The organism is Haloferax sp. KTX1 (assembly GCF_902410085.1).
GTDB classification, from domain to species: domain Archaea; phylum Halobacteriota; class Halobacteria; order Halobacteriales; family Haloferacaceae; genus Haloferax; species Haloferax massiliensis.
Map to the genome: position 1 here is coordinate 108,855 of NZ_CABPRH010000007.1, position 56,154 is coordinate 165,008.

Sequence of the window (56,154 nt, forward strand, 5' to 3'; positions counted from 1 at the left end):
CGACTACGGCGAGGTGTCCCGCGAGTTCGAGATGATCGCCCGCGACATGGACCTGTTCGGTAACGACCTGTTCACGGCGCTCCGCAACTCCCGGAACCTGACGCCGTCGATCAACTTCGAGCAGTTCCTCGACGACTTGCTTTCGGTCCTCGACTCCGGCGGCGACGTGACCGCCTTCCTCGACCGCGAGTCCGCGACGTACCTCGAAGAGGCCCGCGACGAACAGGAGGACTTCATCGAGACGCTGTCGATGCTCTCTGAGGTGTTCGTCGCCGCGTTCGTCGCCGCGCCGCTCCTGCTCATCGTCACTCTGATGGTCATCAGCTTCCTCGGCGGCGACACCCTCGTCCAACTGTACGCGCTGAACTACCTCATCTTCCCCCTCGGGATGGGGCTGTTCCTGCTCCTCGTGGACGTGCTCTCCTCGCCGTACACCCAGGACACGGTCCGGACGAAACACGACGTGACCGTCCTCGAAGAGATTCGGACGGTCGCGCTCGACTTCCTCGGCGCGGTGCGCCGCGAGGTCCAGCGCGCCCGCGAGGCCCGCTGGGGGAGCGACGGAATCGCCTCCGACGGCGGCGTCGTCGACGAGCGACTCGACGACTACCGCCTCGAAAACGCGGTGTACGAGCTTCGGACGCTCGTCGGCGACCCGCTCGACATCATGCGCCGCCAGCCGTACCTCTCGGCGGCCCTCACGGTTCCCGTCGCGCTCCTGTCGGTCGTCGCGGTCTACGCGCTCGGCCTCGCGACGCCCAGCCTCGACGCGATGCTCACGAACCCGTACAACACGACGGTCTGGTACGTCGTCCTCCCGTTCGCCATCGTGGCGGTCCCGCTGACGGTGTTCCACGAGCTTCGGACCCGCCGCGAGCGCACCCTCGAACGGCGCTTTCCCGACACGCTGAACCTGCTTTCGAGCGCCAACCAGATGGGCATCTCGCTGGTCGAGTCGCTCGCGCTCGTCTCCCGCTGGTCGTCCGGCGCGCTCGCGGACGAACTCCGCGCGCTCCGCAACGACATCCGCTGGAACCACGACGCCCACGCGGCGCTCATGGCGTTCGCCACCCGGCTCAACGTCCCGCAGCTCTCGCGGGTCATCCGGCTCATCGCCAGCGGCGGCCGCACCAGCGGCGACCTCTCGCGCGTCCTCAGCGTCGCCGCCGAAGACACGCGAAACCGCTACAAACTGGAGAAGTCCCGCCGTCGCGCGATGGGCTCGTACATCGCCATCGTCGTCATCGGGTACTTCGTCTACCTGTTCGTCATCCTGATGCTCGGCGCGAGCTACCTCGCCCCCCTCGCCGAGATGACCGCGCCCACGACGGCGTCCAACGGGCAGGCGCTCCCCATCGGTATCGGCTCCGTCCCGCTGGCGAACTTCCACGTGGTGTTCTTCCACTCCGCGCTGATTCAGGCGGTCGGCAGCGGCCTCCTCGCCGGCAAACTCGCCGACAACAGCGCCCTCAGCGGGCTGAAGTACGCCCTCGGACTGTCCGCGCTGGCGCTCGTCGCCTTCGCACTGGTGTAAGGCCATGACTCACAACACTCCCACTCAACACACGCAATCGCCCCGCAGGCACGTACTGCGCGGGCTCGTCGCGGGCGCGGCCCGCCGCGGCTCGCACCTCCGCGGCGACCGCCGCGGGGCCTCGGCCATCCTCGGCACGATGCTCGCGTTCGCGCTCGTCGTCTCGCTCGTCGCCATGGTGCAGGTTTCCGCGGTCCCCGCGTGGAACCAACAGACCGAGTTCGAACACCTCACGGCCGCCGAGACCGACTTCGCCGCGTTCGACGAGAGCGTCTCGAAGGCCGTCGACGGCCGGCAGACCCGCGCGACCCTCGACGCCGGCGTCGACTACCCGACCCGCGCGCTGTTCGTCTCGCCCGCCGCAGGCTCCGGCAGCCTCCGGACGACCGACCCCGCGACGGCCCGCATCTCCGGCGCGGTCGCGACCGGCGAGACCGGCACCTACTGGGACGGCTCCGAACACGCGTTCGACACCCAGCAGTTCGTCTATCGCCCCGACTACCGCTACCTCCAGAGCGAGCCCTCGCTCGTCCACGAGGGGACCGCCCAGTACACCGCCTACGGCGGCGGCGAGGTCGGCGCGACCCAGTCGCTCGTCGACGGCACCAAGGTCTCGCTCGTCTTCCTCGAAGGCGACATCGACACCGCGACGAGCGAGGCGACCACCTTCGGCGTCGTCCCCCTGAGCGCCGGCACCGACTACATCACGGTCACCGACGCGGGCGCGCCCATCACCATCTCGGTCCCCACTCGGCTCTCCGAAGACACGTGGCGCGACCTGCTTGCCGACGAGCCGAACGTCCGGTCTATCTCGTATGCGACCGGCACCGACTACAACACCCTGACGGTCGAACTCGCGCCCGGCAAGACCTACGACCTGCGGCTCTCGCGGGTCGGCATCGACACCCCCGGCGCGCTCCAAGCCCCCGCCTACATCGTCGACGTCGAGGGCGACAACGCCGTCGTCCCGCCGGGTGCGAGCCACCGCGCCGTCGTCGAGGTCCGCGACGCGCAGAACAACCCCGTCCCCAACGCGGTCGTCACGGCCAGCCCCGGCCTGACCGCCGAAAGCGGGCGGGTCGTCGCGCGCGACACCGGAACCGTCTCGACCGTCACCGATTCGGACGGCCGCGCGACGTTCGTCTACACCGCGCCCGGAAGCGTCGACGGCGTCGTCAACGACGAGTTCGACGTGGTCGCCGAGGACGCCGCGGGCGCGACCGTCGACCGCGTGACCTTCGACGTGCAGATTCGCGAGGGCGGGGTCACCGACCCGCTCCGCGGGCTCGTGGCCGCCGTCGACGACCCCGGCTTCGTCTACGCGGACGTCGACGGCAACGGCGAGTTCGACGGCGCGGACTACCGCGTCAACGACACCGGCACGGGCGGCGACGTGAAGTACGACGCCGGCACCGACCGACTCGTCGTCCCGCCGAGCACCGGGGCCATCGTCTCCGACCGCGACATCGACCTCGCGGGCGACGGCGTCTCGCTCCACGTCGATGTCGTCGCCACCGGCTCGAACAGCCGGATCGACATCGACGCCGGAAGCGGCTCGCTGGCCGCTGTCGGCGTCAGCGTCACCTCGGTGTCGGGGAAGGACATCACCGTGACCGCGGGCGACGAAATCGACCTCTCGGGCGCGTCGGTCACGCAGGGAAGCAAAGCCGGCCTCTCCATCGAGGCCGGCGGCGACGTCGACCTCGACAACGCCGGGGTGACGGTCGCACAGGACAGCAACAGCCTCCGCATCGTCTCGACGAACGGCTTCGTCAGCGCCCGGAGCGCCGACATCAGCGGGAAAGGCGACATCCGCATCGACGGCACGGACGGCGTCGACCTCGCCGGAGCCGGCCTCTCTGGGGTCAAGGACAACGGCGCGCTCGAAGTCGCCTCCGCGCGCGGCGGGGTCAACCTCAACGGCGTGGTCATGCTCGGCGACGGCGACATCGTCGTCGACGCCGAGGGCAACGTCTTCGTCGTCGGCGCGAACATCGCCTCGACCAAGACGGACGTGGAGATAACCTCCGACGGCGGGATGGTCAGCGGCCGCGAGGCCGCCATCTCCGCCGAGGACGACGTGGTCATCACCGCGGCGGTCCGCATCTACCTGCCCGACTCCTCTATCGAAGACGAGGACACGCCCGAACTGAACGCGCCCGAGAAGGAGGTCTGAGCCGTGTCTCACCCCTCTCTCGACTCCCGCGGCGTCTCGGAAATCCTCGGGCTGGTCTTCGCGTTCGGGCTGGTCGTGTCGGTCATCGCGGTGGTCCAACTCGCGGGCACGCCCGTCTGGACCGCCGGCGACGAGGCCGACCACAGCGCCAGCGTCTCGACCGACCTCGCGTCGCTCGACTCGCAGTTCTTCCGGGCCTCCGGCGTCGAGTCCGGCGGCCGCGTCGCGGTCGACTCCGACGTGTCGTACCCCGAGCGCTACCTCGTGGTGTCGCCGCCCGACAGCGTCGGGACGTTCCGGGTCGACGGCGCGGACGCCGTGACGGTCACGGGCGCGTCCGCGGTCGGTCCCGAAGCGGTGTTCTGGGACGGGTCGACCCGAACCTACGCGACCGAGGCCATCGTCTACGAGGCCGACTACGCCGAGCGCGACGAGGCCCGGATGGTGCTCGAAAGCGGCGTTTCGTACCTCGAAACCGACGGGAACCCCGTCGTCCACCGCCAGTCGCTCGTCCGCGGCACGACCGTCACGCTCGTGTTCTTCGAGGGCGACCTCGACGGCCACACGACCGCCGGCGACACCGTGGCGCTCGCGCCCGTCTCCGTCCGCAGCGAGTCGCTGCCGGTGTACAACGCCACCGACCCGGTTCGCATCTCGGTGCCGACCTACCTCTCGGAGGACGCGTGGGTCGACCTCATGGCCGAGGAACCCCACGCGCGGGTCGTCTCCCACGTCGCCAGCGGCGACCACGCGGTCGTCACTATCGAACTCGACGCGGGCGTCCGCTACGACTTCCGCGTCGCCCGCCTCGGCGTCGGCGAGGCCGTCGAACCCGACCCCGCCGCCTACGCTATCGCGGTCGAAGGCGAGGACGCCGCGGTCCCCTCGGGCGGCCGCGAGACGCTCACTGTCCGCGCGTTCGACCGCTACGGCGCGCCCGCCGCGGGCGCGACGCTGACCGCCACCTCGCCGACGCCGCTCGGCGGCACCGTCGCCCCCGTCGACGGGGCGACCGCCGTCACCGACGAGTCGGGCCGCGCGAGTTTCACCTACACCGCGCCCGCCGGCGTGACCGAAATCGAACACGATACCGTCACCGTCGCCCTCGACGGGGCGTCCGGCCCCGGCGCGACGGTCTCCATCCCGCTGGAAGTCCGCGGGATGGGCGAGACCTACGAGGTCAGAAACACCACGCCGTCGACGCCGGAGCCCGAAGACGACTTCAGCATCGACGACGGCGAGGTCGTCCCGTCGAACGCCTTCACGGGCGAGTTCGAACTGCTCGGCAGCGCCATCCGGGACGGTTGGGGCGACGTGCCGGTCTCCGTCACCTTCGTCGCCGACCGCGAGTCGCACCACCCGCGCGACTGGAACAACGTGAACGACCGCCGGTCCCACTCGTTCACCCTGTCTGGCGACGACGGCGACGGACTCTCAATCGTCGCCACCGCCCGGGGCTACGTCAGGGCCGACTCGACGGTCGACCACCGGCAGGTCGCGGTCCTCCGCGACGGCGACCCAGTCCCGGCGATACGAGGCTACAACGGACAGGACGACGTCGCCGAGTTCGTCGCGCCGTACATCAGCGCCGACGGACGAACCATGTCCCTCGCCGACAACCAGGCCATCTTCCTGTTCGAACTCGGGACGACCGACCCGCGGAGCAACGCCTTCGACATGCAGGACGTGGTCATCCTCGTGACCCTCTGGGAAGACGAGGAGGGGGACGACTGAGCGGGCCGACTCCCTCCCGCCGCGCTCGTCAGGAGCGCCGACCCATTCTTCGGTCTTTTTTCCCGCCGCGTCCGCGCGACCGCCGTATCGTTAACACTCGCGCCGCCGTAGAGCCGCGCATGTCGTTCGACCCCGACCGCGTCTCGACGGTCACGTTCGACTCGTACAGCACCCTCGTGGACGTCGACGCCGCCGAGAAGGCGCTCGCCGAGCGCGTCGACGACCCCGAACCCGTCTCGAAGCTGTGGCGGTCGCGGTCGCTCGAATACACCTTCGTCGGCAACCACGTCGACGAGTACGAACCCTTCTACGAGGTCAACCGCGCGGCGCTCCAGTACGCGCTGGACGCCCACGGCGTGTCGGTCTCGGCGGGCGAGCGCGACGAGATTCTCTCGGTGTACCACGAACTCGACGTGTTCGACGACGTGCGCGACGCGGTCGGCCGCCTCCGCGACGCCGGCTACGACTGCTACGTCGTCTCCAACGGGAACCCCGAGATGCTCGACTCGATGGTCGACCACGCGGACATCCGCGACCTCCTCGACGGCGTCGTCAGCGCCGACGAGGTCGAGGTGTTCAAACCCGACGCGGAACTCTACCGCCACGCGGCCGCCCGAACCGGGACGCCCATCGACGAACTCGCCCACGCGACCGCCGGCTGGTTCGACGTGATGGGGGCGCAACACGCCGGAATGCAGGGCGTCCGGGTCGACCGCAAGGACTCCCCGTGGGAACCGTTCGGCCCGGAACCCGACCTCACCGTCCCGGACCTCACGACGCTCGTCGACGCGCTCGTCGGCGACGAAAGCGGGACGGCGGACTGACGCGTTCCGGCGTGCTTCCCGGCACGGTGTATGCCATCAGTTCACAATGCTGATGTTACTTGCCGTCCATCTAGTCGGATGGAACGGCGGCGCGTGAAAGGCGGTATCCTGGCCGCTATCGGGTTCGTTCTGTCCCCGCTTTCGTGGTGGAACGACCTCGTGGTCAACCTCCCGCTGGCCTACGCGTTCGGCGTCGCGGTGAGCCTCATCTCCAGAAGCTGGTTTCTCCCGGGCGTCGTCGCGGGCTACTGGCTGACGAACGTGGCCGGGTTCGTCCTGCTCCACAAGGGCGCGGTCGACGCTGTGTCGGCCGAACCTCATCCGTACACCGCGCGGCGGTTCGCCAAGGACTTCGCCATCTCGGTCGGCTACACCGCACTCGTGGTGCTTTTGGTCTGGTTCGGCTTCCTCACCGTTCCCGACGGCCTGCTCGCGGCGCTCGGTCGCTGACTTCGGTTGGCCGGTCGGGCCGGCGCTCGCCGTCAAAAAATAGCTCCGGACCGACCCGGTGGTGGGTCCGAGTCGGTCGGCGGTCGTCGGCTCAGTTCTCCGTTTCGTTGTCGATGGGCGTCTCGGTCGGCGGCGGCGTCTCGCTCATCGGTTCGTCGGTGGTCGGTTCGTCAGTGGTCGGTTCGTCAGTGGTCGGTTCGTCGGTGGTTGGTTCGTCGGTGGTCGGTTCGTCAGTAGTTGGTTCGTCGGTGGTCGGTTCGTCGGTGGTCGGTTCGTCAGTGGTTGGTTCCTCAGTGGTCGGTTCGTCAGTGGTCGGTTCGTCGGTGGTCGGCTCCTCAGTCGGCGTCTCCGTGGTCGGCTCCTCACCGACAGTCACGACCGCGTCGTCGGTGACGGGCGTCCCGTTCATCGTGTACGGGCCGTCCTCGGTTCCGTTGGAGGTGAGGAAGTCGAGCGTCTGGTTGTCGTTGGTGTCGAGGTGCGCCTGCGCCGTGAGGTTGGCGCTCTCGTTCAGCGGTTCGAGGAGCGGCACGGAGACGTTCTCCTGCTCGCCGGATTCGAGGTAGTCGGTCGCGCCGACGACGGAACCGTTCTCGTCGAGGATGGCGATGTAGCCGCCCTCGGAGAGGTTCGCGCTCGCGACGGTCACGTTACTCCCGTCGGACTCCTGGTCGTCGAACTGGAGCGTCGCGGTCGGCTCCTCGGGTTCGGGCTGTTCGCCCACGGTGAGCGTCGTCAGCTCGCCGAAGTCCCGCGTCTCGATGCCGTGGATGTACGTCCCGTCTTCGAGACCCGTCGTGTTGACGTCGAACTCGATGGTCTCGGTCTCGTTGGGGTTCAGCGCCCAGCCGGTCCGCTCGACCACGTCGCCTTCGAGTCGGAACTCGACGCACTGGATCATCGGCACGTCGTTCGGGTTGGTGATGTTCGCCGACACCGTCACCGGCTCGCCGGCTTCGACGCCGGACGGCGCGGAGAGGTTGCTCACGTCGAACGACTCGTAGGTCCCGTTGCTCGGGTACGTGCAGTACTGCGTCTGCATCTGTGTCTGCGTCTGTTCTTGTACCTGTGCCTGCCGTGTGTCGACCGCCGGCGCGTCCGGCTGGGCGACCGACTGCACGCCGTCGGACGCCGCCAGACCGGTCCCCGCCGCCGCGACGAGGGCGACGACGACGAGGACGCCGGCGATACGTGTTCGTGTGCTCATGTGTCTTCGATGACAATCTACCGACGCCGCCGGCAAAAGGTGACGAGATAGTTTCAATAGTTTCGCGTTCCGGCTGTCAACTTACCTGATGGTGTAGGCGGTTAGTCTGTCTCTGATTCCGATACTGGGGGCGTATTGACCAGTTTTTCCGCAACAGTTCGCGAAACACGATGTTTCATTCGAGACGCTACGCGTTAACTGTCAGAAAAGCGATTACGTCACCGAAGCTAACAGGGTAGCCTCTCGTTTATTCGACATTCTTGACAGGATGAGTGACGGGGCCGGCTGAGCGTTTCGAAACCGGAACGGTATCGAACTGGTGGCCGTCTCGCGGGGCCGCTCCGGACGACTCGACCGATTTCCCACCCGAGTACCAATCTCCTTTTGATATTGATGAGTACGAACTACAATCGAGATTATCGTTACATTCGGGTTTGAATATGAGCAATCGCGACCACAATATCCAAAACTTCTTGTACTCGTGTCGTATTTGGACGTGTATGAGCGAATCCAACGAGAATTCGCGGATCGCACCGTACACGGAGTACTCGCGCACCCGTTCCCGGTGCCCTCGATGCGGGACCTCCGTCCCGAAGGAGGCGGTCGGCGACGCGCTGTGTGCGAGTTGCAAGGCGGACGTCTCTATCTGATGAGTACGGCCGCACCCCACAGTTCCGACGAGTTGGCGGACGCGCCGGTGTTCGACCTCGAATGCATCTACGACGACCCCGAGAACCCGAGCGAACTAACCGTGTTCTCACCGAAATCGGAGGAGTTGACGACCTCGTGGATTACGGTCGACCGGGGGAGCGCCGTCTCGCTGGACGATATCGCGTAGGCGCTCGGCGGGCGTGTCCTTTTGTTTTTGATTGTTAACTGACGGCGACCAGCTTCGGTTCTGTGGACGCCTCGCTGTCACTTATCGTTTCGAGAATTCAGAAAGTGGGTTGGGGCGGATTCGAACCTCGGTCGCTCACTTCGTTCGCTCCCTGCTTCGAATCCACCGTGACCACTTTCGATTCCACGGACTCCTCGCTGTCACTTATCGTTTCGAGAATTCAGAAAGTGGGTTGGGGCGGATTCGAACCGCCGGCCTGCTCCGTGTGAAGGAGCCGTCATAACCTGGCTAGACCACCAACCCGGCTACGATTCTGCTTTCCCGCGCCGCCAATTAAGACTTACGTTGTGCCCGGATTCGGGGGGCGCAAACGCGTCTACTCGGGCCGTCGCACGCGACGCCGAACCCGCCCGGCGGCCCGGCGACTCCGCGTCGCCGCCCGGCGCGCGCCGTACTCGACGCGCTCCCGCCGCGTCCGCGGCGCGGGCTCCGGCTCGTCCTCGACCTCGCGCCCGAGCGCCGCCATGAGGCGGCGACGGAGCGGTGCCGTCTCCTCGTCGAGCCCGGCGTACAGGTGCTCGAACCCTCGTCGGAAGTAGTACCGCGCGTCGGTGTAATGTCGGTTCATACCTCCGGATAGTCCCGCGGACGAGAAAACGGTTATGTCACGCGGTACCGAATCTCATATGTCTGAGAAAGAGCGATACACTTTAGTGATTCTTAGGCATACCTAAAACTGGGAACGCAGGCCACGCTTCGTGGTCGGTCCCAGTTAGCGTCTGGCCCCTTCCGGGACGGCGATACCGTGGGCACGATTCGTCCGTCCTGGTCCCATTATCCTCGTGAGCGACCGCGCCGACCCGCCGACGCCGCGGGTGAACCGGGGGCTCGACTCAGTACGTCGGCGACTCCTCGGGCACGCCGTCGCGCTTGTTGACCAGTCGCGCGAAGACGAACAGCGCGTCGGAGAGGCGGTTGAGGTAGGCGACGACCTCCTCGTTGACGGGTTCTTCGGCCGCGAGCGAGACGACGCGGCGCTCGGCCCGCCGCGACACCGCGCGGGCGTGGTGGAGTTTCGCCCCCGTCTCGCTCCCGCCGGGGAGGATAAACGACGTGAGCGGGTCGAGTTCCTCATCGGCCTCGTCTATCCACGCTTCGAGTTCGTCCACGTGGTCGGTGGCTATCCGCGGGTCGCCCTCGTCGGGGTCGGGGTTGGCGAGGTCGGCCTGCACGATGTGGAGGTGGTTCTGGACGGCTTCCAACACGTCGTCCACGTCGCCGTGGCCGGTCGGGCGCACGGTCCCGACGAGGGCGTTCACCTCGTCGACCGTTCCGTACGCCTCGATGCGGTGGCTCGTCTTCGACACGCGGGTCATGTCCCGCAGGTCGGTCATCCCCTCGTCGCCGCGACCGGTGTATATCTTCATGCGAGCGTCTGGTCGACGTACCGGAGGATGTTCTCGCTCTCGGACATCGTCACGCCGCGGTCACCGTCGACGAGGACCGGAACGCCGCGCTGGCCGCTCACGCGCTTGACCTCGTTTCGGTCCGAGTGGAGCGCGTCGACCCACTGCGTCTCGTAATCGATGCCCGCCTCGGACAGCGCGTCGTGGACCTTCTCGCAGTACGGACAGCCGTCGAGCGCGTAGAGTTCGATTCCCATGCCCCGCCGTTGGGTGCGCCGACCCAAAGAGATTTGCACGCCGACTGGTCCGACCGCGGCGTCTCCACTGTCGCGTCGTCGCTCCCCCGCGATCCGTCACGTTCGCCAACCGCGTTTGCGGGTGTCTCATACACGCTGCCTCCTCAAGCGGCGGTCAGTCCGACTGACTCCCGTAGCGGTTCCCGGTCGGGTCCCACAGCAGGTCGACCGTTCCCCCGACGCCGAGGAGAACCAACAGCACCGGGAGGTCCGTCGGCGCGCCGACCGCGTGGGCGGCGACGCCGACGACGCCGAGCGGGACCGCCGCGAGTCGCTCGACGTTCGGAACCCGGTGGAACAACAGCATCGTCACGGCGGCCCCCGTCAGCGAGGCGAGGAGCAGCACTTGTACGGGGTCGTGACCGCGGACGGCGGCCCGGACGGTCAGCCCACCCGAGGCGGCGACGAGGAGGGAAAACAACAGTACGCGGGGGCGCTCGGCGATGCGGGAAGACACGGTCGACGACTGTGTCCGGAACTGCATATACTTTGACAGACGACCCGGAGGGCTCCGGTCCATCGCGGCCTCGGAGTTCGGCGGGGCGGACGGCCTCCTGAGCGGACAGACGAGCGGGTTGCCGACGAAAACTCCGAATTCATATCGCAGTAGTTGGTTTATCGAACCGGCCACAGCGTCCGCGAACCAATATCTTCAACAACGACTACCACGGATTCGACCCCATGAGCGACCTCGAAATCCAGCGCGAGTGCCCGGCCTGCGGCAACGACACGTTCTACCTCGCCGCCAGCATGGAGATTCACCTCGGCACGAAGACGAAGTGGCACTGCACGGAGTGCGACTACGGCTACGTCCACATCACGGACGACATCGAGACGTACGCGAAGGCCGAAGCGTAACCGCGAAAAGAGGGTTTTTCTCGTTATTCGTCGTCGCCGAGCGCCCGCCACGAGAGCCGCGGGTTCCGCGCGGCGGACACCTGGTCGATGCGGCGGGCGCTGGTCTTCGAGGGCGCGGTTTCGAGCGCCTCGTCGGAGTCGGCGTACGCCGCGTTGAAGGCGTGCGCGAGGTCGTCGAGAGAGGCTTTGTCCTCGACTTCCGTGGGTTCCGTGAGCATCGCCTGCGAGACGAGTTCGGGCCACTTCGTCGTCGGCGGGTGGACGCCGTAGTCGAGCATGCGCTTCGCCACGTCGGCGGCGTCGCGGTCGCCCGAGGTCGCCGCGAACTCGTGGTGGAACGGTCCGTAGGGCACGTCGAGGTCTATCTGCGAGGCGAGGTAGTTGGCGTTGAGGACGGCCTTGGCGCTGGCGTCCGCGAGGCCCGCGTCGCCGAGGCGGGCGATGTAGGCGTACGCCTTCACGAGGACGAGCCAGTTGCCGGCGAAGCCGTGGACCTTGCCGATGGAGGACTCGGGTTCGTACTGCTCGTAGCCGGCGGCCGTCTCGCGGACCATCGGACTCGGGAGGAACTCGGCGAGTTCCTCGACCACGCCGACCGGGCCGGCGCCGGGGCCGCCGCCGCCGTGGGGCGTGGCGAACGTCTTGTGGACGTTGTAGTGCATGATGTCGAAGCCCATGTCGCCGGGGCGGGCGCGGCCCAAGAGGGCGTTGAGGTTCGCGCCGTCGTAGTACAGCAGGCCGCCCGCGTCGTGGACCAACTCGGCGATATCGACGATGTCGCGCTCGAACAGCCCCAGCGTGTTGGGGTTCGTGAGCATGAGCGCGGCCGTCTCCTCGGAGACGGCGGCGTCGAGCGCCTCCATGTCCACGCGGCCGTCGTCGTCAGAGGGGAGTTCGACCACGTCGTAGCCGGCCATCGCGGCCGACGCGAAGTTCGTCCCGTGGGCCGACGAGGGGATGATAATCTCCGAGCGGTCGTCGCCGCGGGACTCGTGGTACGCCTTCGCGACGAGGATGCCCGTGAACTCACCCGCGGCACCCGCCGGGGGCTGGAGCGTCACGGCGTCCATGCCGCCGATGTCGGCGAGGTACTCCTGCAGGCCGTGGAGAAGGCCGAGCGTCCCCTGAATCGTCCGGTCGGAGCGGTCGGGGTGAACCCCGGCGTTGGGGTCCGCGGCCACGTCCTCCGTGAACGAGGGGTTGTACTTCATCGTACACGACCCAAGCGGGTACGGCCCGAGTTCGACGCTGTAGTTCATCTGCGACAGGCGCGTGTAGTGGCGCGCCAGTTGCGGCTCCGACAGCGCCGGGAGCGTCAGTTCGTCGCGGGTCAGGTCGTCGGGGAGGACGCTCTCCGAATCGACCTCGACGGTCGTGCTGTCCTTCTCGGACAGGAGCGGTTCGTACTCGTCGTCGCGGCTGAATCGGGCTTGGTCGAAGTTCATCAGATGACCTCCTCGAAGGCCGCGACCAGTCCGTCCGCGGCGTCGGCGTTCGCGTCGGTGATACAGACCTGCAAGTGGTGGTCGTCGAGGGCGTGGACCGCGAAGCCGCGGCCCGCGAGGTCGTTCGTGATGGCGGGCGCGGGCTGGTCCGTCCGGACGACGAACTCCCGGAAGTGGTGGCGGTCGTACAGCGGCGCTTTGACGCCCGAAAGGTCGTCAAGTCGGCCCGCGAGGTCGCGCGCGTCGGTGACCGCTCGCTCCGCGAGGTCGACGAGGCGGTCGGGGCCGAGCCACGCCATGTGCATGGCCGTCCGGAGCGCGACCCACGCCTGATTCGTACAGATGTTCGAGGTCGCGCGCTCCTTGCGGATGTGCTGTTCGCGGGTCTGGAGCGTCAGCGTGAACGCCCGCATGTCCGCGCTGTCCTCGGAGACGCCGACGAGGCGACCGGGGACCTGTCGGAGGTACTCCTCGCGGGTGGCGAAGATGCCGAGTCCCATGCCGTAGGCGGTTCCGAGGCCGAGTGCGCCGGCCTCACCGACGACCACGTCGGCACCGACGCTCGCGGGCTCTTCGAGGAGCGCGAGCGCCACGAGGTCGCTTCCGAGACAGAACAGCGCGTCGTTGTCGTGGGCGAGGTCGCCGATGTCGGCGAGTCGCTCCTCGATGACGCCGCGGACCGTCGGGGTCTCGGCGTACACCATCGCGGTCTCGTCGTCGACGAGGTCCGCGAGGGCCTCGACGTCGACCGCGCCGTCGGCCATCGGGTACTCGCCGATTTCCATCGCCGCGCCGTCGAGATAGTTTTCGAGGACGCCGAGGCGGCCCTCGTGGAGGTGTTCGGGGACGAGCACGCGGTGGCCGCTCGCGCCGCGCCGGAGGCGGTTCGCGAGGAGCGCGGCCTCGGCGAGCGCCGTCGCGGCGTCGTACATCGAGCAGTTGGCGACCGGGAGCCCGGTCAGTTCGACCAGCATCGACTGGTACTCGAACAGCACCTGCAGGAAGCCCTGCGCGATTTCGGGCTGGTACTGCGTGTACGAGGTGAGGAACTCAGAGCGCCGCGAGAGGTCGTCGACCAACGCCGGCACGTAGTGGGCGTGATGGCCGCGGCCGAGGAACTCCGTCAGCTCCTCGTTGCGCGAAAACAGGTCGGACATGGCGTCTCTGAGCTCGCGCTCGTCGGTTCCGGGGACGCCGAACTCGCCGTCGAAGCGGACTTCCTCGGGGATGTCGAAGAGGTCTTCCGCGCTGTCGACGCCGACGGCGTCCAGCATCGCTTCCTCGTCGGCGTCGGTGTGTGGGGCGTACGGGCTTCCGGCCCGCCGTCCGTTTCCAGCCGTCATCTCACTCCGTCTGCTCGCGGTACTCCTCGGGGGAGAGGAGGTCGTCGAACTCGCTTTCGTCGGCCGGTTCGAGTTCGAGCATCCAGCCGTCGCCGTAAGGGTCGTCGTTGAGGAGTTCCGGGGCGTCGAACAGCTCCTCGTTGACGGCCGTGACCGTGCCCGAAACGGGGGCGTAGAGGTCCGAGACGGCCTTGATGCTCTCGACCACGCCGAACTCCTCGCCGGCGACGAGTTCGTCGCCTTCGGCGGGGAGCTCCACGAAGACGACGTCGCCCAGTTCGTCCTGTGCGAAATCGGAGATGCCGATTTTGACGGCGTCGCCCTCGGTGGTGGTCCATTCGTGCGATTCCAGGTACTTCCGGTCGTCGGGAATTTCGAACATTGTCAGTTGATGAAAGGAGGTGTCACGATTACTGCGCGCTTCTCGCGGCCGCGGACGAGCACCGAAATCTCGGTCTCGTCGGCGGCGTACTCGACGGGAACGTAACCGAGGCCGATGGGTTCCGACAGGGTCGGGCTCATCGTCCCGCTCGTCACGACGCCGATGACCTCGCCGTCCGCGTCGGCGATGTCGTAGCCGTGTCGGGGAACGCCGCGGTCGAGGAGCGTGAAGCCGACGAACGTCTCCTCGACGCCGGCCTCGGACTGCTGTTCGAGGGCGTCGCGGCCCACGAACTCGGTGTCGAGCTTGACGACGAAGCCGATGCCGGCCTCGTAGGGGGTCCGGGGCTCCGTCTCGGGGTCGAAGTCCTGTCCCGAGAGCAGGTAGCCCATCTCCATGCGGAGCGTGTCGCGGGAACCGAGCCCGCAGGGAGTCGCGTCGAGCGCCGACCAGACGGTCTCGGCGTCGTCCCACGGACAGAGGACCTCGAAGCCGTCTTCGCCGGTGTAGCCCGTCCGGGCCACCCAGCACTCGACGCCCGCCACGTCGGCGAACCTCGCTTGGAACTTCGAGAGGTCGCCGAGGGCCGCGCCGGGCGCGGCGGCGGTGACCGAGTCGAGGGCGTCGGGGCCCTGTACCGCGAACATCGCCCACTCCTCGGTCACGTCTTCGACGGCGGCGTCGAGGCCCCACTCGTCGCGGAACGAGGTCCAGCGGTCGTACATCTCCTCGTCGTGGCCGGCGTTCGGGATGAAGAGATAGACCCGCTCGTCGCGGTCGGGGAGTCGGTAGACGACGGTGTCGTCGACGATGACGCCCTCGTCGTTCACGATGGCCGAGTACTGCGAGTCACCCGGTTCGAGGGCCGTCACGTCGTTCGTCGTCAGGCGTTGCATCAGCGCGGTCGCGTCCGGGCCGGACACCTCTATCTCGCTCATGTGCGAGACGTCGAAGATGCCGACCGACTCGCGGACGGCCGCGTGTTCGGCCTTGATGGAGTCGTACTCCACAGGCATGTCCCATCCGCCGAACTCGGTGAACGTCGCCCCGGCGTCCGCGTGGACGTCGTACAACGGCGGCTTGCGAAGGCCCATACAGGCCCCTGCGAACTGCGATAAGTAATGCTTTGGTATCTGTTCGCTCGGTCTGTTCACTGTCGTGCATTAATCAGGGGAGAGATACGGGGGAAAACACCACGAACCCGCAACCAGATGGCGAAATATGCCGTTCGGACGCGGTTGGGAAGGAGACGGCACGCACCGCGATAAACGAATTACTGCGATATATAATTCCGATGTGGGGGGAGGGTCGACGACACGCCGCGAGGCCGCTATCCGTGGCGAATCGTCCGGGAAAAACGGTCGCCGGCGAGTGTCCGACTCGAACGCGGCCCGCTCAGTCGTCAGCGGCGGCGGGCGCGGGCGGCGTCTCCGGTTCGGGGCGCGCTTCGACCCGTTCGGACGCCGGCGTCCACGTCAGCTCTTCCTCGTAGTGGAACGCGCGGTGGTCCCGCGTCGGGTCGACGACCGTCAGCGAGAGCCAGTCGTTGTCGAGCAGTTCGGTCAGTTCCTCGTGGTCTGCCAGCACGTCGGTGACGCGGTCGACCGGCGCGTGGATAATCGTCGAGAGGCGGAGCGGCTGGTGGTACGGCGTCTCGTCGGCGGCCATCAGCGACTGGAGGGGGAGGCCGGTCATCAGGTCCCCGCCGTTGCCCTGATAGACGCCGACGTTGCCGACGGGGTTTTGGGTCACCTTCGACCCGCTCCCGTAGGCGGCGTTGTCGACCGTCGAGAAGTAGTACTGCATGTTAATCCACTGGGTGACGACCATCGGCCCCGTGAGAATCGCTTCGAGCGCGTCGCCGTCGCGGTCCGTCGAGTGGTCGTAGGAGTGGAGGAACGCGCGCCCGTCGAGGTTGAGGTCGCTCGTCAGTTCGCGCGGGCCGATGACGAAGCCGGCGTTGCCGGCCAGCCCCCACTCGGGGCGCGTCTCGGCCCAGTCGGCGGCGCGGCGCTCCGCCTCGCTGACGGCCGCGGAGCCGTCGGCACCCGTCCGCTCGGCGGCCGCGTGCTCGCGGGCGACTGCGAGGTCCGCGCGCAACTGGTCGAGGTCGTCCGCGTGGCTCTGCGGCACGTCGCCGTCGTACAGTTCGATTTCGTCGGTCGTCGTGTTGTGCTGGCCGGCGACGAACACCGTGTCCTCGGGGATGTCGAACCCGCGGTCGCGGAGTTCGTCCGCGACCGCCTCGTCGTTGCAGATGGCCGCGAGGACGCGGGCGTTCGGGCCGCCGGGGTTGCCGGCGCAGGCCCCGCAGTCCAGACTCGAATCGTAGGGGTTGTTGGCCGTCTCGCTGGCGTGGCCGGTGAACACGACGAGGCGGCCGAACTCCTCCCACCCCATCAGGTCGAAGGCGTTCGCGGCGTACTCGACTTTCTCCTCGTCGGTCAACCCCACCGGGAGGTCGCCGACGTAGGAGTGCTGGTGGTGGACGACCGGGTCGCAGAACTCGTGGTTGTCGGGGACCGCGTCGTCGGCGGTACCGAGCAGGTCGGCGACGCGGCCGGGAACGAGCGTGCGGGCCGCGAGGGCCACCCCGTAGCCGCTCCCCGCGCTCTCGACGAAGCCGAAGGCGGTTGCGGGGTTGGTCTTCAGCGCCTCGATGGCCTCGCTCGCCGCCTCGCGGAGGCGCGACCAGCGGTCGTGGCTCGCCTCCGTCTCCCTGTCGGTCGGGACCTCGGAGACGCGGTGCTGCGGGTCGACAATCGGTGGACAGGCGTCGACCGCGACCTCGGTGTCGTAGCCTTGGTACTCCATCGGGACGCCGAAGAAGCCGGCGTAGCCGTGGGTCTCGTAGTCGCCGGTGGCCTCGATGTGCCGGCGGATGACCTCCGAGCGCGTGTCGATACAGAACACCAGTTGCGCGTCCGGGCGACCGCCGGAGTCGCTGTGTTCGAGCGCCTCGCTCTCGGCGGCGACGCGGTCGACGACCTCGCCGCGGTAGCTCGCCTCCCACGCGCTCAGGAACGCGTCGGCGAGGTCGTCGGCCGCCTCGGCCTCGTCGCTTTTCGACCCGGTCGACGGCGCGATGTCGACGCCGAACGCGTCGAGGAGCGCGAGGCGGGCCGCGAGGTAGCCGTCGAGCGAAATCGGGTACGCGGACTGCCACTCGCCGCCGTCGGCGGCGCGTTGCTTGATGAAGCCGGTCCAGCCGGGGAGCGCGGCGAGCTGCTCCTCGAATATCGGCACCCACTGGCTCTCGGGATACGGCGCTAACGCGGACTCGATGGCCTCGACCGGCGACTCGGGCAGGTCGGAAACGACCCCGTCGTCGGGAATCTGACCGTCGTGGGGGGCCATCGACCGGAAGGCGCTGTAGAAGCCGTCCTCGCGGTCCGGCATCGGCCAGTGGGCCTGCCCCTCGTCGAGGAACGCCGACAGCCACTTCGTCAGCACGCGGTCGACCCGCGCGGCGTCCGCATCGGCGTCGGCCGCGGTCTCGGCGTCCGCGTGGCCCGACTCGTCGCCGGCGTCCATGCGCTTCAGCAGGGTTTCGGGGTCGCCCTCGTAGCCGCGCTCGGTCAGTTCCGCGTCGAGCACCGCGGGGTCGATTTGGCCCCCTTCGAGTGCCGCTTCGAACGTCTCCGGGGTCGGGTAGCCGCGGCCGCCGACGAGGTCCGCGGCCTGCGTGACCGCCTCGCTGAACGGCATGTCCTCGAAGCCCGAAAGCGGGTTGGCCGTCACGAACGAGTGGACCGGCCAGACCGAGCCGACGGTGGTCGCGGCCTTGTCGATGCTGTCTTCGATGCTGTGTTCAGTACTCATTGTATTCCTCCGTGGCGGTCAGCACGGTGCTGGACGCGGGTTGGCTCGCGTTCAACAGCGCGACGTAGAGGCGGCGACTCCGCTCGTGGACGCCGAGTTCTATCGCGGCGTAGACGACGAGGAAGACGCCGGCGACGAGCGCGTGGAGCGCGCTCAGTTCGGCGGGTGCCTCGACGACCGGCAGTCCGGACAGCACGCTCGAAATCCCCTCGTAGACGAGGGCGTACACGGCGATGGCCGACAGGGAGACGAGCGGGACCGCGCCGTAGCGGGCCGTCGACGGGAGCGCGGCGCGCGCGACGACGTTGCGGGCCGCGTGCAGCGTGGTGAGCACGACGAACGCCACGAGCAGGAGTCCGCTGTCGAGGTGCGTTCCCTTCCCGGTGAGCGCCGCGAACAGCGCGCCGCCGGCCAGTCCGGTCGCCACGATGACGGCCGTGCCCGCGACCCCGGTGTCCGGGTTCCCGTGGTCGGTCGGGGCGGTCCGTTCGACCGCGCCGCCCGAGCTGAGGAAGTGGTACGCCTTGTAGAAGCCGTGCAGGATGAGGTGGGTGATGGCGGCCCCGAAGAAGCCGAGACCGGCCTGCATGATCATAAAGCCCATCTGCCCGATGGTCGAGCAGCCGAGTTCGCTCTTGACGTCCGACTGGACGTTCTTGAGCAGCTTCCCGACGAGGGCGCTCGTCGCGCCGACGGCCACGATACCGAGCATGAGCGTGGCGTCGAGGGTCACGACCGGGGCGAACCGGAGAAGCAGGATGCCGCCGGCGTTGACGAAGCCGGCGTGCATCAGCGCCGAGGCGGGCGTCGGCGCGGTCATCGACGACAGGAGCCAGCCGTGGAACGGGACGAGCGCGGACTGAATCATCGCCGCGAGCACGAGCGCGACGACGGCGACGAGCCACGCCGGGCCGCCGAGTCCGTCGGCGTTCGCGGCGATTCCCGAGACCGTCGTCGCGCCGGTCGCCCACCACAGCGCCGCGAGCGCGACGCCGAGGAACGCGCTACTGGCGAGGAAGTACCTGCGGGCGACGCTCGCGGCGGCCTGCGCCTGCGGCCAGCCGTCGATGACGCCGATGAGATTCGCCATCACGAGTCCCATCGCGAGCCAGCACAGCCAGAACAGCGCGAGGTGGTCGGCCGCGACGAGACCCATCACGGCCACCGTGAAGCCGAACACGGTCGCGAAGAACTTCGTCTCGTGGGCGGAACCGGCCATGTAGCGGCGCGAGTAGCTGTGGACGATGCCGCTGAAGAACGTCACGACCACCCACAGAAGCACGGTCAGGCCGTCGACGGCGACGACGCCGGGAACTTCCCACGCACCCCCGAGTCGGACTCGGGCGAAGAGCACGGCGACGCTCGCGGCGAACAGCGCCCACACGAGCCGCGTTAGTGCGACGGGCGCGAGCGGCGAGTCCGCCGCCGCGTCCGGGAGTGCTCCGACCGTCGGGTTCGAGCTGTGTCCTGACATCGTTCGATTCGTCGTTGACCAGTCCGGTCGCCGAGACCGCATCGGGGTCCGAGACTGGTCGTCCTTACGCCCATCCGAGAACAGATTGACTATTAAATCTACCTACATTCACAAATCGTTCGCAAATTAGCCATTAAAGAACATTATGGTTTCGCGGGTTCGGAGCGGCGTAGACAGCCGACGCTGAACGGTCGAATCCACGGAGAACGGCTTGTTCGAGGCTCGTCACTCCCGATGAAGCGATGTGAGCGAACGAATCGGGAACGCCGGCCCTGCGGGCGTCGGCCCGTCGCGGCGACCGGCGACTGCGGTCCTCGTCGGTCTCGGTGAGCGATTCGTGAACGCTCCGTTCGTCGCGGGGACGCCGCGACCGCTCAGGAGTCGTTTTCGGCGTGCCGTTCGGAGTCGAACTTGCCGAACGGCGTCGTCTCGTGGGTTCGCACGAGCACCTCGTCGGCGACGGTGACGCCCATGTCGAGGAGTTCTTGCGCGATGGCCGTGATGTCGTCGTCCGTCTCGCAGACGGCGGTCACGAGGAGGTTCTGTTCGCCGGTGACCAGCTCCTGAACCGCCACGACGCCGTCCATCTCCAGAATCTCGGGGACGAGTTCGCCCCGCTTGGGAATCGAGGCGGTGCAGTACAGCAGCATCCGGAGCGGGTAGCCCGACTTCTGGTAGTCGACGCTCGCGCTGTAGCCCTTGACCACGCCCTCGGATTCGAGCCGCTGGATGCGCTTGCGGACGGTGCTGTCCGAGGTTCCAGTTCGTTTCGCGATGTCCCCGGACGACATGTTCCGGGCGTCCTCTTGGAGTGCGTACAGAATCGCCCTGTCCACGTCGTCGATATCCTCGCCGGCCATACCCCTTCCTCGGGGTGGAGCGCACTTTAGCCTTTGATATCGCGCGGTCGCCGCGGTGTCTCGTCCCGGCGGTAGATTTATTTCCCATCCGATATAATTAGTTACTATGATAGTTGTAAAAGACAACACCGATGCGTCCGACGCTCGCGAGCGGTCCGTTCGCCGCACGGCCACCTTCGCCGACATGGCCGCGGCGATGCGTGGGTTCTGACCCGTCGTCCGCCGCTTCGATTCTCCGCTCGGTTCGCCCGACGGCGTCGCAACGTGACGGCGTCCCTGAGTTTTCGCGTTTCCTGATAACCCGTTTCCGCGACCCGTCGGAGCCGGCGCGAGACGCGTTTCAGACCGGGAAAACGGATTTACCTTTGGGTGTCATATTCTACCAAACTGGGCGACACCGCCCTGATACCCATGGCAGACAAACCACACCAGAACCTAGCCATCATCGGACACGTCGACCACGGGAAGTCCACCCTCGTCGGCCGGCTCCTGTTCGAGACGGGCAGCGTGCCGGAACACATCATCGAACAGCACCGCGAGGAGGCGGCGTCCAAGGGGAAGTCGGGCTTCGAGTTCGCCTACGTCATGGACAACCTCGCCGAGGAGCGCGAGCGCGGCGTCACCATCGACATCGCCCACCAGCGCTTCGACACGGACAAGTACTACTTCACCATCGTCGACACGCCCGGTCACCGCGACTTCGTGAAGAACATGATCACGGGCGCGTCGCAGGCCGACCACGCGATTCTCGTCGTCGCCGCCGACGACGGCGTCGCGCCGCAGACCCGCGAGCACGTCTTCCTCGCCCGAACGCTCGGCATCGAGGAGCTCATCATCGCGGTCAACAAGATGGACGTCGTCGACTACAGCGAAGACACCTACAAGCAGGTCAAAGAGGAGGTCCAACAGCTCCTCCAGCAGGTGCGGTTCAGCTCCGACGACGCCAGCTTCATCCCCATCTCGGCGTTCGAGGGCGACAACATCGCCGAGCCCTCGGAGAACATGCCGTGGTTCGACGGCCCGACGATACTGGAGTCGCTGAACAATCTCCCCGAGCCGTCGCCGCCGACCGACGCCCCGCTCCGCGTCCCGATTCAGGACGTGTACACCATCTCCGGCATCGGGACGGTCCCGGTCGGTCGCGTCGAGACGGGCATCCTCAAGACCGGCGACAACGTCCGGTTCATGCCCTCCGACGCCGGCGGCGAGGTGAAAACAATCGAGATGCACCACGAGGAGGTCCCGGAGGCCGGCCCCGGCGACAACGTCGGTTTCAACGTCCGCGGCGTCGGCAAAGACGACATCCGCCGCGGCGACGTCTGCGGCCCGGCCGACGACCCGCCGTCCGTCGCCAAGACGTTCAAGGCGCAGATCGTCGTGATGCAACACCCCTCGGTCATCACGGCGGGCTACACGCCGGTCGTCCACGCCCACACGGCGCAGGTGGCCTGCACGTTCGAGTCGCTCGACCAGAAGCTCGACCCCGCGTCGGGCGAGGTCGCAGAGGAGAACCCGGACTTCATCAAGGCCGGCGACGCCGCCATCGTCACGTTGCGCCCGCAGAAGCCGCTCAGCATCGAGCCGTCGTCAGAAATCCCCGAACTCGGGAGCTTCGCCATCCGCGACATGGGACAGACCATCGCGGCCGGCAAAGTGCTCGAAGTCGACGAGTAGCGCCCGGTCCCGACCTCGGATTTTTCGCGTCACCGCCGCGACAGCGGCCGCGCCGTCCACGCGGCCGGCCGGCGACCGATTGGTCACAAACGGCGCGCGAGCGTTCGTCGCGTCCGGCGTCACTCGTCAGCGCCGGGGTAGAGCGCCGACACCTGCCAGACGTTCGCGCGGACGCCCGCCCTGACGATATCCATCCGCACGCGGTCGCCGGCGTGGTGGTTCGCGAGGTAGTCGCGGAAGCTGCTGTTCTCGTAGGACGTGACGTGGTACGTCGAGCCGTTGTCGCCGCGGAGCGTCGCCGCACCGTGGTCGTTGACCTCATTCACGATTGTGAATGTATTCGGATTATTTCTGGACGCTGTCTCGGACATGTTCGACTATATGTTAATTAGAACCATAAAACCTGCCATCGCGTTTAGTAAATCATTATAAACTATATCTTGATTGTAACCCGGACGACACTGTCCGCTCGCCGTCTGTCGGTTCTCCGAGAGTGGCCCGCGTCCGGTGGTCGACTCGACGCGCCGTGCGCCGGTGTTGGGTTGCGACCGGCGTGGGACGTGACGCGACGCGGCCACGCTGTCGAGCGCGGGTTGATCGTCGAAACGAACTGCATCGCGTAAGTACGGCCTCTCGAATCGGGGACGGGGCGCAGTCACCCTAGGCGGAGCAACCAATTAACCGAATGGCTTGATATATCCGGTTTCATTAGTGGCCCGCGTCGTCGCGGACCCCGCGACGCACGTCGACGTAGTAGTCGCGGAGCACGTCCCGGCCGATTCGAAGCGGCGTCTCCGAACCGACGTCCTCGTCGAGCACCGCGGTCACGGTCCGCCGCTCGCCCGCGAGTTCGACCACGACGTCCACCCGCGGCGGCGCGCCGTCTTCCACCGCGACCGGTGGTTCGGTCCCGAGGTCGGCCGCCAAGTCGGGCGCGATTCGGGTCGTCGACGCGGCGGTGTCGATGCGGGCGAGCACCTCTTTCGACCCGCTGATTCCGGTGACGGTCACGCGTTCCGCGTGGCCGACGACGGGAACCCGCTCGTCGCGGACCCGCGAGGGGGCGTCCGCCGGCGGCGTTCCGTCGAGGTCGCGGCCGAGGCGCTCGACGAGCGCCGGGTCGACGCGCCCGCCGGCGCGCTCGATTGCGAGGCTGGCGATGGCCGCCGCGGGCGACCGCCCGGTGGCGCGGAACAGGCCGCGGAACCCCGCGGTCGGGTTGACTTCGAGGACGAGCCAGCCGCCGTCGCTCTCGATGAGGTCGACGCCGGCGTAATCGAGACCGAGCGTTCGCGTCGCTCGGAGCGCCGCCCCCGCGGCCCGCTGCGGGAGGTCCTCGGTCGCGTCCTCCACGTCGCCGCCGAGCGCGACGTTCGTCCGCCAGTCCCCCGCCGGGGCGTAGCGGTACATCGCGCCGACGACCTCGTCGTCGACGACGTAGATTCGGAGGTCGCGGTGGCGCTCGCCCGCGTCGACGTACTCCTGAATGAACGCTCGGCGGCCGTCGACGGTCGCCGAGACGGCCCGGTCGTGGTCGACTAACCACGTCCCCCCGCCGTTGGTCCCGATTGCGGTCTTGTAGACGACCGGCGTCCCGAACGCGTCTCGCGCGGCGTTCAGTTTGGCGTCCGCGGTGGCCATGTACGTGTGCGGCACCGGGACGCCCGCGGCGGCCAGCCTGCTCGCCGTCGCGTGTTTGTGGACGGCGAAGAGAACGCTCCGCGGGTCGTTGAGCACGGGGCGAACCGCGGCGTAGCAACTGGCGATAGAGAGGTCTTCGAGCGGGCTCGTCGATTTCGACAGCAGGAGCCGGTTGACAACCACGTCGACGTCGGGGTCCAGCGCGACGCCCGACCGCGACACCTCGATGCCGACCGCCTCCTCGTGGAGCCAGACGGCCTCGTGGCCGAGCGCCGCGACCGCGTTGCTGATGGCTTTCGTCTCCCTGCTGTCGTGGAACCCCAGAACCCCCACGGTGACCGTCTGTGCATCCCCACCCATGGGTGAGACTACGCGTTCCGGTCGCATCAGCGCATCGCGAGGTCCCGCAGAATCGGAATGTGACGCCGCGCGACGCGTTGTCGCGCGCGACGGTCACCCGCTCATGAAGTCGGCTGTCGGTTCGCTCGCGAGGCGGCCTCGCGGGCGGTCGAGGTCCCCGTTACTCCTTTTCGGTGACGGTCACGGTGTAGCTGCCGCTGCCGGAGTAGCTGTCGACCAGCACCGAGAGGTCGGCCGACGTGTCGGGGTCGTCGACGACTATCTGCTCTTCGCTGTTCGTGGTCCACGAGCGGTAGTCGTACGACCCGGTCGTGGGGCACGTCCCCGAGCCCTCGTTGACGTAGAGGTCGAAGTCGGCGCTCGTCGGGCCGCTGAGGTCGACGACGACCTGCGACGGCGAGCCGTACTCCCACGCGTAGCTCCAGCAGTCGGAGTCCGACGACGACGACAGCGAGTCGTCGATGGTCGAGGTAGTCGAGTCGCCACCGCCGCCACCGCCGCTTCCCGGCTCGGTCGTGACGGCGTTCGCGGCGTCCACGCGACCCGCGCCCTGTTCGGTCTCCGAGAGGCCGATATCGACCGCGGTGTTCTTGAGTTGGCTCCGCAGGTCGGCCGGCGAGAGGTCGTAGACGGCGAGCGTGAGCCCGGCGACCCCCGAGACGACCGGCGTCGCCATCGACGTGCCGGATATCTCCTTGTACTCGGTGTCGGTCGTCCAACACGACAGCACGTTCGTCCCCGGCGCGGCGAGGTCGATGTCGGTGCCGTAGTTGGAGTACGTCGCCAGCGTCTCGTCGGGGTCGAGCGCGGAGACCGCGACGCACTCGCTGTAGGCGGCGGGGTACGAGACGCTCCCGCTCCCGTCGTTGCCGGCGGCGGCGACGACGAGGCTCCCCTGCTGGGTCGCGTACGACACGGCGTTTTTCATCGTGGACGTGTAGCCGCCCCCGCCGAGCGAGAGGTTGATGACGTCCGCGCCTTGGTCCGCCGCCCACTCGACGGCGTCGGCGATGTCGCTCGTCGAGCCGCTGCCGGACTCGGAGAGCGCGCGCCCCGAGAGGAGCGACGAGTCGCTGATGCCGCCGATGCCCTCGTCGTTGTCGGTGGAGCCGGCGGCGATGCCGGCGACGTGGGTGCCGTGATACTCGTCGGCGAGCACGTCCGGATACGGGTCGCCGTCGGCGTCGACGAAGTCCTGGCCCTTGTCGGAGCCGAACTGCGCCGAGAGGTCGGGGTGGTCGTATTTGACCCCCTGGTCGACCACGGCGACGGTCACGTCGGAACTGCCGAGCGTGGTGTCCCACGCGCTGTCGGCGTTCACCTGCTGTGGCGCGTACTGACTGCCGTACTGCGGGTCGTTCGTCGTATAGAGCGCCTGATGGGTGACGTTCTTCTCCGCGTACTTCACCTCGTCGCGCTTCGTGACCGCCGAGATGAAGTTCTCGCGGGCGCGCTCGGCGGCGACCGACGGGAACTTGACCGCCACGTAACTGAGGGTCTTGTTCTCGTGGACGACCGTCGCGTTGCCGGGGACGTGCTTCTCGACTGCCTTGCGCGGGCTGTCGGCCGTCTTCGAAACGCCGACGAGGATCTCTTCTTTCTTCGGGCCGGGGGACCGACCGGGCGTCGCGGAGGTCACGCCGGCCGCGCCGGTCAGTCCGGCGGCCGCGGCGAGTCTCAGGAAAGTCCGTCTGTCGAAGTTCGGTGTGCCTGTCATCGGCACACATGACTCGGGAGACCGTGGCAATATTTGTTAGCTTGACTGAAATTTCAATTTCAGCCTGTTCTTCAGATGTAATTCGGAACAGAATCGTAAACCGAAATAAATCCTCGACAGATTCTTGAATCGTCGTTCCTGCTTCGGTCGTTCCTCCCTCGAAATTTATAAACCCGAAACCGGGTGAGGTGGTGTATGGACCTCCTGCGGCGGTTGGTCGGCCCCGACGGGCTTCCCTCGGGCCGAGTGGCGCTCTTCGTGGACGGGCCGAACGTCCTCCGCGACGAGTTCGACGTGGACTTAGACGACATCCGGGCGGCGGGGCGCTCGCTCGGCGACCAGTTGAGCGCGGCGCGGCTCTACCTCGACGAGCACGCCACGCCGGGGCTGATTCAGGCCGCGGAGGCGCGCGGGTTCGAGGTCGTCGTCACGAGCGGCGACGTGGACGTGAAGCTCGCGGTCGACCTCACGCGCTACGCCGTCGAGGACCGCGCCGACGTCGTCGCGGTCGCCTCGCGGGACACCGATTTCAAGCCCGCGCTTGAGACGGCCAACGCCTACGGCCTGCGGACGGTCGCCATCGCGCCGGGGAGCTACGGCCGTTCAGACGCGCTCCAGAACGCGGCGACCCACGCGATGACGCTGGACGAATCCGCGGACGGCGGCGACTGAGTCGGCGACGAGCCGGCGGCGCGGACCGCCTCGCCCGACGCCGACCGCCGGCGAGAGCGTCGCCGCACCGACACCGCACCGACCGCGAACGGTTCGCTTTTTCCTCCCCCGACCGACCACACGTCCATGCAGGAGTTCGACACGCCGGTCGTGGACGACCACCTCCACCTCGACCCGGACCACGGGCGCGGGCTGGAGGCGGTGAAGGATTTCGCCCGGAGCGGCGGCACGCACCTCCTCGTCGTCAACAAGCCCTCGTGGCTCCTCGGCCACGAGGTCGAGACGGGCGCGGACTTCCGCCCGGTGTTCGAGACGACGGTCGAGGTCGTCCGCGAGGCCACCGAGCTACTTCCCGGGCGCGCGTGGCCGGTCCTCGGCGTCCACCCCGGTCTCGTCTCGAAGCTCGTCGACGACCGCGGGTTCGACCCAGAAGCCGCCCGCGACCTGATGTGCGCGGGTCTCGACACCGCCGCCGAGTTCGTCCGCGAGGGCGACGCGCTCGCGCTCAAGTCCGGCCGCCCGCACTACGAGGTCACCGACGCGGTCTGGGAGGCCTCGAACGCCGTCCTCAGACACGGTCTCGACCTCGCCGCCGAGTGCGACTGCGCGCTCCAACTCCACACGGAGTCGACGACCGACCTCTCGGACGTGGCCGAGTGGGCCGACGAGCGCGGCGTCCCCGGCGAGCGCGTGGTCAAACACTACGCGCAGGGCCACCTGACCGGCGGTACGCCGAGCGTCATGAGCGACAAGGACCGCCTCGAAGACGCCGCCGAGCGGGGCGACCCGTTCCTCATGGAGACCGACTTCATCGACGACCCCGACCGCCCCGGCGCGGTGATGGGGCCGAAGACCGTCCCCCGGCGCGTCGACTGGCTCCTCGACGCGGGCCGCGACGACGCGGTCCGAAACGCGCACGTCGAGACGCCCGCGCTGGTCTACGGCGTCGACACCGAGGCGACGCTCGACCGATAGCCGGGGCGAGAGAACGATAGGCGGGGAGGCGGACCGACTGACCCGGGAGGCGGGACGACCGCCGAGACCGACGCACGGGCCGAATCGCGCCGTCTCCTCCCACGTCGTCGTCTCACACGGTCACAGGCAGGATAAGAAAGGCATTTGAGTCCGGCACGGGAGGGTGTAGGTATGACCGAGGCCGAGGAACGATACTACTCGCCGGAACGCTGGCAGAACTGGTTGACGCGCGTCGAAGAAGAGGACCTGGACCTCGAAAGCGAGGAGACCGGCCGTCTCCTGATGAACATCCAGAACGACGCGGCCATCGCCATCGCCAAGATTCTGACCGCCTACGACGACGACACGCTGGGCGAAGAAGAAGCGCTCGACGAACTGTCGACCGTCCACGACATCGTCATGGCCGAACCCGAGTTCGAGTCCGAAAACGAGGAGGCCGAAATCCTCATCGGCAGCGTCCAGACGAGCCTCTCGTGTGCCTTCTTCGCCGCCGAGGAGTTCATCGTCGCCGGCCCCGCAGAACTCGAAGACGGCATGGACGCCTACATCCGCGCCGCCGCGGACGCCGAGGCCGCCGACGACCTCGACAGCGCGCTCGGCTACATCGTCCAGGTCGGCACCCGCGTCATCGACGGCGAGGAACTCGACATCGAAGTTCTCGACGAACTCGAATTCGGACTTGTCACCGAGTGGGTCAACGGCCTCGACAGCCTCCAGAGCGGCCTGTCGGAGCCCGAAGTCGTCGAAGAAGAAGACTGAACTCGGCCTCTCTCACGCTGTTTTTCGTTTCGCTTTTCGACCGCCGAGAGCTCCCGGACCCGCTCCGACCGTTTTCCGACGACAAGCCCCCTACGGGACCGCGACGAAGTACGTTGCGAACTCGCCGTCGTCGAACTGAACGGTGAGGATGAAGAAGTCGCCGTCACTATCAACGCGTCCTGGTGAGAACGTCATCGGAATCGTAGTCGTCTGATTCCCCAGAAGCGTCACGCTGTCGGGACCGAGTGAGTACATTTGCCCTCCGATCGGTTGCTCGGGAGACCCGTTGAACTCAATGCCGCTTGCAAACTCATTTCTATTGTCTGGGTAGTGGAATGAGACTCGGAAGTTAGTGATCGTCCGCGTGTCTCCCGTGTTGTTGAGTCGAAGTTCGACCTGATTAGCGTCGTTCGGACGGAGCTCACTCGCATTCACCAGAATCACGTCGCCTTCGTAGTCGTTCGGCGGGTTGATCTCTCCCGTCGACCCGTCGTCTCCAGCGCCCGTGCCGCCGCCGCCGCTCCCGTTGACGAGCGGGATGGTGTAGGTCGTCTGCTCGATTGGCTCGACTATCCCGTCGTCGTCGAGGTCGCTCTCGGCACGGACGGTTATCGGCCCGCCCGCGTCGGCGTCGGGCGTGAAGGTGAACCCAGCCCGGCCATCGTCGGCCGTGGTGATAGTCCGACTCGTCGGTGACGCGTCACCTTCGGTAACGGTGAAGTCGATTAGCTTGCCTTCGACGGGGTTGTTGTAGCCGTCACGTGCCTCAACGACGACCTCGGTCGCCTCGCCGGGCGCGGCGGCCGCTCCCGTCGTGACGGGGACGAGATACTTCCCTTCGGGGCTAGCGACCGTCGAGGCGGCCGACGAGGACGACAGTTCCACCTTGGCGAGTCGGAGTTCGTAGGTGTACGAACCGTTCAGGGTGACGCGGACGAGGCTGTTGGTCGGGTCCGCGCCGTCGCCGAGGTCGGTGATTGATCGCACGCGACCATTCTCGTCTTCCATCTGTTCGGCAGTCACGGAACGACTCCACGCCGTCGCATTCGACCCGACCGGGAGAGTCAGGGTGATGTTCTCGTCGGACTCGTTCGTCACGGTCACCGTCCGCGTGGCCGACGATTTCGGAGCGACGGTCAGTGAAGTGCGAGTCGAAGTCTGACCGATTCGCCCATCGATGGAGATGACGGTAATTCGGTTCCCTGAAATGAGCGTCTGGCCACTGAGTGGGACCACGTTCGCGCCGGCCTCGCGCTGGGCCGACACGCCGGAGACCGTAATCGGCGTGCCGTCGAACTCGTTGTAGTCCGGCGAGTAGCGTAGGACCTTGCTCTCGTAGCGTTGTTCCCCACCGTCCCATAACGTCCGGACGGCCTCGGGTTCACCGTCGACGGCGTCGGCACCGACGATAGTGACGTTTCGCGAGTCTGTGAGCGTGAGGCTTCCAGTCGGCGGACCCGGGTTGATGAAGACGGCACGCGGGCGGTACTGGACGCCGGTCTGGACCGTGACGCCCGACTGAACTCCCCTCGTCGCGGTCGCCAGCACGTCGTTGTGGAGCGACACGAGGTCGTCCGAGGCGTCCAGATAGGCCCCGAACTCCGTCGCTTTCGTCTGCTGGGGAACGACCGTCGCCTGGTAGAGCGACAGGCCGATAACGAGGAAGCCGAACAGGAGGATTGCGCCGACCTGAACCGCCTGCCCCCGTTCGCTGTCGAGGAGTTCCATTGGGGTGGTCAACTGGTCCGACTGATAAAGGTCTGTTGCCGCGTACGTTTTTATATCACACCCGCCTGCGTTCAGTCGTGCAGGTCGATTCGCGCGCGCAGAGCGAGACGGTCGGGATGGTCCTCCTGTTAGGACTCGTCGTCGTGGTCGTCACGGTCGGCGGCGTCGCCGCGCTCGCCGCTGTCGACGACTACCGAGATGACGCTCCGCTCGTGGAACTCGATGTGACTGTCGACGGATCGAACTTGACGCTCACGCACCGCGCCGGCGACACCCTCCGCGCCGGGGACGTGGCTGTCGTCACCCGGAGCGAGGACACGACGACCCGGTACTCGCTCGGGGCCGACGGCGACATCAACCGCCGAGCGACGACGAGCGAGTCGCAGTTCGGTCCGGGTGATAGCTGGCGACCGACCACCCCTGTCGGATTCGACGGGACCGATCCGTACCTCGTGTTGGTCGTCCACGAACCGAGCAACACCGTCATCCACCGCGCGGAGCGGACGCTCGGCGCGGTCACGGAGACGCCGGGGCCCGCGCCGACGCCGCGGCCGACGACGAGCCCGCCCGCGACCACCACGTCAACGGCGACGACAACTTCGACGACCGCAACGACGACCACGACCACTTCGATGTCCCCGGAATCGACCGCCATCAACGGGGTACACGTGGAAGACCGGACGACCGACTCCGGCGGTGCCGGCTACCGCGTGGACTACGACGTGGCCGCGGGGCCGGACTTCGACCGCGTCCGTGTGACCTTCGAGAACCTCGATTCCTCGTGGGCGACCCAGACGGTCACCGAGACGAACGCCCGTGGCTTCGCGACTTACGACATCGGCGCTGGCGTCGGCGACCGCTACCGAATCACGGTGGCGGCGCTGGACGCGGGCGGCAACGTGCTCGACTCCCGAACTATCTCGGACGTTGCCGACGGCGACAACCCCGACGCAAACACGGGGCTCCCCGAGTCGAACGACCCGAAGATTCGCGGTGCCGCGCTCATCGACCTGACCCAGGAGGGCGCGGCGTACGAACTGAACTACAACGTCACGAACGCGTCGAACCTCTCGGAGATTCGCGTCGAGTTCGACAACCTCGACGCGCCCTCGGCGACCGCGGAACTCAGCGGAACTGAGCCCCGCGGGACCATCGCAGGCTACTCGGCGTACGACGGGACCGAAGGCGACGACTACGAGGCGGTCATCCGCGTCTTCGACGAGGACGGCGTGCTCGTCGACCGCCGGGTCATCTCGGACGTGGCCGACGGCGTCGACCCCGCCGGCAACGACGACCTGACTCGGGCGTCCAGCCCGTCGTTCGAGGGCACAATCATCGACGACCTGAGCATGACGCAGGCCGACTACGAGGCCTCGTACAACGTCACCGACCGGGCGGAGTTCGGCCGGGTCAGGCTATGGGTTTCGAACGAGGACGCGTCGTACGCCGAGGGAATCTACGAGAGCGCGGACCCGCGGAACACCATCGACGACTTCGCCGCCGAGGACAACGGCGGGACGTTCGGGATGACCTACCGCATCCGGCTTCAGTTGCTCGACGCCGACGGCGTCGTCGTCGACGAGCGCATCGTGACCGACGACGCGGACTGGACTGACCCGTCCGGAAACGACGGACTCTCCCGCGCGGGAAGCCCCGCGTTCGACTCGGTGTCGGTGTCGGATCAGTCGCAGACGAACCGGAATCGTGTTCGCTACTGGGTCGACTACGACGTTATCGGGACGAGCGAGTTCGCCGAAGTTGAGGTGTACTTCCGAAACCGCCAGCAACCGCAGGCCAGCGGGGTCGTCCGAAGTTCGGAGCCGAGCGAGAACAACCTCGAATACACCGAAACCTACGGGACCGGGAACACCTACGACATCGAGGTCCGGGTCGTGGACGACGATGGTATCGTAGTCGACCGATACGTCCTCTCGGATATCGCGGGCGACAAGAACGCCTGACCGCCCTCATCAGATTCTTCGACAACCGACGTAACTCCCCATCGACAAAACCTTATCCCTCGGTTCTGTAGCATCGACCATGACTTCCGTCGGCATCGACGCCATGGAGATTTGGACGGGCAAACTCGTGTTAGACCTCCCCAACACCTTCGCGCCGGTGAAGGGCGAAGACCCGGAGAAGTACACGAAGGGGCTGGGTCTCCACACGTCGTCGTTCCCGGACGTGTACGAGGACATCGTCACGATGGGGGCGAACGCCGCCAAGCAACTGATGGACCGGAAGGGCCTGACGCCCGCGGACATCGGCCGAATCGACGTGGCGACCGAGTCGGCGTTCGACAACTCCAAGCCGGTGTCGACGTACATCGCGGGCTGTCTCGAACAGGTGTACGACGGCGACTTCCGCCACGCCAACAAGGGCGAGCGCAAGTTCGCCTGCATCGCCGGCACCCAGAGCCTCGACGACGCCTACAACTGGATTAAGGCGGGTCGGAATCGCGGGCGCGCGGCGCTCGTCATCGCCACCGACACCGCCCTCTACGAGCGGGGCGACCCCGGCGAGGCGACGCAGGGTGCGGGCGCGGTGGCGATGCTCATCGACGAGGACCCGGACCTCGTCGAACTCTCGACCGAACAGGGCTACGGCAGCATGGACGAGACGGACTTCCTCAAGCCGAACCAGCAGTTCCCCTCGGTGGACGGCAAGCGCTCCATGCAGGTGTATCTCGCCCGCATGCGCGAGGCGCTCGAAGACTACGAGAGCGTCGCGGGTCGCACCCACCCCGACCTGTTCGAGTACATCCCGTTCCACACGCCGTTCCCCGGCATGGTTCGGAAGGCGGCGCTTCTGGGCTTCCGTCACATGACTCGCGACACGGACATCGAAGACGACCTCGAAGCCGAAATCGGCCGCCAGCCCCGCGAGGAGGACTTCGAGACGTGGGACGACTACGAGGAGGCCATCCGCGGCTACATGGACGAGCTGAAGACGACCGAGCAGTACCGCGACTGGTACGGCCGCGTCATCGAGCCGACGCTCGACATCTCCAGCCGCGTCGGCAACTGGTACACCGGCTCGGTCCACATCGCCCGGCTATCGGCGCTCATCGCCGCCGCCGACGAAGGGAAAGACATGACGGGCAAGCAGCTTCTCGTCGGCTCCTACGGCTCCGGCGCGCAGGCCGAGATTCACGCCGAGACGGTTCAAGAGACGTGGCTCGACGAGATCGAGGCCGTGGACGTCGACGACCAGCTCGCGGCCCGCACCGAGATTTCGTTCGACGACTACGAGCTCATCCACGACGTGCACAACCACGAAAAGGAAATCGAGGTCGAGGAGTTCACCCAGCCCGAAGCCGAGTTCGTCTTCACGGGCTGGGGTCGGATGAACGAGCGCCGCTACGAATACGTGGAGTAGCGGGGACCGTCCGCACGAGCGAAGCGAGTGCGGAGACGAAGCGCCGGTGAGGTGCTTCGGAAGTACGAATACGTGGAGTAGCGGGGACCGTCCGCACGAGCGAAGCGAGTGCGGAGACGAAGCGCCGGTGAGGTGCTTCGGAAGTACGAATACGTGGAGTAGCGGGGACCGTCCGCACGAGCGTCAGAACGGCCGGGGCTGGTCGTTTCGAATCGACCACGCTTCCGCCGGGTTCGACCCTCTGTCATCGTAGAACTTCCGTCCGACGTAGCTCTCGCTCACGCCGCCGAGTATCGTGTTGTACAGGTCGCTCGCCGACTTGTGGGTCTCTGCGCCGAGCGGGTCGAGAATCGTCTCGACTGTCTCCGCGTCGTCGACGTTCGGCGCACTGATTTCGACGTCACCGGCCCGTTCAACCACGCGAGACGTGCTCACCGGATAGGTGAACTCGGTTTCGAGGAACGACTGGAGGTCACTACGTTCCATATGTGCCCGTGTGCGCCGAGCCCCTTCTTATTTTTCACTATTATTCAGAACGATCGGTCAGGGAAGTTTCCGCAGGTCTTCGAGCATCTCGTCTAGGTCGCGGTCGGTCACGGCGAGCGCGAAGCCGTCGATGGTGGCGAGCGCGGGCGCGTGCTCCCAGAGGTCGTCCTCCGAGAGCCCGTGGAGGACGACCGCGTTCGGCGTCGGCGTGACGACGCGCATGGCGACCAGCGGCGACTCGCCGCGGGTGACGCCGGTGAACACGAGCGCCCGGCTCGTCGACTGGCCGTAGAGCCGGTAGAACTCCTCGGAGGAGAGCCGCGTGATGGCCTGAATGCTGTTGATGACGGTGTGGCCGCTGATGCGGTCTTGGTCGCCGTCGACGATGGGGGTCGCGCCGATGGCGTCGTAGAAGCTGTCCAGCGGAATCGACGTGGGGTACTCCCGGAGGTCCTGGACGATGTCGCTCTCGAAGCCGGCCGAGAGCACGCGGGCGTACTGCCGGATGCGACTGCCGCCGCGGGCCTCGTCGATGTCGAGGAGCGCCTCGACCATCCGGCGGATGACGCCGATGCCGGGGCTCTCGCGGCGGCCGCTCTCGTAGTCCGAGACGACGGACGACGACACGTCCAACTGCTCGGCGAGCGCCGTCTGCGAGATGTCGAAGTCGGTCCGCCACTTCCGGAGCGTCGCGCCGGGGTCGTCCGAGAGGGTGATCTCGCCCGCGATGCGGCGGGCGAGGTCGTCGCGCGGTGCCGCGGTCACCGCGAGCACCTCGGTCCGGCCGACGAGTGAATCATGGGACAACCTGCGCGAGTGTCCCGCAAAAGCGTGTCGAAAGTGGTAGTCGTCGCCTGACGAACTCCGTGGGAACCCTGAAGGCCGTCGCCCGACCACTACGTGGTATGCCATCGACCCTCGTCCACGTCGCGGTCGGCGGACTCGTCGGTGCCGCCCTCCTCGGTCGCTGGTTCGATGCCCGCTCGGTCGGCGTCGCGCTCGTCGCCGCCGCGGTCCCCGACCTCGACTCGTTCACCAGCACGCTCCTGCCCGGGAGCCACCGCGCGTTGTTTCACACGCTGTTGCTTCCGCTCGCGCTCGCCGCCGTCGTGGCCTACGACACGCGGGTTCGGGCACCCGAGCGCTCCGCGATTCGCGGCCGGTGGGGCGCTCGCGGCGTCGCGGTCGCGTGGGTCGGCATCGCCGCGCTCCTCTGTGGGGGCATCTTTCCCGACCTGTTCACCAACGGCGTCAACGCCTTCTACCCGCTCCACGACGCCTTCTATTCCATCAACGGGCGCGCCGAGTGGTCGAGCACGCGCGGATTCGTCCAGACGTTCGTCGAGTTGCGGCCCGCGTCGCCGCCGCCGACGACGGAGACGCTCCACTACAGCACCGTGGTCGACCCGTCGCCGGGCGCGGAACCCGAGAACGTCGAGCGAATCGCCCCGCTCGCCTCGTCCGGACTGGAACTGCTGCTCGTCGTTCTCGGGGCGGGCGTGGTCGGCGGGCGGCTCCTGTCGGAGCGCCTGCGCGGGCGGGCGGAGTGAGCCAGCGCGGACTGAGTCAGGAACCCGGCCGCGACTCCGAGCGTTCATAACCGGCGGCAACCCATCGGCGTCCATGAGCGAGACACCCGACGGCGTGGAGATTCGACCCTACGAACCGGGCGACGCGGACGCGTTCTGGGAACTGAAACGCGGGTTCGAACTCGGCATCGGCGAGGGTACCGGCGGCGACGACAAACTGTCGACGTACGAGGCGAAACTCACCGACGACTACCGCGAGCGATATCTCTCGTGGGTCGAGCGCTGTGCGACCGACGACCCCGGGTGCGTCGTCGTCGCCGAGGCGGTGTCGGTCGACGACGACGCTGATCTGGTCGGCTACGCCTTCGCGCTCCCCGAGGAGATGACGTTCATCTGGGATGCGGCCGTGCTCAACGAACTGTTTCTCGACGCCGACTACCGCGGCACGGGCGTCGCCGACGAACTCATGGGGGCCGCGCTGGACCACGCGCGCTCGCAGGACCTCCCCTTGGACCGAATCGTCCTCGACGTGGACGAGGCGAACGGCCGGGCGCGGGCGTTCTACGAGCGCTACGGCTTCGACCACTGGGGCGAACTCGTCGCGCGCGACCTCTGAGGTCGGGAAAACGAGCAACCGGGGAACCGAGCGAGCGGAGGTCCGTGACTACCGGAGCGCCGTGGCCGCGACGCCGCCGACGGTCCCGAGGACGGCGGGGTAGGCGACGCCCGCGAGGAGCGCGGACGTGACCGGGTCGGGACTGACGGCCGCGTCGCCGACGCTGACGGTGAAAAGCGCGATACCCGCGAGCGCGAAGACGAGGTAGCCGACGGTGGTTCCCGCGCCGGCCAGCGCGCCGTCCCGCGTCGAGGACGCGCCGCTGACGACGGCGGCGAGCGCGCCCGCCGCGAGGAGCGCGACCACGGGCACGACGTAGAGCACCGGCGAGAACGCCTCGACGTTCTCGATGAGGTTCGCGCTGGAGGTCGTTCCGAACAGGCCGGGGAACCGCGTCGTCACGCCGTGGGCGCTCATGAACACCCAGCCGACGACCTTCCACGTCGCGATGTCGGAGCCGAGGGCTTCGAGCACCTGACTGGCCGTCGAGTTCTCGATGGTCGAGGAGGACAGCAGGTACGTCACGAGGTAGCCGAAGAGGGCCGCCCCGAGACCGGCGACGCCGCCGCTCCCGACCGACCGAAGCGTCGACGGGTCTGCGCCGGACGTCGAGTGAGGTGTCGATGACATTGTGTCGAGACACATTATCGTTCTCCCGTAAATGTCTCGTGGCCGGCGTGAGACGGCGTCTCGCGGTGCGTACTGACGGTTCACACTGGTTGCGACGCGTCCGGAAACCACCGGACGGCCGGCGAACGCGAGAGGGCCACGTTCAAGTCGCGGGAGGAGATAGCGATGGGCATGCTACTACGGGGTGCGCGGGTGATTCGAAGCGACCGCGTCACCGACGAGGCGGACGTTCGAACCGACGCCGAGACGGGGCGAATCGAGGCCGTCGGCGACCTCGACCCCCGCGGCGACGAGCGGGTCGTCGACCTCTCCGGCAAGACGGTCACGCCCGGACTGGTGGACGCGCACGTCCACTTCTCCTTGTCGGGCGAGCGGAGCGTCGAGGACGTGGTCGGTATGTCCGACGCCGAACTCACGCTGGTCGAGGCGCGAAACGCCCGGAAGACGCTCGAAGCGGGCGTCACGGGCGCTCGCGTGATGGGTGCGCGCGACATCGACGTGGCGCTGAAGCGCGCCGTCGAGGCCGGCGACGTGCCCGGTCCGCGCATGGTCGCCAACTGTCGGTCGATAACGATTACCGGCGGCCACGGCCACCACATGGGCCGCGAGATAGACGGCCCGACCGAGGCGCGGAAGGCCGTCAGAGAACAGGTGAAACTCGGCGCAGACTTCATCAAGTTCATGGCGACCGGCGGGGTGACGACGCCCGGCAGCGACCCCGGCGCGGTGGCGTTCACCGAGGAGGAACTCCACGCGCTCGTCGACGAGGCGCACCGCCGGGGCGTTCACACCGCGACCCACGCCCACGGCGGAGAGGGCGTGAAAGCGGCCATCCGGGCCGGCGTCGATACGGTCGAACACGGGACGTTCCTCGACGACGAGGCGGTCGACCTGTTCTTGGAGCGCGACGCGACGCTCGTGCCGACGCTCTCCGCGCCGTACCACATCGTCCGGAACACCGAGGCGGCGACGAAAGAGGACGTGACGAAGACCGAGTTCGTCTACGACCGCCACATCGAGTCGTTCAAGATGGCCGCCGAGGCGGGCGTCCGAATCGCCGGCGGCACCGACGCCGGCACGCCGTTCAACGTCCACGGCGGCAACGCCTCGGAAGTGCAGTTCATGGCGCAACACGCGATGGAGCCGCTTGACGCCATCCGGGCGATGACCGAGACGGCCGCCGACGCGGTGGGACTGGACGACTGCGGCGTCGTCGAACCCGGCGCGTACGCCGACCTGCTCGTGTTCGACGACGACCCGCTGTCGGACCTGACGGTGCTGAACGACCCGACGGCGGTCCTGAAAGGCGGCCGCGTCGTCGCCGGCGCGGTCCCCGGTGCGGTTCCCGACGGCGAATAAGCGGCGGCTCAGCGAACGTCGTCGGGGTCGACGTCCCAGCGGAACTCGGCGTCGTAGTCCCCGCCGGTCGTCGCCAGCCAGTCCTCGCGGGAGACGCTGTAGCGGAGTTCGTCGGTCGGCTCGCCGTCGACGACGATGCTGTTCGGCTCGCGCCCGTCGAGGCCGCCGCCGAGCGCCGCCATGTACTTCTCGATAGCGCGCTGGGACTTCTCGTTGTCCGCGATGTGCGAGACGGTGACGACGTCGAGGTCGAACGCGTCGAACGCGAGCGCCGCCAGCGCCGCGGCGCGTTCGCCCGAGTAGCCGCGACCCCAATAGCGCGGCCGGAGCCACAGGCCGAGTTCTCCGACGCGGCGGTCCCACTCGGTGTGGAGCCCGCCGAACCCCGCAATCTCGCCCGCGCCGTCTTCGCCCTCGCGGGGGATAATCGCGTAGTCGGCGCTCGCCGCGTCGGTCCAACTCGACTCCCCGCGGTCGAGGAACTCCTTCGTAACTTTCGGCGTCTCGTGGCGCGACCACGGCATGTACCGCGTCACGTCGTCCATCTCGGGGGCCGAACACAGGTCGTACGCCTCGTGGACGCCGACGTATTTCGGGCGGCGGGCGACCAGTCGAAGTCGCGGCGTCTCGACGACTTCGGGGTAGAGGTCGCTCACTCGCGGCCCTCCCAGCGGAACTCGGCGTCGTAGTCGCCGCCGGTGGCGGCTTCCCACTGCTCGCGGGTCACGGACCAGCCGCGAACGTCGCGCGGCGTGCCGTCGGCGTCGACGGTCTCGTTGGGGAACAGGCCGTCTTTCTGCCCGCCGAACCGGTCGGTGTACTTCTCGATAGCTCGACACGACGCCTCGTTTTCGGGCATGGCGTACGCGAGCGCGACGTCGAGGTCGAGCACGTCGAAGACGGCGGCGAAGAAGGCGGCCGCCCGCTCGCCCGAGTAGCCGCGGCCCCAGAACTCCTTGCGGAGCCACATCCCGAAGACGGCCCGGCGCTTGTCCCACTCGGGGTTGAAGCCGGCGGTGCCCGCGAACTCGCCCGCGCCGTCCTCGCCGTCCCGCGGGAAGACGGCGTAGATGGCGTTTTCGGCCGATTCGTGGCCGTCCTCGGCCCGTTCGATGAACTCCAGCGTCTCCTTGGGCGTCTCGTGGGGGTTCCACGTGACGAACTCGGTCTCCTCTTCGATGGTGTCCGACCGCGAGGCGGCGAACTGCTCGTAGGCGTCCAACGGGTCGACGACCGCCCGCGACAGGGCGCGGAGCCTGAGCCGCGGGGTCACGATTTCGTCGGGGAACATGGAACGGAGTCCACTCGGAGGGCGCTAATAAGTTTTCTGATCATTGACAGGTGAGAGCACGTGACACCGCCGGGGGCGGCCGCGGTCCTCGGACCGGTCGGATTCGAACACGTTCCGGGCGCGCACACGTTCTGCCGGGGAAGAACCCGGAGGTGCGTATTTGTGCCGGGAGCACGTCTGATAAGCGGGATGGCGATGGACTGGGAGCGGGCGGTCGGCGGCTACGCGCTCGTCATGGGAGCCGCGACGCTGACCATCTGGGCGTTGACCGTCGACGGCGGTTCGGTGATGGCACCGCGGACCGACCCGTTCGCGCTGTTCGCGTCGCTCGTCTTGGGGGGACTGACCGGCGTGTCGCTCCTGGCGGCGGGCGTAGGACTCGTCCGGCGACAGTTGTGGGCGCGACCGCTCAGCCTCGTGGCGTTCGGCCTGCTTTTCGCCGGCGTCATCGACAGCGCCGGCTACTACGCGGGTCTCGGACGTGTCGGCGTCGTCGTGGCGCTGTTCGTCGTCTGTCTCGCCACGCTCGCGGCGCTCGGCTGGTCGCTCGTCGACGCTCGGAACCGGGCGCGGCGGGCGGCGTGGTGAGTCGTGAACTGGCGGCGCGGGGCGCTCCGCAACCACTAAACGCGCCTCGGTCCTCCTTCCGGTAATGGTAGACTGGACGGAGAAGTACCGCCCATCGACGCTCTCCGAGGTCCGCGGCAACAACAAGGCCCGCGACGCCCTCGCGGAGTGGGCCGAGACGTGGGACGACCATCGAGAGGCGGTCGTCGTCCACGGGAGCCCGGGCATCGGAAAGACCTCCGCGGCCCACGCGCTCGCCGCCGACATGGGCTGGGAGACGGTCGAGTTGAACGCGTCGGACCAGCGGACCGGCGACGTCATCGAACGCTTCGCCGGCCGCGCCGCCAAGAACGCGACGCTCGCCGGCTCGTCGACGGGCACGTCCACCCGGCAGTTGGTCATCCTCGACGAGGCCGACAACATCCACGGCAACTACGACCGCGGCGGAGCCAGCGCCGTCACCCGGCTCGTCAAGTCGTCGAGCCAGCCCATCGTCCTCATCGCCAACGAGTTCTACGACATGAGCCGCGGGCTCCGGAACGCCTGTCGGGAAATCGAGTTCCGCGACGTGTCCGCCCGCTCTATCGTTCCCGTCCTCCGCGACATCTGCCGCAAGGAGGAGTTAGCGTTCGAATCCGACGCGCTCGACCGCATCGCCGAGATGAACAGCGGCGACCTGCGGTCGGCCGTCAACGACCTCCAGGCCATCGCCGAGGGCCGCGAGAAAATCACCGAGGAGGACGTCGTCATGGGCGACCGCGACCGTTCTGTCGGCCTGTTCGAGTTCCTCGACGCCGTCCTCAAAGAGGAGTCCGCGCAGGACGCGCTGTACACCGCCTACGACGTGGACGAGACGCCCGACGACCTCACGAAGTGGGTCGAGGACAAGGTGTCGCTCGTCTACGAACCCGACGAACTCGCCCGCGCCTACGACTTCCTCGCCAACGCCGACCGCTGGCTCGGCCGCGTGCGCGCCACGCAGAACTACTCCTACTGGCGCTACGCGACCGACAACCTCGCCGCCGGCGTCGCGGCCTCCCGCGACCGGACCCGCGGCGGGTGGACCCGCTACGGCGGCGCGCCCTACCGCTCGACCCGCGACAAGACCCGCGACACCGTGGTGCGGAAAATCGCGCAGCACGGCGGCTTCAGCATGGCGACCGCCCGCCGCGAGGTCCTGCCGTACCTCTCGGCCATCACCCACCACTGCAAGCCCCGCGAACTGACCGTCGCCATGGCCGCCTACTACGAGTTCGACGAGTCCCACGTCTCCTTTGTCACCGGGAGCGGCGAGACGACGAACAAGGTCCAGTCCATCGTCGAGGACGCCGGCGAACTCCGCGAGGAACTGGTCGAGGAACACGCCGGCGGCGCGTTCGCCGGGATGGAAGACGTGTCCGTCGAGGGCGACGCCGCGGCCGCCGACGGCGATGGCGACGGCGCAGACGACGTGCTCGACCGCGACGCCGACGCCGACGACGCGGCCGAGAGCGGCGAGGACGACACCTCGACCGACGACGGGCAGTCCGGGCTCGACGACTTCTTCTGAGCGGGACCGTCCGCCGCGTTCCAGCCGCGTTCCCGCCGCGGTTCTGTCGCGCCGCCGCCCGAGAGTAACGCCACGCGGGGGTTTTTGGGGCCGCCCGTCGAACCGCGCGTATGAGAGCCGCAGTCCTCCGCGAGCACGGTGAACCACTCGACGTGACAGAAGTCCCGAACCCGACGTGCGACCCCGACGGCGTCGTCGTCGAGGTCGAGGCCTGCGGCATCTGCCGGAGCGACTGGCACTCGTGGATGGGTCACGGCGAGTGGGCCGACGACGCGGTCCCCGCCGGCCAGATTCTCGGTCACGAGCCCGCCGGCCGCGTCGTCGAGGTCGGCGACCGCGTCGAAACGATTCGGGAGGGCGACCGCGTCGCCCTGCCGTTCAACCTCGCCTGCGGTTCCTGCGGCTACTGTCAGACCGGCCACGGCAACGTCTGCACCGGCGACCATCCGCACGCCCTCGGCTTCGAGCTCTCCGCGCAGGGCGCGTTCGCCGACTTGGTGCATCTCCCGTCCGCCGATTACAACGCGATTCGACTCCCCGAGGGCGTCTCGCCGACCGACGTGGCCGCGCTCGGCTGTCGGTTCATGACGGCCTACAACGCCCTCGACGCCCGCGCCGGCCTCCGCGCGGGCCAGTGGGTCGCCGTCCACGGCTGCGGCGGCGTCGGCCTCTCGGCGATTCAGGTGGCGACCGTCCTCGGCGCGCGCGTCGTCGCGGTCGACGTGCGCGAATCCGCGCTCGACGCCGCGGCCGACCTCGGCGCTGACGCCGTCGTCGACGGCTCCGCGGAGGACCCGGTGGACGCCATCCGCGGGCTGACCGACGGCGGCGCGCACGTCTCGCTCGACGCGCTCGGCGTCGCGGAGACCTGCCGGAACTCGGTTCGCTCGGTCCGGCCGCAAGGCTCGCACGTGCAGGTCGGCCTGACGACCGAGGCCGAAAAGGGGAACGTGTCGCTGCCGACCGACTGGATGACGAGACACGAGGTGTCGTTCCTCGGCGCGCGGGGGATGCCGCCGACGAACGCGGACGACCTGCTCTCGCTGCTCGCGTCGGACGCGGTCGACCCCGGGTCGCTCGTGACGAAGACCGTCTCGCTCGACGAGGTTCCCGAGCGACTGGCGGCGATGACCGACTACGACACCGTCGGCGTCGAAGTGATGGTTCCGTAAAAACGGGGCTCGGCGGGTCGGTCGCTCGTTGCCGGCTCAGGGCGTCGGCATCGGCGCTCGGCGTTTCTCGGACGCCTCGTCGTCCGCGAGGCCGCGCCAGACGACCTCGCCGCAGTCCGGGCAGTCGAGTCGGACCGCGCGGCCGTCGCGCGTCTGTTCGGGCCACTCGTCGATACCGGCGGCGCGGCCGCAGGTCTGACAGAACAGGACGGCCTTGGTGCGTTCGCTATCGGGCGGTTCGTAACTGAATTCGCGGGGAGCGCAGTTCATGCCGCAGGAAGCGGCGCTTCGGGGGATAAGCTTGTTGGAAGAATCCGGGTGTGTGCCCGGCTACCTCGCCTCAGAGGAGTTTCGAGAGGAACTGCTTGCCGCGGTCGGTCTTCGGGTTCTCGAAGAACACCTCGGGCGGCGAGTCCTCGACGATCTTGCCGTCGGCCATGAGGACGATGCGGTCGCCGACCTCGCGGGCGAAGCCCATCTCGTGGGTGACGACGAGCATCGTCATGCCCTCGTCGGCGAGGTCGTGCATCACGTCGAGCACCTCCCCGACGAGTTCGGGGTCGAGGGCGCTCGTGACCTCGTCGAACAGCATCACGTGCGGGTCCATGGCGAGCGCGCGAGCGATGGCGACGCGCTGTTGCTGGCCGCCCGAAAGCTGGTTCGGGTAGGAGTTCGACTGCGCGCCGAGGCCGACGCGGTCGAGCAGTTCGTCGGCGCGGCGCGTGGCGTCTCCTTTCTTGAGCCCTTTCACCTTCGTCGGCGCGAGCGTCACGTTCTCCCGCGCCGTCTTGTGCGGAAAGAGGTTGAAGCTCTGGAACACCATGCCGATGCGCTGGCGCAGGCGGTTGATGTCCGCGTCGGCCGCGGAGATGGACTGGCCTTCGAGGCGAATCTCGCCGCCCTGAATCTCTTCGAGGCGGTTCGCACAGCGGAGCAGCGTCGATTTGCCGGAGCCGGATGGGCCGATGACGACGCAGACTTCGCCCTCTTCGACGTCGAGGTCGACGTCTTTCAGGACGTGCGTCTCGCCGAAGTACTTGTCAACCTCGTCGAATTCGAGGAGACTCATCGGCGGTCACCTCCCCAGTCGGCGCGGGCTTCGAGGTAACTGACGACCTTCCCGAGCGGAATCGTAATCATGAGATAGGCGATTGCGACGAGGATAATCGGCGTCCACGGGTCGAACGTGGTCGAGTTGACGTTGCGGAACGCGCTGATGAGTTCCGGGATAGCGATGACCGTCAGCAGCGAGGTGTCCTTCACGAGGATGACCTGGTCGTTGCCGATGGCGGCGAGCGCGTTGCGCCACGCCTGCGGGAGGACGACCTCGCGCATGCCCTGCACGTAGGACATCCCGAGCGAGCGGGCGGCCTCCATCTGTCCCTCCGGGACGGCGTCGATGCCGCCGCGAACGGCCTCGCCGACGTAGGCGGCGTGGTTGAGCGTCAGTCCGATAATCGCGGTCGGAATCGCCCAGTTGGAGATGGGGAACTGCCCCGGCGGCCAGAACGCCGGAATCCCGACGTAGATGACGAGCAACTGGAACAGGAGCGGCGTGCCCCGGAAGAACTCGACGTAGGCGGTCGCGACGGCGTTCGTGAATTTCGTGTTCGACACCCGACCGAGGCCGACGAAGACGCCCGCGGTGACGGACAACAGACTCCCCACGAGGACGATACCGAGCACCCGTAGGAACGCGTTGACGAACTGCGGGTGGATAATCTCGACGAGGAGTTCGAAATCGACCTGCGTGAAGATAATCGCCGCGATGAAGCCGCCGACTCCGAGCGTGAATACCCCCGCGATGGCCGCACCCAGTCGCCTGAGCGTTTTGTCGTTCAAGAACTGCTCTTGGTACTCACCGTCTCCGGTGCGTCCCTGGGAGTAGGAATCAGCCATTGGTAGTAGTTCTCACAGTAGTGGGATAAAAACGCGTCCTGTCGAGTTACCCGGAGAAGTACTCCGAGTAAATCTCGTCGTACGTGCCGTTGTCGCGGATGGTCTGGAGCGCGCCATTGACCTCCTCGCGCAGGTCGTCGTCGTCCTGCCGGAAGCCGATGCCGTACTCCTCGACGGTGAGGGTGAGATACGGCGGGGCGTTCTCCTTGCCCTGTTCTTCGGCGGCACCGGGGCCTTCGAGGAACCGGACGTTGTCGCTCTGGTCGACGAACGCGGCGTTGACGGTGTTGTCGTTGACGACCGCGCTGACCTGGTTGTTCCGGAGCGCGTCGAACGCGCCGGTCACCTGGTCGTAGCTCTGAATCGTCAGGTCGCCGCCGAACTCCTCTTTGAGGCCGGTCGCGGCGCTCTCGCCGGTCGTCCCCTTCTGGACGCCCACGGTGACGCCCTGAAGGTCCTCTTTCGAGGAGATGTCGCTTTGGTTGAGGACGATGACCGTCTGGTACGCGGTGAAGTACGGGTCCGAGAAGTCGATCTGCTCCGCGCGGTCCTCGGTGATGGTCATCGCGGACATGATGACGCGGAAGTTCCCGTTGTTGAGCGAGGGGATGATGCTGTCGAAGCTCGTCTTCTGGAACTCGTGTTCGTAGCCGAGTTCACCGAAGACCGCCTCGGCGATGTCGACGTCGAAGCCGACGAGTTCGCCCTCGGTCGTCTCGTACTCGAACGGCCGGTACGGGATGTCCGAGCCGATGGTAATCGTCTCGCTACTGCCGCCACCGCCGCCGAGACAGCCGGCCAGCGTGAACGCGGCCGCGGCCCCCGCGGAGCCCTTCAGAAAGGTACGACGTTCCATAACAGCACGCAGGTAGCACAGCACCGTATAACACTTCTTCGGTCCGGCCGTCAATTCGTTCCGATATTGACGAAAAATATCCGGGAATTGTGTAGATGGGTGGGATATATCTCCAACCGCGAAACGGAGTCAGACCGTCCGTGGGTCTCGAATCATCGTACAACTTCTGGCAATACTGTTGTAAATATTGCCGCGATTAGAACGAGTATTGAAGGCATCTCCGACAAGCGGGCGAGCTCACGACGAATCAGGTCGCGGCCCGCTCGTCAGTCGGCGTCGTTCGTCGCGCCGGCTTGCGGGACCGGGAGGCCGCCGCGGACGAGGAGCGCCGCGCCGACGACGAGGACGAGCGCGAGGACGGTTCCGCCGAGGTGGGCGAGTTCGAGCACCGGGCCGTACACCTGCCGGCCGGCGATGAGGAGCGCGACGACCACGATGCTCGCGGGCGCGGTGACGAATCTGAGCCGGTCGTAGGCGTCCGCCCGCGGGCCGTGGGCGGCGTTCGCCCAGAGGGTGACCGCGACGAGCGCGGCGTAGGTCGCGAGGCCGACGACGTAGTAGACGGCCTGCGTCGTCGGGCCGAAGGAGACGAACGCGTGGGGCGCGAGGACGAGCATGACGGGCGCGCCGACGAGCGCCAGTCCCACCGCGTCGGCGATGCGAGGGATGCCGCGGTCGGCGAGCCCCCACGCGGCGGCGGCGACGACGGCGGTGAAGATGGAGGTCGCGACCACGTAGTGGGCGGTGAGGATGACCCACTCGTACTCGGTGACGGTGAGCGCCCCGAGGACGATTTGGAACGGGAGGATGACCGTGGCGACGACGAGCGCGTAGCGGACGCCTTTCGCGACGCCCTCGCGCCACGCCTGCACGGTCGTCCCGAGGATGAGGAAGCCGGTGAGCATGGCGACGAGGCGGTGGAACCATTCGAGGAAACTGCCCCAGTTGGCCGGGAACAGGCCGAGGAAGCCGTCGCAGAACGGCCAGCGGCCGGCGCAGGTGAGCCCAGCGCCCGCGGCGGCGGTGTACACGCCGAGGACCATCAGGACGCCGGTCATCGCGGCGGCCCCCGCGAGGAGGCGGCGAAGCCGAGGTGTCATACGCGTGGGTCGGGACCGCGCGAACTTATATCTCGTCGGTATGGTCCTCGAAGGTGTCACCGCGGGGAGCCGTCTCGCGCGCTGGGGGCGACCGCTTCGAGTGCTTCGACCGTGACCGACCCGTCCGAGCCGTCCCATTCAAGTCGATTCGGCTGGACGCGCGAACATGGACGAGCGACTCGACTCCCGAGCGGACCGACTCGATGGCTACCTCGACGACAACGGCCTCGAAGCGGTCTGGTTCGCCCGACCGAACTCCTTCGCGTGGCTCCTCGGCGGCGACAGCGTCGTCGACCGCGACTCGCCGTTGGGCGTCGCCGCCGCCGGCTACGACGGCGACGAGTTCCACGTCGTGACGGACAACATCGAAGCGAACCGCCTGCTCCACGAGGAACTGCCCCACGAAGACGTTCGCGTCCACCGATTCCAGTGGTACGAGGGCTCGCTGGCGTCCGGCGTCGAGGCGGTGTCTCCGACACCCGCCGCCGCCGACTTCGACGTGCCCGGCTTCGAGGACGTGGACGCCGCGGCCGTCCGCCAGCCGCTTTCGGACGCCGACATCGAGGCCTACCGCGAACTCGGCCGCGACGCGGCGAGCGCGGTCGAGCGGGTCTGCCGCGAACTCGCGCCGGGCGACACGGAACACGAGGTCGCCTCCGGTCTGAAGGTCACGCTCAGCGCGATGGGAATCGAAGCGCCGGTGGTGCTCGTCGGCGGCGGTCGGCGCGTCCAGAAGTACCGCCACTACACGCCCAAACAGGAGGAACTCGGCGACTACGCCCTCGTCTCGGTGACGGCCCAGCGCGGCGGTCTCTACGCGAGTTGCACGCGGACCGTCGCGTTCGACGCGCCGGAGTGGCTCGAAACCCGCCACGAGGGAGCGATGCGGGTCGAGACGGAGGCGCTGGCGGCGACCCGGAAGGCCGCCGTGGAGGGCGGCACCGCCGGCGACGTGTTCGACGCCATCCGCGACGCCTACGACGCGGTCGGCGAGTCCGAGGAGTGGCTGAACCACCACCAAGGCGGCGCAGCGGGCTTCGCCGGCCGGGAGTGGTTCGCCACGCCCGACGCCGACGACGAGGTCCGCGCGCCGATGGGTTACGCCTACAACCCGACCATTCAGGGCGCGAAAAGCGAGGGCACCGCGCTCGTCACCGACGAGGGCGTCGAGCCGCTGACCACGACCGGCCGCTGGCCGACCCGGACCGTGACCGACGCCGACGAGACGGTCGAACTCGAACGGCCGGAAATTCTTCACATCGAAACGGAGTAATTTTTCGACCGGAGCGGCGTCGATTCGCCGTCGCGACCTCGCCGCCGTCCGGTGAGGATTCGACTATTGTCGAAGTCAAAATTCGACGTTGTTGAATAGCTTTTTGCCCCCTGCGTGAGGACGTGTGGGTCATGGGACTGGACGACGACTCACGGGACTATCACAGACAGGACCCGCCCGGAAAAATCGAGATTGCGACGACGAAGCCGACGAACACCCAACGCGACCTGAGTCTGGCGTACTCGCCGGGCGTGGCCGCGCCGTGTCTCGACATCGCCGACGACGAAGACGCCGCCTACGAGTACACGGCGAAGGGGAATCTCGTCGGCGTCATCTCTAACGGCTCCGCCGTCCTCGGGCTGGGGGACATCGGAGCGCAGGCGTCGAAGCCGGTGATGGAGGGCAAGGGCGTGCTGTTCAAGCGCTTCGCCGACATCGACGTGTTCGACGTCGAACTCGACATCGCGGACGTGGACGACTTCGTGGCGGCGACGAAGGCGATGGAACCGACGTTCGGCGGCATCAACTTGGAGGACATCAAGGCCCCGGAGTGCTTCGAAATCGAACGACAGCTCCGCGAACAGATGGATATCCCCGTGTTCCACGACGACCAGCACGGCACGGCCATCATCTCCGGCGCGGCGCTTCTGAACGCCGCCGACATCGCCGACAAGGACCTCGACGACCTCGATATCGTCTTCTCGGGGGCGGGCGCGTCCGCGCTCGCGACGGCGCGGTTCTACGTCTCCCTCGGCGCGAGAAAGGAGAATATCACGATGTGCGACTCCACGGGCATCATCACCGAGTCGCGCGTCGAGGAGGGCGACGTCAACAAGTACAAAGCCGAGTTCGCGCAGCCGGTCGGCGAGGGGTCGCTGTCGGACGCGATGGAGGGCGCGGACGTGCTCGCGGGCCTCTCGGTCGGCGGTATCGTCAGCCAGGAGATGGTGCGGTCGATGGCCGACGACCCAATCATCTTCGCCATGGCGAATCCCGACCCCGAAATCACCTACGAGGACGCCAAGAACGCCCGCGATGACACCGTCATCATGGCCACCGGCCGGTCGGATTACCCGAATCAGGTCAACAACGTCCTCGGGTTCCCGTTCATCTTCCGCGGCGCGCTCGACGTGCGCGCGACCGAGATCAACGAGGCGATGAAGCGCGCGGCCGCCGAGGCGCTCGCCGAACTCGCCCGACAGGACGTGCCCGACGCGGTCGTCAAGGCCTACGGCGACCACCCGCTGCAGTTCGGTGCCGACTACGTCATCCCCAAGCCGCTGGACCCCCGCGTACTGTTCGAGGTCGCCCCCGCCGTCGCGCAGGCGGCGATGACCTCCGGCGCGGCCCGCGAGCGCCTCGACATGAACGCCTACCGCGAGCGCCTCGAAGCCCGCCTCGGCAAGTCCCGCGAGATGATGCGCGTCGTCCTCAACAAGGCGAAGTCGAACCCCAAGCGCGTCGCCCTCGCGGAGGGCGAAGACGAGAAGATGATTCGCGCCGCCTACCAGATGCAGGAGGAGGGCATCGCCGAACCCATCCTCGTCGGGAAGACGACGACGATACTGCGGAAGGCCGAGGAGTTGGGTCTCGACTTCGACCCGACCATCGCCAACCCCCGCGACGGCGAGTGGGACCACTACGTCGACCGCCTCTACGAGCTTCGACAGCGCAAGGGCGTCACGAACTCCGAGGCGGAGGAACTCGTCCGCCGCGACTCGAACTACTTCGCCAGCGTGATGGTCGAAGTCGGCGACGCGGACGCGATGCTGACGGGGCTGACCCACCACTACCCGTCGGCGCTCCGCCCGCCGCTCCAGATTATCGGCACCGCCGACGAGGCCAACTACGCCGCCGGCGTCTACATGATGACGTTCAAGAACCGCGTCGTCTTCTGCGCCGACACGACGGTCAACCTCGACCCCGACGAGGAGATTCTCGCGGAGATCACGAAGCACACCGCGGACCTCGCCCGCCAGTTCAACGTCGAGCCGCGCGCGGCGCTGCTCTCGTACTCCAACTTCGGGAGCGTCACGAACGAGGGGACGCGCAAGCCCCGCGACGCCGCGGCGCTCCTGCAGGACGACCCCGACGTTGACTTCCCGGTCGACGGCGAGATGCAGGCCGACACCGCCCTCGTCGAGGACATCCTCGAAGGTACCTACGACTTCGCGGAACTCGACGAGCCGGCGAACCTGCTCGTGTTCCCGAACCTCGAAGCGGGCAATATCGGCTACAAGCTCCTCCAGCGCCTCGGCGGCGCGGAGGCCATCGGCCCGATGCTCGTCGGCATGGACAAACCCGTCCACGTCCTCCAGCGCGGCGACGAGGTCAAAGACATCGTCAACCTGGCTGCGACGGCGGTCGTGGACGCGCAGGAAGAGTAACGGGCCCGAGCGAAGCGAGGGATTTTTTGGTCCAGCTTTTTCGGGAGAGGGTGAGCGAAGCGAACCCGAACCGAAAAAAGGTGGTCGTTCGACCTGGCTGCGACGGCGGTCGTGGACGCGCAGGAAGAGTAACGCGCAGTCTGTCTTCGGTTTTTCTTCGAATCGCTACCCGAACTCGACCCACGCGACGGCGACGCCCAGTCCGACCGCCGGCGGGACCGCGTAGAGCGCGAAGGTCGTCGAGTCCGGCGGCGAGAAGCACGCGGCGAAGGCGACGAGACAGAGGAGCGACAGCCCTCTGGTCGCTCCGGTGAGTCGGCGGGAGAGCGCGCCGGCGCGGCGCAGTCCGAGCAGGAGCGGGGCGACGGCCGCGCCGCCGCCGACCGCGACCGGGAAGAACAGTTCGAGTTCGAGCGCCGACTGGCGGGAAGCGGCCGCGACGCGGCCCCATTCGACCAGCAGGCCGGCGAGGGCCGGCGCGAACTGCCGCGCGGCGACGGTCCCGACGAGGAAGCCCGCGGCGGCGACCGCCAACCACCCCGAGGCGGCGCGGAGGTCGACCGCGGGGTCGCGGCCGGCGAGGGCGACGAGCGAGACGCCGGCGGCGAGAGTGCCGGCGAGCACGCCCAGTTCGAGACGGACGAGGAAGGTCGGGTCGCCGACGCCGACGACAGCTGTCGAAACACCGGCGGTCGGAGAGACGCCGGCAGTCGGCGGGAGCCCGCCGGTCGGCGAGAGGAGTCCGGGGTCGCGGACGGCGGCGAAGACGGAGACGGCCGTCAGGAGATCGATGGCGACGAGTCGTGTCGCGTGGCGTCTCGCGGTCGCGCCGAGCGGCGAGAGTCCGCGTCGCCGCGGGTCGAACGCGTCGACGGTCTCCGCGGAGTCCATACGTCCGGCGTCGTCGCTCCGCGTTGTCAACTTTGTGACGGTGAGGAGACCGGCCGGCGGCGGGACGGCCGCCCGGGTGACGCGCCCCGGGAAGGCGACGGCCCTGTGGGACTGCTCGCGCTCGGCGACTCGCCCGGCGGAGGCGAGTCGAGTGCGGTCGTCGCCGACGCCTCGCGCTCAGTCGCTCGCGCGCCCTTCGAACCGCGAGGGCGGGAGGTAGCTCACGTCCGTGCCGGAGTCCGTCTCGAACTCCGGGGGGTCGGGGAGCACACAGCGGTCGGCGCGCCGGTTGACGTGTTCGTACTCACCCGGCGCGTTCGCCAGCGGATGGGCGGGGTTCTCGCGGCTGTCGATTCGCGCGGCGCGTAGCTCGCCGAACCCGGCGATGCGGGCCTGAATCCCCCGCCAGTGGTGTTCGCTTCCGGCGGGAACGACGATTCGCTTCGGCGACTTCCAGTCGGGGTGGTCGCCGGCGAGAACGGCGTTGTTGACGTTCGCGGCGAGGTCGTCGTGGTCGACGAGGACGCCGACGCGAGCGCCCGGCGGCGCGCGGTGGGCGAGCACGTCAAGTCCGAGGTGCAGTGCGCGATACTCCGAGACGTTGTTGTCCGGCGGCACGTCCGGGAGTGCGATACGGGCGACTCGCTCGCCGTCGCGGGTCTCTATCACCGCACCGAGTCCGCCGCCGTTCGGGCGGTACGACCCGTCCGTCGCGACGTAGAAGTGTCGTTGATGCGTTCGCGGCGGGTGTGCGATGTGGGGCGTCGGCGACTCGTCGAACAAGTCCCGAAGTGTGGGACGGCCGGTCACGGCCATACGAATGATTCCGCGATGGGCAGTAATAAACGTACCCCGTCTTTGGGGGGTGATGCGTCCACGTGTTCAGCGGCGATGCCTCGGGAGCATAACTGCGCACAATATATTGTCAGAACGCTATGCGGGGGCCGAATCTCAGGCAATGGATATAAGAACGACCGACTCAATCTACCTTCGATGGCTGATACCAATTCTCACATTAGTCGACGGTCGTACATTAAGTTGGCTGGCGGCGCGGCGGCGTCGGCGGCGCTCGCGGGCTGTTCCGGTGGCGGCGGCGAGGAGACCGAGACCACCGAGACGACGACCGGCGGGGAGGAGACCGAAACCGACGAGACCACGACGACGACCGACGACAGCGGCTCGTTCGACGTGACCATCACGCAGGGGCAGATGCCCTCCGGTCTCGACCCGCAGGACCACCGCGAGACGACGACGGACATCGTCGTCCTCCACGCGTACGAGGGCGTCTTGACCCGCGACGCGGCGGGGTCGATTCAGACCTCGCTCGCGACGAACTACGAGCGCATCGACGGGGAGAACGCGGTCCGCTTCGACCTCCGCGAGGACGTCACGTTCCACAACGGCGACGAACTCACTCCCGCGGACGTCGCCTACAGCATCAACCGCGTCGTCGACGAGGAGGTCGGCTTCGCCAGCCCGCAGAGCGACCAACTCGCCGGCGTCGCCGGCGCGGAGGTCATCGAGGGCGAGAACGCGGTCAGGGTCAACAACGCCTCTCTCAACCCCATCGTGTTCTCCGAGTTCGCGACCTACCTCGACGTGATGCAGCAGTCGTGGGTCGAGGAGAACGACAAGGCGTACATCAGCCAGCACATGAACGGCACGGGACCGTTCCAACTCGACTCGTACACCGAAGACGAGGAGGTCGTCCTCACGGCGTACGAGGACTACTGGCGGGAGCCCGCGGCGGTCGACACGCTCACCTTCCGCGCCGCGTCGGAGGCCAGCACGCGCGTCAACCAACTCCTGCAGGGCGAGACCGACCTCATCGTCAACGTCCCGCCGCAGGAGGTCCAGCGCGTCACCAACTCCGACAACGCCCGCGTCGCCGCGGCCCCGTCGACCCGCATCATCTACAACGGGATGCGCTACGACGTCGAACCGTTCGACTCGATGGAGTTCCGGCAGGCGATGAACTACGCCATCGACCTCGAAAGCATCGTCCAGAACGTCCTCGGAGGCTTCGGCGCGCAGACGGGCCAGCCCACCCTCCCCGAGTTCGTCGGCCACGACCCCGACATCGACCCGTACCCGTACGACCCGGACCAAGCCGAGCAGTTGGTCGAGGAGTCCGGCTACGCCGGCGCGGAAATCGAGCTTCACACGCCGGTCGGCCGCTACCTGAAGGACCTCGAAGTCGCGCAGGCGGTCGCGGGCTACATCGACGAACTCCCGAACGTCACGGCGACGGTCCGCCAGCGCGACTTCGGGTCGCTCGTCGACGAACTGCTCGCGGGCAGTATCGAGGCCCGCCCGCCGTGGTTCCTCATCGGCTGGGGCGAGGCGACGTTCGACGGCGGCCTCGTCATGGAGGCGCTTCTCGCCTCCGAGGGGACGCTCACGACGTGGCAAAACGAGGAGTTCGACGCGCTGCTCGAACAGGCCGGCAACCAGTCCGGCGAGGAGCGCGAGGCGACCCTCCAAGAGGCGAACGCGATGGCCCACGAGCAGTGCCCGTGGATCTTCCTGAACCAGCAGTACAGCGTCTACGGCGTCAGCAACGTCATCGCGTGGGAGGCCCGCTCCGACGAGCGCATCGACGCGTACGCGATGAGCCAGCAGTAGTCGATGTCGCTGTCGAGGTTCCTCATCAAGCGCTCGCTCCAGGGGCTGTTCGTCATCTGGGGGGTCATCACGGTCGTCTTCGGCCTCCGGTTCATCTCGCCGGGGGACCCGGCGAACGTGCTGTTGCCCCCCGACGTCGACCCCGAGGTCAGAGCGCAGGTCATCGCCGAACTCGGACTGAACGAGCCCCTGTACGTGCAGTACTGGGAGTTCGTCTCCGGTATCCCGTTCGGCGACCTCGGCCTGTCGCTCGTGACCCGGACGCCGGTCTCGGCTCGCGTCGTGGCGAAGCTCCCGGCGACGCTCGAACTCGCCGTCGCGGCGACCGTCGTCGCCGTCGTCATCGCCATTCCGCTCGGCGTCCTGTCGGCCACGCGGCGGCACGAGCCCGCCGACTACGGCGCGACGGTGTTCTCGCTGGTCGGCATCAGCACGCCCAACTTCTGGCTGGGCGTGATGCTCATTCTCGTGCTCGCGGTTCAGTTGAACCTGTTTCCGACGAGCCAGCGCCCAATCGGCCTCGACGGCATCGCGCTGCTTCTCGTCGGCGGCGACCCGGGCGCGGCGATACGCGGCTTCGGGACGTGGCTGTGGCACATCACGCTCCCCGCCGTCACGCTCGGGACGTACTTCACCGCGCTCATCACGCGGCTCACCCGCAGCGGGATGCTCGACCAACTCGGACAGACCTACGTCCGCGCGTCGCGGGCGAAGGGGCTCCCGGAGACGCTGGTCCGCTACAAGCACGCGCTTCGGAACACGCTCATCCCGGTCATCACCGTCATCGGTCTCCAACTCGGCACCCTCATCGGCGGGGCCGTCATCACGGAGGCCGTCTTCGCGTGGCCGGGGCTCGGGACGCTCATCATCAACAGCATCAACGCCCGCGACTGGCCGGTCTTACAGGGCTCGCTCATCGTCGTCGCGGTCGGGTTCGTCCTCGTGAACATCCTCGTGGACGCCCTGTACGCCTACGTCAACCCGCAGGTGGCCTACGATTAACGCTCTATGATATCGGAACGCACACGCAGAAACCTTCGCCGAGAGCTCAGACGGAGTCTCCTCGCGAAGCTCGGCATCGTCGTCGTCGTCCTCGTGGTGGCGATGGCTATCTTCGCGCCGTTTATCTCGCCGTATAGCCCGTCCCAACAGAACCTCGACAACGCCCGGCAACCGCCGCTCGGCTTCAGCACGACGGAGACCCGGGAGGTGACACAGACGGAAGACGGGAGCGTCGTCATCGAGGACGGACAGGTCGTCACCGAGACCCAGACCGTCTACACGAACGCGACGGTCGCCCACCCGCTCGGCACCGACGGCAACGGGCGGGACATCCTCTCCCGCGTCATCTACGGCGCGAGAACGTCCATCCTCGTCGGCCTGTTCGGCACGTCGCTCGCGGCGCTCATCGGCGTCCTCGTCGGGCTGTCGGCGGGGTTCTACCGCGGGCGCGTGGACGACGTCCTGATGCGGAGCGCGGACATCATGCTCGCGTTCCCCTCGCTCGTCCTCGCAATCGCCCTCGTGGGCGTCTGGGGACAGGCCCAAGCGCCGATTCCCGACCCGTTCGTCGCCACCGGACTCGCCCCGGCGTTCCGCTCGGCGGTCGGGTTACCGTCGGGCATGCCGGGGACGGTCGTCCTCCCGGGGACGGTCATCGTCGTCGTCGCGCTCGTCAACTGGGTGTGGTTCGCCCGCGTCGCCCGCGGCGAGGCGCTCTCCATCCGCGAGGAGGAGTACGTGAAGGCCGCGAAGGCACTCGGCGCGAGCGACGGGCGGACGATGCTCAGACACGTCCTCCCCAACGCCATCACGCCCATCCTCGTGTTGGCGACGATTCAGGTGGCCGCCATCATCCTGCTGGAGTCGGCGCTGTCGTTCCTCGGCTTCTCCGGGGCCGACGTGTCGTGGGGCTTCGACATCGCCCTCGGCCGGCAGTACCAGTCAACCGCGTGGTGGATTTCGACGATGCCCGGCCTCGCCATCGTGGTGACGGTCATCGGGCTGAACCTCGTCGGCGACTGGCTCAGAGACGCGCTCGACCCCGGCATCGAAGGGGAGGGGGGCGTCTGAGATGGCCGACACGATTCTCAGCGTCCGCGACCTCTCGACCCGCTTTTTCACCGAGGAGGGGCAGGTCAACGCGGTCGAAAACGTCTCGTTCGACGTCGAAGACGGCGAGATATTCGGCATCGTCGGCGAGTCGGGGTCCGGCAAGTCCGTGACCGCGCTGTCGGTCATCGACCTCATCGAGTCGCCCGGTCGCGTGACCCAAGGCGAGATATGGTACCGCAACGCCGACCTCGCCGAGGAGTTCCGCGGGTCGAAGCCCGACGCCGTGGACGGCGACCTCGTCGACATCCGGCGGCTC

At 67.7% G+C, this 56,154-nt stretch carries 54 protein-coding genes and 1 tRNA gene (2 of these 55 running past the window's edge); 26 read left to right on the forward strand and 29 right to left on the reverse strand.

Annotated elements, in window-relative coordinates:
• The 5 genes from FY251_RS12645 to FY251_RS12665 form a co-directional block, all read left to right on the forward strand.
• A protein-coding gene (locus tag FY251_RS12645; RefSeq protein ID WP_148415199.1) for a type II secretion system F family protein crosses the window boundary here: on the forward strand, positions 1–1,534 show its 3' portion. The gene continues 593 nt to the left of window position 1, outside the view; only the last 1,534 of its 2,127 coding nucleotides appear in the window; its start codon lies beyond the left edge, outside the window; it ends in the stop codon at positions 1,532–1,534.
• A gap of 4 nt (positions 1,535–1,538) precedes the next feature.
• Positions 1,539–3,710 (forward strand): hypothetical protein, encoded by a 2,172-nt coding sequence (locus FY251_RS12650; protein WP_148415200.1) that lies wholly within the window; start codon positions 1,539–1,541, stop codon positions 3,708–3,710.
• Between the two features lie 3 nt (positions 3,711–3,713).
• The gene (locus FY251_RS12655; RefSeq protein ID WP_148415201.1) at positions 3,714–5,444 is read left to right on the forward strand and encodes an Ig-like domain-containing protein; all 1,731 of its coding nucleotides are present in this window, start codon (positions 3,714–3,716) and stop codon (positions 5,442–5,444) included.
• 119 nt (positions 5,445–5,563) lie between these two features.
• Positions 5,564–6,268 carry a haloacid dehalogenase type II gene (locus tag FY251_RS12660; RefSeq protein ID WP_148415202.1) on the forward strand — a complete coding sequence of 235 codons (705 nt, stop codon included), beginning with the start codon at positions 5,564–5,566 and terminating at the stop codon, positions 6,266–6,268.
• Positions 6,269–6,346: 78 nt separating this feature from the next.
• Positions 6,347–6,718: a hypothetical protein gene (locus FY251_RS12665; RefSeq protein ID WP_148415203.1), complete on the forward strand. Its 372-nt coding sequence runs from the start codon at positions 6,347–6,349 to the stop codon at positions 6,716–6,718.
• Between the two features lie 91 nt (positions 6,719–6,809).
• Here the strand turns inward: FY251_RS12665 and FY251_RS12670 are convergent, their stop codons facing one another.
• Positions 6,810–7,925, reverse strand: coding sequence for a hypothetical protein (locus tag FY251_RS12670; RefSeq protein ID WP_148415204.1), 1,116 nt, complete (start codon positions 7,923–7,925; stop codon positions 6,810–6,812).
• A gap of 500 nt (positions 7,926–8,425) precedes the next feature.
• Between FY251_RS12670 and FY251_RS22580 the strand changes: the two genes are divergently transcribed.
• Both FY251_RS22580 and FY251_RS12680 read left to right on the forward strand, forming a co-directional pair.
• A complete protein-coding gene (locus FY251_RS22580) occupies positions 8,426–8,575 on the forward strand; it encodes a hypothetical protein (protein ID WP_187367408.1) in 150 nt (49 codons plus the stop codon).
• Positions 8,575–8,763, forward strand: a complete 189-nt coding sequence (locus FY251_RS12680; RefSeq protein WP_089781571.1) for a hypothetical protein — start codon at positions 8,575–8,577, stop codon at positions 8,761–8,763. Before FY251_RS22580 ends, FY251_RS12680 begins: the two co-directional genes overlap by 1 nt.
• Positions 8,764–8,991: 228 nt before the next feature.
• Here the strand turns inward: FY251_RS12680 and FY251_RS12685 are convergent.
• From FY251_RS12685 to FY251_RS12705, 5 genes are all read right to left on the reverse strand, one after another.
• Positions 8,992–9,066: transfer RNA gene (locus tag FY251_RS12685), tRNA-Val, on the reverse strand.
• A gap of 73 nt (positions 9,067–9,139) precedes the next feature.
• The gene (locus FY251_RS12690; protein ID WP_148415205.1) at positions 9,140–9,391 is read right to left on the reverse strand and encodes a hypothetical protein; all 252 of its coding nucleotides are present in this window, start codon (positions 9,389–9,391) and stop codon (positions 9,140–9,142) included.
• A gap of 265 nt (positions 9,392–9,656) precedes the next feature.
• Positions 9,657–10,190: a cob(I)yrinic acid a,c-diamide adenosyltransferase gene (locus FY251_RS12695; RefSeq protein ID WP_148415206.1), complete on the reverse strand. Its 534-nt coding sequence runs from the start codon at positions 10,188–10,190 to the stop codon at positions 9,657–9,659.
• Positions 10,187–10,426, reverse strand: coding sequence for a glutathione S-transferase N-terminal domain-containing protein (locus FY251_RS12700; RefSeq protein WP_148415207.1), 240 nt, complete (start codon positions 10,424–10,426; stop codon positions 10,187–10,189). Before FY251_RS12700 ends, FY251_RS12695 begins: the two co-directional genes overlap by 4 nt.
• Positions 10,427–10,580: 154 nt before the next feature.
• A complete protein-coding gene (locus FY251_RS12705) occupies positions 10,581–10,922 on the reverse strand; it encodes a hypothetical protein (protein ID WP_255516695.1) in 342 nt (113 codons plus the stop codon).
• A gap of 224 nt (positions 10,923–11,146) precedes the next feature.
• Here FY251_RS12705 and FY251_RS22585 point away from each other — a divergent pair, with 224 nt between their 5' ends.
• Positions 11,147–11,323 carry a hypothetical protein gene (locus FY251_RS22585; RefSeq protein WP_187367409.1) on the forward strand — a complete coding sequence of 59 codons (177 nt, stop codon included), beginning with the start codon at positions 11,147–11,149 and terminating at the stop codon, positions 11,321–11,323.
• Positions 11,324–11,346: 23 nt separating this feature from the next.
• On the opposite strand, the gene gcvPB is transcribed toward FY251_RS22585, so the two are convergent.
• The 7 genes from gcvPB to FY251_RS12740 all read right to left on the reverse strand — a co-directional run bounded on the left by gcvPB (position 11,347) and on the right by FY251_RS12740 (position 20,649).
• The gene (gcvPB, locus tag FY251_RS12710) at positions 11,347–12,768 is read right to left on the reverse strand and encodes an aminomethyl-transferring glycine dehydrogenase subunit GcvPB (protein WP_148415209.1); all 1,422 of its coding nucleotides are present in this window, start codon (positions 12,766–12,768) and stop codon (positions 11,347–11,349) included.
• On the reverse strand, positions 12,768–14,111 hold the full coding sequence (gene gcvPA / locus FY251_RS12715) for an aminomethyl-transferring glycine dehydrogenase subunit GcvPA (protein WP_148415210.1): 1,344 nt from the start codon (positions 14,109–14,111) through the stop codon (positions 12,768–12,770). Before gcvPA ends, gcvPB begins: the two co-directional genes overlap by 1 nt.
• A 1-nt stretch (position 14,112) precedes the next feature.
• Positions 14,113–14,493 carry a glycine cleavage system protein GcvH gene (gene gcvH / locus FY251_RS12720; RefSeq protein WP_148415211.1) on the reverse strand — a complete coding sequence of 127 codons (381 nt, stop codon included), beginning with the start codon at positions 14,491–14,493 and terminating at the stop codon, positions 14,113–14,115.
• A gap of 2 nt (positions 14,494–14,495) precedes the next feature.
• Complete coding sequence (gene gcvT, locus FY251_RS12725; protein ID WP_148415212.1) at positions 14,496–15,587, reverse strand: glycine cleavage system aminomethyltransferase GcvT; 1,092 nt, start codon at positions 15,585–15,587, stop codon at positions 14,496–14,498.
• A 301-nt stretch (positions 15,588–15,888) separates the two neighbouring features.
• Positions 15,889–18,315: a DUF2309 domain-containing protein gene (locus tag FY251_RS12730; RefSeq protein ID WP_148415213.1), complete on the reverse strand. Its 2,427-nt coding sequence runs from the start codon at positions 18,313–18,315 to the stop codon at positions 15,889–15,891.
• Complete coding sequence (locus FY251_RS12735; protein ID WP_148415214.1) at positions 18,305–19,789, reverse strand: proton-conducting transporter membrane subunit; 1,485 nt, start codon at positions 19,787–19,789, stop codon at positions 18,305–18,307. Before FY251_RS12735 ends, FY251_RS12730 begins: the two co-directional genes overlap by 11 nt.
• Before the next feature lie 374 nt (positions 19,790–20,163).
• Positions 20,164–20,649, reverse strand: coding sequence for an Lrp/AsnC family transcriptional regulator (locus FY251_RS12740; RefSeq protein WP_148415215.1), 486 nt, complete (start codon positions 20,647–20,649; stop codon positions 20,164–20,166).
• Between the two features lie 411 nt (positions 20,650–21,060).
• Here FY251_RS12740 and tuf point away from each other — a divergent pair, with 411 nt between their 5' ends.
• A complete protein-coding gene (tuf, locus tag FY251_RS12745; protein WP_148415216.1) occupies positions 21,061–22,323 on the forward strand; it encodes a translation elongation factor EF-1 subunit alpha in 1,263 nt (420 codons plus the stop codon).
• A 119-nt stretch (positions 22,324–22,442) separates the two neighbouring features.
• Here the strand turns inward: tuf and FY251_RS12750 are convergent, their stop codons facing one another.
• From FY251_RS12750 to FY251_RS12760, 3 genes are all read right to left on the reverse strand, one after another.
• Positions 22,443–22,694, reverse strand: coding sequence for a hypothetical protein (locus tag FY251_RS12750; protein ID WP_089781549.1), 252 nt, complete (start codon positions 22,692–22,694; stop codon positions 22,443–22,445).
• Positions 22,695–23,031: 337 nt separating this feature from the next.
• Complete coding sequence (locus FY251_RS12755; RefSeq protein WP_148415217.1) at positions 23,032–24,324, reverse strand: RimK family alpha-L-glutamate ligase; 1,293 nt, start codon at positions 24,322–24,324, stop codon at positions 23,032–23,034.
• A 160-nt stretch (positions 24,325–24,484) separates the two neighbouring features.
• On the reverse strand, positions 24,485–26,041 hold the full coding sequence (locus FY251_RS12760; RefSeq protein WP_148415218.1) for a S8 family serine peptidase: 1,557 nt from the start codon (positions 26,039–26,041) through the stop codon (positions 24,485–24,487).
• 195 nt (positions 26,042–26,236) lie between these two features.
• Between FY251_RS12760 and FY251_RS12765 the strand changes: the two genes are divergently transcribed.
• From FY251_RS12765 to FY251_RS12775, 3 genes are all read left to right on the forward strand, one after another.
• Positions 26,237–26,713, forward strand: a complete 477-nt coding sequence (locus FY251_RS12765; protein WP_148415219.1) for an NYN domain-containing protein — start codon at positions 26,237–26,239, stop codon at positions 26,711–26,713.
• Positions 26,714–26,839: 126 nt separating this feature from the next.
• The gene (locus tag FY251_RS12770; protein ID WP_148415220.1) at positions 26,840–27,688 is read left to right on the forward strand and encodes a TatD family hydrolase; all 849 of its coding nucleotides are present in this window, start codon (positions 26,840–26,842) and stop codon (positions 27,686–27,688) included.
• 171 nt (positions 27,689–27,859) lie between these two features.
• On the forward strand, positions 27,860–28,447 hold the full coding sequence (locus FY251_RS12775; RefSeq protein WP_148415221.1) for a DUF2150 family protein: 588 nt from the start codon (positions 27,860–27,862) through the stop codon (positions 28,445–28,447).
• A gap of 90 nt (positions 28,448–28,537) precedes the next feature.
• Here FY251_RS12775 and FY251_RS12780 read toward each other — a convergent pair whose 3' ends face one another.
• Positions 28,538–30,175, reverse strand: a complete 1,638-nt coding sequence (locus FY251_RS12780) for an Ig-like domain-containing protein (RefSeq protein WP_148415222.1) — start codon at positions 30,173–30,175, stop codon at positions 28,538–28,540.
• A gap of 77 nt (positions 30,176–30,252) precedes the next feature.
• Between FY251_RS12780 and FY251_RS12785 the strand changes: the two genes are divergently transcribed.
• Both FY251_RS12785 and hmgB read left to right on the forward strand, forming a co-directional pair.
• Positions 30,253–32,136, forward strand: coding sequence for a type IV pilin (locus tag FY251_RS12785; protein WP_148415223.1), 1,884 nt, complete (start codon positions 30,253–30,255; stop codon positions 32,134–32,136).
• A gap of 79 nt (positions 32,137–32,215) precedes the next feature.
• Positions 32,216–33,553: a hydroxymethylglutaryl-CoA synthase gene (gene hmgB / locus FY251_RS12790; protein ID WP_004975237.1), complete on the forward strand. Its 1,338-nt coding sequence runs from the start codon at positions 32,216–32,218 to the stop codon at positions 33,551–33,553.
• A 183-nt stretch (positions 33,554–33,736) separates the two neighbouring features.
• Here the strand turns inward: hmgB and FY251_RS12795 are convergent, their stop codons facing one another.
• Positions 33,737–34,039 carry a hypothetical protein gene (locus FY251_RS12795; protein ID WP_148415224.1) on the reverse strand — a complete coding sequence of 101 codons (303 nt, stop codon included), beginning with the start codon at positions 34,037–34,039 and terminating at the stop codon, positions 33,737–33,739.
• Positions 34,040–34,096: 57 nt separating this feature from the next.
• The gene (locus FY251_RS12800) at positions 34,097–34,804 is read right to left on the reverse strand and encodes a helix-turn-helix domain-containing protein (RefSeq protein WP_004062555.1); all 708 of its coding nucleotides are present in this window, start codon (positions 34,802–34,804) and stop codon (positions 34,097–34,099) included.
• Positions 34,805–34,944: 140 nt separating this feature from the next.
• Between FY251_RS12800 and FY251_RS12805 the strand changes: the two genes are divergently transcribed.
• Positions 34,945–35,589, forward strand: a complete 645-nt coding sequence (locus FY251_RS12805; RefSeq protein ID WP_148415225.1) for a metal-dependent hydrolase — start codon at positions 34,945–34,947, stop codon at positions 35,587–35,589.
• 73 nt (positions 35,590–35,662) lie between these two features.
• Positions 35,663–36,184 carry a GNAT family N-acetyltransferase gene (locus tag FY251_RS12810; RefSeq protein ID WP_148415226.1) on the forward strand — a complete coding sequence of 174 codons (522 nt, stop codon included), beginning with the start codon at positions 35,663–35,665 and terminating at the stop codon, positions 36,182–36,184.
• Between the two features lie 48 nt (positions 36,185–36,232).
• Here FY251_RS12810 and FY251_RS12815 read toward each other — a convergent pair whose 3' ends face one another.
• Entirely contained in the window at positions 36,233–36,814 is a 582-nt protein-coding gene (locus tag FY251_RS12815) for a transporter (protein ID WP_148415227.1), read from the reverse strand.
• Positions 36,815–36,985: 171 nt separating this feature from the next.
• On the opposite strand from FY251_RS12815, the gene FY251_RS12820 reads away from it, so the two are divergent.
• Positions 36,986–38,173, forward strand: a complete 1,188-nt coding sequence (locus tag FY251_RS12820) for an amidohydrolase family protein (protein ID WP_148415228.1) — start codon at positions 36,986–36,988, stop codon at positions 38,171–38,173.
• An 8-nt stretch (positions 38,174–38,181) separates the two neighbouring features.
• Here the strand turns inward: FY251_RS12820 and FY251_RS12825 are convergent, their stop codons facing one another.
• Positions 38,182–38,829: a GNAT family N-acetyltransferase gene (locus FY251_RS12825; RefSeq protein ID WP_148415229.1), complete on the reverse strand. Its 648-nt coding sequence runs from the start codon at positions 38,827–38,829 to the stop codon at positions 38,182–38,184.
• Complete coding sequence (locus tag FY251_RS12830; protein WP_148415230.1) at positions 38,826–39,464, reverse strand: GNAT family N-acetyltransferase; 639 nt, start codon at positions 39,462–39,464, stop codon at positions 38,826–38,828. Before FY251_RS12830 ends, FY251_RS12825 begins: the two co-directional genes overlap by 4 nt.
• Positions 39,465–39,659: 195 nt before the next feature.
• On the opposite strand from FY251_RS12830, the gene FY251_RS12835 reads away from it, so the two are divergent.
• From FY251_RS12835 to FY251_RS12845, 3 genes are all read left to right on the forward strand, one after another.
• Positions 39,660–40,052, forward strand: coding sequence for a hypothetical protein (locus tag FY251_RS12835; protein ID WP_148415275.1), 393 nt, complete (start codon positions 39,660–39,662; stop codon positions 40,050–40,052).
• Between the two features lie 64 nt (positions 40,053–40,116).
• Positions 40,117–41,580, forward strand: coding sequence for a replication factor C large subunit (locus tag FY251_RS12840; protein ID WP_148415231.1), 1,464 nt, complete (start codon positions 40,117–40,119; stop codon positions 41,578–41,580).
• A 110-nt stretch (positions 41,581–41,690) separates the two neighbouring features.
• Complete coding sequence (locus FY251_RS12845; RefSeq protein WP_148415232.1) at positions 41,691–42,752, forward strand: zinc-binding dehydrogenase; 1,062 nt, start codon at positions 41,691–41,693, stop codon at positions 42,750–42,752.
• Between the two features lie 36 nt (positions 42,753–42,788).
• Here FY251_RS12845 and FY251_RS12850 read toward each other — a convergent pair whose 3' ends face one another.
• The 5 genes from FY251_RS12850 to FY251_RS12870 form a co-directional block, all read right to left on the reverse strand.
• A complete protein-coding gene (locus FY251_RS12850; RefSeq protein WP_148415233.1) occupies positions 42,789–43,022 on the reverse strand; it encodes a hypothetical protein in 234 nt (77 codons plus the stop codon).
• Positions 43,023–43,092: 70 nt separating this feature from the next.
• Entirely contained in the window at positions 43,093–43,821 is a 729-nt protein-coding gene (locus FY251_RS12855; RefSeq protein WP_148415234.1) for an amino acid ABC transporter ATP-binding protein, read from the reverse strand.
• Positions 43,818–44,651 (reverse strand): amino acid ABC transporter permease, encoded by an 834-nt coding sequence (locus tag FY251_RS12860; protein WP_148415235.1) that lies wholly within the window; start codon positions 44,649–44,651, stop codon positions 43,818–43,820. Before FY251_RS12860 ends, FY251_RS12855 begins: the two co-directional genes overlap by 4 nt.
• A gap of 46 nt (positions 44,652–44,697) precedes the next feature.
• On the reverse strand, positions 44,698–45,507 hold the full coding sequence (locus tag FY251_RS12865) for a basic amino acid ABC transporter substrate-binding protein (protein ID WP_148415236.1): 810 nt from the start codon (positions 45,505–45,507) through the stop codon (positions 44,698–44,700).
• A gap of 266 nt (positions 45,508–45,773) precedes the next feature.
• Positions 45,774–46,565 (reverse strand): COX15/CtaA family protein, encoded by a 792-nt coding sequence (locus tag FY251_RS12870; RefSeq protein ID WP_187367412.1) that lies wholly within the window; start codon positions 46,563–46,565, stop codon positions 45,774–45,776.
• A gap of 208 nt (positions 46,566–46,773) precedes the next feature.
• Here FY251_RS12870 and FY251_RS12875 point away from each other — a divergent pair, with 208 nt between their 5' ends.
• Positions 46,774–47,880, forward strand: coding sequence for a Xaa-Pro peptidase family protein (locus tag FY251_RS12875; RefSeq protein WP_148415238.1), 1,107 nt, complete (start codon positions 46,774–46,776; stop codon positions 47,878–47,880).
• A gap of 131 nt (positions 47,881–48,011) precedes the next feature.
• Entirely contained in the window at positions 48,012–50,267 is a 2,256-nt protein-coding gene (locus FY251_RS12880) for an NADP-dependent malic enzyme (protein ID WP_148415239.1), read from the forward strand.
• 165 nt (positions 50,268–50,432) lie between these two features.
• On the opposite strand, the gene FY251_RS12885 is transcribed toward FY251_RS12880, so the two are convergent.
• Together FY251_RS12885 and FY251_RS12890 are read right to left on the reverse strand one after the other, a co-directional pair.
• Positions 50,433–51,158, reverse strand: a complete 726-nt coding sequence (locus FY251_RS12885; RefSeq protein WP_148415240.1) for a hypothetical protein — start codon at positions 51,156–51,158, stop codon at positions 50,433–50,435.
• A 177-nt stretch (positions 51,159–51,335) separates the two neighbouring features.
• A complete protein-coding gene (locus tag FY251_RS12890) occupies positions 51,336–51,974 on the reverse strand; it encodes a ribonuclease H (protein WP_148415241.1) in 639 nt (212 codons plus the stop codon).
• 222 nt (positions 51,975–52,196) lie between these two features.
• Here FY251_RS12890 and FY251_RS12895 point away from each other — a divergent pair, with 222 nt between their 5' ends.
• The 4 genes in view from FY251_RS12895 to FY251_RS12910 are tightly spaced (at most 6 nt apart) and all read left to right on the forward strand, a layout consistent with a single transcriptional unit that may run on beyond the window.
• Positions 52,197–53,783 (forward strand): ABC transporter substrate-binding protein, encoded by a 1,587-nt coding sequence (locus FY251_RS12895; RefSeq protein ID WP_342765784.1) that lies wholly within the window; start codon positions 52,197–52,199, stop codon positions 53,781–53,783.
• 3 nt (positions 53,784–53,786) lie between these two features.
• Complete coding sequence (locus FY251_RS12900) at positions 53,787–54,785, forward strand: ABC transporter permease (protein ID WP_042662442.1); 999 nt, start codon at positions 53,787–53,789, stop codon at positions 54,783–54,785.
• 6 nt (positions 54,786–54,791) lie between these two features.
• Complete coding sequence (locus tag FY251_RS12905; RefSeq protein WP_148415243.1) at positions 54,792–55,856, forward strand: ABC transporter permease; 1,065 nt, start codon at positions 54,792–54,794, stop codon at positions 55,854–55,856.
• A 1-nt stretch (position 55,857) separates the two neighbouring features.
• A protein-coding gene (locus FY251_RS12910; protein WP_148415244.1) for an ABC transporter ATP-binding protein crosses the window boundary here: on the forward strand, positions 55,858–56,154 show its beginning. Its footprint extends 897 nt past the window's final position; 297 of the gene's 1,194 nt are visible here — the first part of the coding sequence; it begins with the start codon at positions 55,858–55,860; its stop codon lies beyond the right edge, outside the window.

What these genes read in the sequence shown, in the direction of transcription:
- FY251_RS12650 (WP_148415200.1), top strand. Translation starts at nt 1,539, where the DNA reads ATGACTCACAACACTCCCACTCAACACACGCAATCGCCCCGCAGGCAC.
- FY251_RS12660 (WP_148415202.1), top strand. Translation starts at nt 5,564, where the DNA reads ATGTCGTTCGACCCCGACCGCGTCTCGACGGTCACGTTCGACTCGTAC.
- FY251_RS12665 (WP_148415203.1), top strand. Translation starts at nt 6,347, where the DNA reads ATGGAACGGCGGCGCGTGAAAGGCGGTATCCTGGCCGCTATCGGGTTC.
- FY251_RS12670 (WP_148415204.1), bottom strand. Translation starts at nt 7,925, where the DNA reads ATGAGCACACGAACACGTATCGCCGGCGTCCTCGTCGTCGTCGCCCTC.
- FY251_RS22580 (WP_187367408.1), top strand. Translation starts at nt 8,426, where the DNA reads ATGAGCGAATCCAACGAGAATTCGCGGATCGCACCGTACACGGAGTAC.
- FY251_RS12680 (WP_089781571.1), top strand. Translation starts at nt 8,575, where the DNA reads ATGAGTACGGCCGCACCCCACAGTTCCGACGAGTTGGCGGACGCGCCG.
- FY251_RS12690 (WP_148415205.1), bottom strand. Translation starts at nt 9,391, where the DNA reads ATGAACCGACATTACACCGACGCGCGGTACTACTTCCGACGAGGGTTC.
- FY251_RS12695 (WP_148415206.1), bottom strand. Translation starts at nt 10,190, where the DNA reads ATGAAGATATACACCGGTCGCGGCGACGAGGGGATGACCGACCTGCGG.
- FY251_RS12700 (WP_148415207.1), bottom strand. Translation starts at nt 10,426, where the DNA reads ATGGGAATCGAACTCTACGCGCTCGACGGCTGTCCGTACTGCGAGAAG.
- FY251_RS22585 (WP_187367409.1), top strand. Translation starts at nt 11,147, where the DNA reads ATGAGCGACCTCGAAATCCAGCGCGAGTGCCCGGCCTGCGGCAACGAC.
- gcvPB (WP_148415209.1), bottom strand. Translation starts at nt 12,768, where the DNA reads ATGAACTTCGACCAAGCCCGATTCAGCCGCGACGACGAGTACGAACCG.
- gcvPA (WP_148415210.1), bottom strand. Translation starts at nt 14,111, where the DNA reads ATGACGGCTGGAAACGGACGGCGGGCCGGAAGCCCGTACGCCCCACAC.
- gcvH (WP_148415211.1), bottom strand. Translation starts at nt 14,493, where the DNA reads ATGTTCGAAATTCCCGACGACCGGAAGTACCTGGAATCGCACGAATGG.
- gcvT (WP_148415212.1), bottom strand. Translation starts at nt 15,587, where the DNA reads ATGGGCCTTCGCAAGCCGCCGTTGTACGACGTCCACGCGGACGCCGGG.
- FY251_RS12730 (WP_148415213.1), bottom strand. Translation starts at nt 18,315, where the DNA reads ATGAGTACTGAACACAGCATCGAAGACAGCATCGACAAGGCCGCGACC.
- FY251_RS12735 (WP_148415214.1), bottom strand. Translation starts at nt 19,789, where the DNA reads ATGTCAGGACACAGCTCGAACCCGACGGTCGGAGCACTCCCGGACGCG.
- FY251_RS12740 (WP_148415215.1), bottom strand. Translation starts at nt 20,649, where the DNA reads ATGGCCGGCGAGGATATCGACGACGTGGACAGGGCGATTCTGTACGCA.
- tuf (WP_148415216.1), top strand. Translation starts at nt 21,061, where the DNA reads ATGGCAGACAAACCACACCAGAACCTAGCCATCATCGGACACGTCGAC.
- FY251_RS12750 (WP_089781549.1), bottom strand. Translation starts at nt 22,694, where the DNA reads ATGTCCGAGACAGCGTCCAGAAATAATCCGAATACATTCACAATCGTG.
- FY251_RS12755 (WP_148415217.1), bottom strand. Translation starts at nt 24,324, where the DNA reads ATGGGTGGGGATGCACAGACGGTCACCGTGGGGGTTCTGGGGTTCCAC.
- FY251_RS12760 (WP_148415218.1), bottom strand. Translation starts at nt 26,041, where the DNA reads ATGACAGGCACACCGAACTTCGACAGACGGACTTTCCTGAGACTCGCC.
- FY251_RS12765 (WP_148415219.1), top strand. Translation starts at nt 26,237, where the DNA reads ATGGACCTCCTGCGGCGGTTGGTCGGCCCCGACGGGCTTCCCTCGGGC.
- FY251_RS12770 (WP_148415220.1), top strand. Translation starts at nt 26,840, where the DNA reads ATGCAGGAGTTCGACACGCCGGTCGTGGACGACCACCTCCACCTCGAC.
- FY251_RS12775 (WP_148415221.1), top strand. Translation starts at nt 27,860, where the DNA reads ATGACCGAGGCCGAGGAACGATACTACTCGCCGGAACGCTGGCAGAAC.
- FY251_RS12780 (WP_148415222.1), bottom strand. Translation starts at nt 30,175, where the DNA reads ATGGAACTCCTCGACAGCGAACGGGGGCAGGCGGTTCAGGTCGGCGCA.
- hmgB (WP_004975237.1), top strand. Translation starts at nt 32,216, where the DNA reads ATGACTTCCGTCGGCATCGACGCCATGGAGATTTGGACGGGCAAACTC.
- FY251_RS12795 (WP_148415224.1), bottom strand. Translation starts at nt 34,039, where the DNA reads ATGGAACGTAGTGACCTCCAGTCGTTCCTCGAAACCGAGTTCACCTAT.
- FY251_RS12805 (WP_148415225.1), top strand. Translation starts at nt 34,945, where the DNA reads ATGCCATCGACCCTCGTCCACGTCGCGGTCGGCGGACTCGTCGGTGCC.
- FY251_RS12810 (WP_148415226.1), top strand. Translation starts at nt 35,663, where the DNA reads ATGAGCGAGACACCCGACGGCGTGGAGATTCGACCCTACGAACCGGGC.
- FY251_RS12815 (WP_148415227.1), bottom strand. Translation starts at nt 36,814, where the DNA reads ATGTCATCGACACCTCACTCGACGTCCGGCGCAGACCCGTCGACGCTT.
- FY251_RS12820 (WP_148415228.1), top strand. Translation starts at nt 36,986, where the DNA reads ATGCTACTACGGGGTGCGCGGGTGATTCGAAGCGACCGCGTCACCGAC.
- FY251_RS12830 (WP_148415230.1), bottom strand. Translation starts at nt 39,464, where the DNA reads ATGTTCCCCGACGAAATCGTGACCCCGCGGCTCAGGCTCCGCGCCCTG.
- FY251_RS12835 (WP_148415275.1), top strand. Translation starts at nt 39,660, where the DNA reads ATGGACTGGGAGCGGGCGGTCGGCGGCTACGCGCTCGTCATGGGAGCC.
- FY251_RS12840 (WP_148415231.1), top strand. Translation starts at nt 40,117, where the DNA reads ATGGTAGACTGGACGGAGAAGTACCGCCCATCGACGCTCTCCGAGGTC.
- FY251_RS12845 (WP_148415232.1), top strand. Translation starts at nt 41,691, where the DNA reads ATGAGAGCCGCAGTCCTCCGCGAGCACGGTGAACCACTCGACGTGACA.
- FY251_RS12850 (WP_148415233.1), bottom strand. Translation starts at nt 43,022, where the DNA reads ATGAACTGCGCTCCCCGCGAATTCAGTTACGAACCGCCCGATAGCGAA.
- FY251_RS12855 (WP_148415234.1), bottom strand. Translation starts at nt 43,821, where the DNA reads ATGAGTCTCCTCGAATTCGACGAGGTTGACAAGTACTTCGGCGAGACG.
- FY251_RS12860 (WP_148415235.1), bottom strand. Translation starts at nt 44,651, where the DNA reads ATGGCTGATTCCTACTCCCAGGGACGCACCGGAGACGGTGAGTACCAA.
- FY251_RS12865 (WP_148415236.1), bottom strand. Translation starts at nt 45,507, where the DNA reads ATGGAACGTCGTACCTTTCTGAAGGGCTCCGCGGGGGCCGCGGCCGCG.
- FY251_RS12870 (WP_187367412.1), bottom strand. Translation starts at nt 46,565, where the DNA reads ATGACCGGCGTCCTGATGGTCCTCGGCGTGTACACCGCCGCCGCGGGC.
- FY251_RS12875 (WP_148415238.1), top strand. Translation starts at nt 46,774, where the DNA reads ATGGACGAGCGACTCGACTCCCGAGCGGACCGACTCGATGGCTACCTC.
- FY251_RS12880 (WP_148415239.1), top strand. Translation starts at nt 48,012, where the DNA reads ATGGGACTGGACGACGACTCACGGGACTATCACAGACAGGACCCGCCC.
- FY251_RS12885 (WP_148415240.1), bottom strand. Translation starts at nt 51,158, where the DNA reads ATGGACTCCGCGGAGACCGTCGACGCGTTCGACCCGCGGCGACGCGGA.
- FY251_RS12890 (WP_148415241.1), bottom strand. Translation starts at nt 51,974, where the DNA reads ATGGCCGTGACCGGCCGTCCCACACTTCGGGACTTGTTCGACGAGTCG.
- FY251_RS12900 (WP_042662442.1), top strand. Translation starts at nt 53,787, where the DNA reads ATGTCGCTGTCGAGGTTCCTCATCAAGCGCTCGCTCCAGGGGCTGTTC.
- FY251_RS12905 (WP_148415243.1), top strand. Translation starts at nt 54,792, where the DNA reads ATGATATCGGAACGCACACGCAGAAACCTTCGCCGAGAGCTCAGACGG.